This is a genomic window from Pseudescherichia sp., from assembly GCF_031998825.1.
In the GTDB taxonomy this organism is placed as follows: Bacteria; Pseudomonadota; Gammaproteobacteria; order Enterobacterales; family Enterobacteriaceae; genus Pseudescherichia.
Map to the genome: position 1 here is coordinate 57672 of NZ_DAMACX010000008.1, position 57116 is coordinate 114787.

The 57116-nt window shown below is 58.4% G+C and carries 53 protein-coding genes (2 of these 53 cut by a window edge); 25 read left to right on the forward strand and 28 right to left on the reverse strand.

Annotation, left to right across the window (positions count from 1 at the left end; all coding sequences use genetic code 11):
* From poxB to RTP97_RS05880, 3 genes are all read left to right on the forward strand, one after another.
* On the forward strand, positions 1-40 hold the 3' end of the coding sequence (gene poxB, locus RTP97_RS05870; RefSeq protein ID WP_312210363.1) for a ubiquinone-dependent pyruvate dehydrogenase. 1679 nt of this gene lie to the left of the window's left edge; the window shows 40 of its 1719 coding nt (coding positions 1680-1719); its start codon lies beyond the left edge, outside the window; it ends in the stop codon at positions 38-40.
* Positions 41-78: 38 nt separating this feature from the next.
* The gene (gene ltaE / locus RTP97_RS05875) at positions 79-1080 is read left to right on the forward strand and encodes a low-specificity L-threonine aldolase (protein ID WP_312411781.1); all 1002 of its coding nucleotides are present in this window, start codon (positions 79-81) and stop codon (positions 1078-1080) included.
* Between the two features lie 122 nt (positions 1081-1202).
* A complete protein-coding gene (locus RTP97_RS05880) occupies positions 1203-2216 on the forward strand; it encodes an NAD(P)-dependent oxidoreductase (RefSeq protein WP_312411782.1) in 1014 nt (337 codons plus the stop codon).
* A 2-nt stretch (positions 2217-2218) separates the two neighbouring features.
* On the opposite strand, the gene RTP97_RS05885 is transcribed toward RTP97_RS05880, so the two are convergent.
* Positions 2219-3100 (reverse strand): N-acetylmuramoyl-L-alanine amidase, encoded by an 882-nt coding sequence (locus RTP97_RS05885; RefSeq protein ID WP_312411784.1) that lies wholly within the window; start codon positions 3098-3100, stop codon positions 2219-2221.
* Between the two features lie 108 nt (positions 3101-3208).
* Between RTP97_RS05885 and RTP97_RS05890 the strand changes: the two genes are divergently transcribed.
* The 6 genes from RTP97_RS05890 to artJ all read left to right on the forward strand — a co-directional run bounded on the left by RTP97_RS05890 (position 3209) and on the right by artJ (position 7623).
* Positions 3209-3727: a lipoprotein gene (locus RTP97_RS05890; protein WP_312411787.1), complete on the forward strand. Its 519-nt coding sequence runs from the start codon at positions 3209-3211 to the stop codon at positions 3725-3727.
* A gap of 144 nt (positions 3728-3871) precedes the next feature.
* The gene (gene artP / locus RTP97_RS05895; protein ID WP_042392362.1) at positions 3872-4600 is read left to right on the forward strand and encodes an arginine ABC transporter ATP-binding protein ArtP; all 729 of its coding nucleotides are present in this window, start codon (positions 3872-3874) and stop codon (positions 4598-4600) included.
* A gap of 20 nt (positions 4601-4620) precedes the next feature.
* Positions 4621-5352, forward strand: coding sequence for an arginine ABC transporter substrate-binding protein ArtI (gene artI, locus RTP97_RS05900; protein ID WP_312210356.1), 732 nt, complete (start codon positions 4621-4623; stop codon positions 5350-5352).
* Positions 5353-5358: 6 nt separating this feature from the next.
* Positions 5359-6075: an arginine ABC transporter permease ArtQ gene (artQ, locus tag RTP97_RS05905; protein WP_312411791.1), complete on the forward strand. Its 717-nt coding sequence runs from the start codon at positions 5359-5361 to the stop codon at positions 6073-6075.
* Positions 6075-6743 carry an arginine ABC transporter permease ArtM gene (gene artM, locus RTP97_RS05910; RefSeq protein WP_103819684.1) on the forward strand — a complete coding sequence of 223 codons (669 nt, stop codon included), beginning with the start codon at positions 6075-6077 and terminating at the stop codon, positions 6741-6743. The genes artQ and artM overlap by 1 nt, the downstream gene beginning before the upstream one ends.
* A gap of 148 nt (positions 6744-6891) precedes the next feature.
* Positions 6892-7623, forward strand: coding sequence for an arginine ABC transporter substrate-binding protein ArtJ (gene artJ / locus RTP97_RS05915; protein WP_312411794.1), 732 nt, complete (start codon positions 6892-6894; stop codon positions 7621-7623).
* A gap of 55 nt (positions 7624-7678) precedes the next feature.
* On the opposite strand, the gene rlmC is transcribed toward artJ, so the two are convergent.
* From rlmC to rimK, 8 genes are all read right to left on the reverse strand, one after another.
* Entirely contained in the window at positions 7679-8812 is a 1134-nt protein-coding gene (gene rlmC / locus RTP97_RS05920) for a 23S rRNA (uracil(747)-C(5))-methyltransferase RlmC (protein ID WP_312411796.1), read from the reverse strand.
* 42 nt (positions 8813-8854) lie between these two features.
* Positions 8855-9328: a YbjO family protein gene (locus tag RTP97_RS05925; RefSeq protein ID WP_312411799.1), complete on the reverse strand. Its 474-nt coding sequence runs from the start codon at positions 9326-9328 to the stop codon at positions 8855-8857.
* 78 nt (positions 9329-9406) lie between these two features.
* Positions 9407-10252 (reverse strand): putrescine ABC transporter permease PotI, encoded by an 846-nt coding sequence (gene potI, locus RTP97_RS05930; RefSeq protein ID WP_312411800.1) that lies wholly within the window; start codon positions 10250-10252, stop codon positions 9407-9409.
* Positions 10249-11202, reverse strand: a complete 954-nt coding sequence (potH, locus tag RTP97_RS05935; RefSeq protein WP_103819689.1) for a putrescine ABC transporter permease PotH — start codon at positions 11200-11202, stop codon at positions 10249-10251. The genes potI and potH overlap by 4 nt, the downstream gene beginning before the upstream one ends.
* 9 nt (positions 11203-11211) lie before the next feature.
* A complete protein-coding gene (gene potG, locus RTP97_RS05940; protein ID WP_312411803.1) occupies positions 11212-12345 on the reverse strand; it encodes a putrescine ABC transporter ATP-binding subunit PotG in 1134 nt (377 codons plus the stop codon).
* 89 nt (positions 12346-12434) lie between these two features.
* Positions 12435-13544 (reverse strand): spermidine/putrescine ABC transporter substrate-binding protein PotF, encoded by a 1110-nt coding sequence (potF, locus tag RTP97_RS05945; RefSeq protein WP_312210342.1) that lies wholly within the window; start codon positions 13542-13544, stop codon positions 12435-12437.
* Between the two features lie 349 nt (positions 13545-13893).
* The gene (locus RTP97_RS05950) at positions 13894-14373 is read right to left on the reverse strand and encodes a YbjN domain-containing protein (RefSeq protein ID WP_312411805.1); all 480 of its coding nucleotides are present in this window, start codon (positions 14371-14373) and stop codon (positions 13894-13896) included.
* An 87-nt stretch (positions 14374-14460) separates the two neighbouring features.
* Positions 14461-15363, reverse strand: coding sequence for a 30S ribosomal protein S6--L-glutamate ligase (gene rimK / locus RTP97_RS05955; RefSeq protein ID WP_312411807.1), 903 nt, complete (start codon positions 15361-15363; stop codon positions 14461-14463).
* Between the two features lie 209 nt (positions 15364-15572).
* Here rimK and RTP97_RS05960 point away from each other — a divergent pair, with 209 nt between their 5' ends.
* Positions 15573-15842, forward strand: coding sequence for a GrxA family glutaredoxin (locus RTP97_RS05960; RefSeq protein ID WP_312210335.1), 270 nt, complete (start codon positions 15573-15575; stop codon positions 15840-15842).
* A 15-nt stretch (positions 15843-15857) separates the two neighbouring features.
* Here RTP97_RS05960 and RTP97_RS05965 read toward each other — a convergent pair whose 3' ends face one another.
* Positions 15858-16229 (reverse strand): inner membrane protein YbjM, encoded by a 372-nt coding sequence (locus RTP97_RS05965; RefSeq protein ID WP_312210333.1) that lies wholly within the window; start codon positions 16227-16229, stop codon positions 15858-15860.
* Between the two features lie 285 nt (positions 16230-16514).
* On the opposite strand from RTP97_RS05965, the gene RTP97_RS05970 reads away from it, so the two are divergent.
* From RTP97_RS05970 to RTP97_RS05980, 3 genes are all read left to right on the forward strand, one after another.
* Entirely contained in the window at positions 16515-18200 is a 1686-nt protein-coding gene (locus RTP97_RS05970; protein ID WP_268108558.1) for an aspartate:alanine antiporter, read from the forward strand.
* A 346-nt stretch (positions 18201-18546) separates the two neighbouring features.
* Positions 18547-19596 (forward strand): acyltransferase, encoded by a 1050-nt coding sequence (locus RTP97_RS05975; RefSeq protein ID WP_312411811.1) that lies wholly within the window; start codon positions 18547-18549, stop codon positions 19594-19596.
* Positions 19597-19759: 163 nt separating this feature from the next.
* Entirely contained in the window at positions 19760-20980 is a 1221-nt protein-coding gene (locus tag RTP97_RS05980) for an MFS transporter (RefSeq protein WP_312411814.1), read from the forward strand.
* Here RTP97_RS05980 and RTP97_RS05985 read toward each other — a convergent pair.
* Complete coding sequence (locus tag RTP97_RS05985) at positions 20943-22175, reverse strand: MFS transporter (RefSeq protein ID WP_312411816.1); 1233 nt, start codon at positions 22173-22175, stop codon at positions 20943-20945. The genes RTP97_RS05980 and RTP97_RS05985 overlap by 38 nt on opposite strands.
* A 173-nt stretch (positions 22176-22348) precedes the next feature.
* Here RTP97_RS05985 and ybjG point away from each other — a divergent pair, with 173 nt between their 5' ends.
* Together ybjG and deoR are read left to right on the forward strand one after the other, a co-directional pair.
* Positions 22349-22957 (forward strand): undecaprenyl-diphosphate phosphatase, encoded by a 609-nt coding sequence (gene ybjG, locus RTP97_RS05990; RefSeq protein WP_312411819.1) that lies wholly within the window; start codon positions 22349-22351, stop codon positions 22955-22957.
* A 73-nt stretch (positions 22958-23030) separates the two neighbouring features.
* Entirely contained in the window at positions 23031-23789 is a 759-nt protein-coding gene (gene deoR / locus RTP97_RS05995) for a DNA-binding transcriptional repressor DeoR (RefSeq protein ID WP_312411822.1), read from the forward strand.
* A gap of 6 nt (positions 23790-23795) precedes the next feature.
* On the opposite strand, the gene dacC is transcribed toward deoR, so the two are convergent.
* A complete protein-coding gene (gene dacC / locus RTP97_RS06000) occupies positions 23796-25004 on the reverse strand; it encodes a serine-type D-Ala-D-Ala carboxypeptidase (protein ID WP_312411825.1) in 1209 nt (402 codons plus the stop codon).
* Positions 25005-25263: 259 nt separating this feature from the next.
* On the opposite strand from dacC, the gene RTP97_RS06005 reads away from it, so the two are divergent.
* Positions 25264-25890: a glutathione S-transferase family protein gene (locus RTP97_RS06005; protein ID WP_312411827.1), complete on the forward strand. Its 627-nt coding sequence runs from the start codon at positions 25264-25266 to the stop codon at positions 25888-25890.
* On the opposite strand, the gene RTP97_RS06010 is transcribed toward RTP97_RS06005, so the two are convergent.
* Together RTP97_RS06010 and RTP97_RS06015 are read right to left on the reverse strand one after the other, a co-directional pair.
* On the reverse strand, positions 25887-27005 hold the full coding sequence (locus RTP97_RS06010) for a PQQ-dependent sugar dehydrogenase (RefSeq protein WP_312411829.1): 1119 nt from the start codon (positions 27003-27005) through the stop codon (positions 25887-25889). The genes RTP97_RS06005 and RTP97_RS06010 overlap by 4 nt on opposite strands.
* A gap of 108 nt (positions 27006-27113) precedes the next feature.
* On the reverse strand, positions 27114-27500 hold the full coding sequence (locus RTP97_RS06015) for a biofilm formation regulator BssR (RefSeq protein WP_312411831.1): 387 nt from the start codon (positions 27498-27500) through the stop codon (positions 27114-27116).
* A 211-nt stretch (positions 27501-27711) separates the two neighbouring features.
* On the opposite strand from RTP97_RS06015, the gene rimO reads away from it, so the two are divergent.
* Positions 27712-29031, forward strand: a complete 1320-nt coding sequence (gene rimO / locus RTP97_RS06020; protein WP_312411833.1) for a 30S ribosomal protein S12 methylthiotransferase RimO — start codon at positions 27712-27714, stop codon at positions 29029-29031.
* 92 nt (positions 29032-29123) lie between these two features.
* On the opposite strand, the gene RTP97_RS06025 is transcribed toward rimO, so the two are convergent.
* From RTP97_RS06025 to gsiA, 11 genes are all read right to left on the reverse strand, one after another.
* The gene (locus tag RTP97_RS06025; RefSeq protein ID WP_312411835.1) at positions 29124-30134 is read right to left on the reverse strand and encodes an SIS domain-containing protein; all 1011 of its coding nucleotides are present in this window, start codon (positions 30132-30134) and stop codon (positions 29124-29126) included.
* Between the two features lie 18 nt (positions 30135-30152).
* Positions 30153-31214, reverse strand: coding sequence for an SIS domain-containing protein (locus tag RTP97_RS06030; protein WP_312411886.1), 1062 nt, complete (start codon positions 31212-31214; stop codon positions 30153-30155).
* Between the two features lie 27 nt (positions 31215-31241).
* Positions 31242-32090, reverse strand: a complete 849-nt coding sequence (locus RTP97_RS06035) for a PTS system mannose/fructose/sorbose family transporter subunit IID (RefSeq protein ID WP_312210304.1) — start codon at positions 32088-32090, stop codon at positions 31242-31244.
* The gene (locus RTP97_RS06040; RefSeq protein ID WP_312210302.1) at positions 32068-32847 is read right to left on the reverse strand and encodes a PTS mannose/fructose/sorbose/N-acetylgalactosamine transporter subunit IIC; all 780 of its coding nucleotides are present in this window, start codon (positions 32845-32847) and stop codon (positions 32068-32070) included. The genes RTP97_RS06035 and RTP97_RS06040 overlap by 23 nt, the downstream gene beginning before the upstream one ends.
* 16 nt (positions 32848-32863) lie before the next feature.
* Positions 32864-33334, reverse strand: a complete 471-nt coding sequence (locus tag RTP97_RS06045) for a PTS sugar transporter subunit IIB (RefSeq protein ID WP_042395417.1) — start codon at positions 33332-33334, stop codon at positions 32864-32866.
* A 15-nt stretch (positions 33335-33349) separates the two neighbouring features.
* The gene (locus RTP97_RS06050) at positions 33350-33772 is read right to left on the reverse strand and encodes a PTS sugar transporter subunit IIA (RefSeq protein ID WP_312210298.1); all 423 of its coding nucleotides are present in this window, start codon (positions 33770-33772) and stop codon (positions 33350-33352) included.
* A 101-nt stretch (positions 33773-33873) separates the two neighbouring features.
* Positions 33874-36636: a sigma 54-interacting transcriptional regulator gene (locus RTP97_RS06055; protein ID WP_312411836.1), complete on the reverse strand. Its 2763-nt coding sequence runs from the start codon at positions 36634-36636 to the stop codon at positions 33874-33876.
* Between the two features lie 197 nt (positions 36637-36833).
* On the reverse strand, positions 36834-37745 hold the full coding sequence (gene gsiD, locus RTP97_RS06060) for a glutathione ABC transporter permease GsiD (protein WP_312411838.1): 912 nt from the start codon (positions 37743-37745) through the stop codon (positions 36834-36836).
* Between the two features lie 2 nt (positions 37746-37747).
* Positions 37748-38668 carry a glutathione ABC transporter permease GsiC gene (gsiC, locus tag RTP97_RS06065; RefSeq protein ID WP_312411839.1) on the reverse strand — a complete coding sequence of 307 codons (921 nt, stop codon included), beginning with the start codon at positions 38666-38668 and terminating at the stop codon, positions 37748-37750.
* A 50-nt stretch (positions 38669-38718) separates the two neighbouring features.
* The gene (gene gsiB, locus RTP97_RS06070; protein ID WP_312411843.1) at positions 38719-40257 is read right to left on the reverse strand and encodes a glutathione ABC transporter substrate-binding protein GsiB; all 1539 of its coding nucleotides are present in this window, start codon (positions 40255-40257) and stop codon (positions 38719-38721) included.
* A gap of 33 nt (positions 40258-40290) precedes the next feature.
* Positions 40291-42171 (reverse strand): glutathione ABC transporter ATP-binding protein GsiA, encoded by a 1881-nt coding sequence (gene gsiA, locus RTP97_RS06075; protein ID WP_312411847.1) that lies wholly within the window; start codon positions 42169-42171, stop codon positions 40291-40293.
* Positions 42172-42373: 202 nt separating this feature from the next.
* On the opposite strand from gsiA, the gene moeA reads away from it, so the two are divergent.
* Both moeA and moeB read left to right on the forward strand, forming a co-directional pair.
* Positions 42374-43609 carry a molybdopterin molybdotransferase MoeA gene (gene moeA / locus RTP97_RS06080; RefSeq protein WP_312411849.1) on the forward strand — a complete coding sequence of 412 codons (1236 nt, stop codon included), beginning with the start codon at positions 42374-42376 and terminating at the stop codon, positions 43607-43609.
* Positions 43609-44361 carry a molybdopterin-synthase adenylyltransferase MoeB gene (gene moeB, locus RTP97_RS06085; RefSeq protein ID WP_312411852.1) on the forward strand — a complete coding sequence of 251 codons (753 nt, stop codon included), beginning with the start codon at positions 43609-43611 and terminating at the stop codon, positions 44359-44361. The genes moeA and moeB overlap by 1 nt, the downstream gene beginning before the upstream one ends.
* 3 nt (positions 44362-44364) lie before the next feature.
* Here the strand turns inward: moeB and fsa are convergent, their stop codons facing one another.
* Positions 44365-45027 carry a fructose-6-phosphate aldolase gene (gene fsa / locus RTP97_RS06090; protein ID WP_312411854.1) on the reverse strand — a complete coding sequence of 221 codons (663 nt, stop codon included), beginning with the start codon at positions 45025-45027 and terminating at the stop codon, positions 44365-44367.
* 133 nt (positions 45028-45160) lie between these two features.
* Between fsa and RTP97_RS06095 the strand changes: the two genes are divergently transcribed.
* The 4 genes from RTP97_RS06095 (at position 45161) to RTP97_RS06110 (ending at position 50863) form a co-directional block, all read left to right on the forward strand.
* Entirely contained in the window at positions 45161-46060 is a 900-nt protein-coding gene (locus RTP97_RS06095; RefSeq protein ID WP_312411856.1) for a glycyl-radical enzyme activating protein, read from the forward strand.
* A gap of 4 nt (positions 46061-46064) precedes the next feature.
* Positions 46065-48497, forward strand: a complete 2433-nt coding sequence (locus tag RTP97_RS06100) for a formate C-acetyltransferase/glycerol dehydratase family glycyl radical enzyme (protein WP_312411859.1) — start codon at positions 46065-46067, stop codon at positions 48495-48497.
* Positions 48498-48633: 136 nt separating this feature from the next.
* Positions 48634-49449, forward strand: a complete 816-nt coding sequence (locus RTP97_RS06105; RefSeq protein WP_312411862.1) for a Cof-type HAD-IIB family hydrolase — start codon at positions 48634-48636, stop codon at positions 49447-49449.
* Between the two features lie 151 nt (positions 49450-49600).
* Entirely contained in the window at positions 49601-50863 is a 1263-nt protein-coding gene (locus RTP97_RS06110) for a DUF1479 domain-containing protein (RefSeq protein WP_312411864.1), read from the forward strand.
* Here RTP97_RS06110 and RTP97_RS06115 read toward each other — a convergent pair.
* Positions 50860-51930: a LacI family DNA-binding transcriptional regulator gene (locus tag RTP97_RS06115; protein ID WP_312411865.1), complete on the reverse strand. Its 1071-nt coding sequence runs from the start codon at positions 51928-51930 to the stop codon at positions 50860-50862. The two genes, RTP97_RS06110 and RTP97_RS06115, sit on opposite strands and share 4 nt — an antisense overlap.
* Before the next feature lie 298 nt (positions 51931-52228).
* Here RTP97_RS06115 and RTP97_RS06120 point away from each other — a divergent pair, with 298 nt between their 5' ends.
* Positions 52229-53533 (forward strand): MFS transporter, encoded by a 1305-nt coding sequence (locus tag RTP97_RS06120; protein ID WP_312411866.1) that lies wholly within the window; start codon positions 52229-52231, stop codon positions 53531-53533.
* Between the two features lie 15 nt (positions 53534-53548).
* Positions 53549-55912: a glycoside hydrolase family 31 protein gene (locus RTP97_RS06125; protein ID WP_312411868.1), complete on the forward strand. Its 2364-nt coding sequence runs from the start codon at positions 53549-53551 to the stop codon at positions 55910-55912.
* A 216-nt stretch (positions 55913-56128) separates the two neighbouring features.
* Here RTP97_RS06125 and RTP97_RS06130 read toward each other — a convergent pair whose 3' ends face one another.
* A protein-coding gene (locus RTP97_RS06130) for an ABC-F family ATPase (protein ID WP_312411869.1) crosses the window boundary here: on the reverse strand, positions 56129-57116 show its 3' portion. Its footprint extends 605 nt past the window's final position; the window shows 988 of its 1593 coding nt (coding positions 606-1593); the start codon falls outside the window, past its right edge — the gene reads right to left on this strand; it ends in the stop codon at positions 56129-56131.

Here is a 57116-nt window from a genome sequence, read left to right on the forward strand (position 1 = left end):
CGAAGTTGTGGAGCTGGCGAAAACCAACTGGCTCAGGTAAAACAGATGGCACGATCCTGAAGATAATAAGGAAGTGCCGTGATTGATTTACGTAGTGATACCGTTACCCGTCCGAGCCGCGCCATGCTGGAAGCGATGATGGCCGCCCCGGTCGGGGACGATGTGTATGGTGACGATCCCACCGTTAATGAACTGCAACGCTACGCCGCCGAGCTTTCGGGCAAAGAGGCGGCGCTGTTTCTGCCCACCGGCACCCAGGCCAACCTGGTGGCGCTGCTCAGCCACTGCGAGCGCGGCGAGGAGTATATCGTCGGCCAGGGCGCGCACAACTATCTCTACGAGGCTGGCGGCGCAGCGGTGCTGGGCAGCATTCAGCCCCAGCCCATCGATGCCAGCCCGGACGGCTCTCTGCCGCTGGATAAGGTGGCAGCGAAGATCAAGCCGGACGATATCCACTTCGCCCGTACTCGCCTGTTAAGTATTGAGAACACGCACAACGGCAAAGTATTGCCGCGTGACTACCTTGAAGAAGCATGGAACTTTACCCGTGAGAAAGGCCTGGCCCTGCACGTTGACGGCGCACGCATCTTCAACGCGGTAGTCGAGTATGGCTGCACGTTAAAAGAGATTACCCAGTTCTGCGATACCTTCACCATCTGCCTCTCGAAAGGCCTCGGCACGCCGGTTGGCTCGCTGCTGGTTGGCAGCCATGAGTACATCAAGCGCGCTAACCGCTGGCGGAAGATGACCGGCGGCGGCATGCGTCAGGCGGGTATCCTGGCGGCGGCAGGTCTCTATGCGCTGAAAAACAACGTTGAGCGCCTGAAAGAGGATCACGCCAACGCCGCCTGGCTGGCCGCCCAGCTGCAGGAGATTGGCGCAGACGTGATGCGTCACGATACCAATATGCTCTTTGTCCGCGTAGGCGAGCAGAACGCCGCGGCCCTCGGCGAATTTATGCAGGCGCGTGGCGTGCTGCTTAACGCCTCGCCCATCACCCGTATCGTCACCCATCTCGACGTGAGCCGTGCGCAGCTGGAAGAGCTGGTTAGCCACTGGCAGGCATTCCTGAAACGTTAAGAACGTAGAATATTTGACAGATAAAGTCCGAAATCGGGCTTTAATCTGTCATCTTTCCATTGCATAGCGGCGTAATTCACGGAAGAATGCGCACGAAATTCTTTTCAACACAGTGGATTGCTATGAAGGTTCTGGTCACCGGCGCAACCAGCGGTTTAGGCCGCAACGCGGTCGAGTATCTGCGTCAGAGAGGCGTGAGCGTCAGAGCAAGCGGTCGCAATGAGGCGATGGGCAAGCTGCTGCAAAAGATGGGCGCGGAGTTCGTCCATGCCGATCTCACCGAGCTGGTCTCCTCGCAGGCAAAGGTGATGCTGGCGGGCGTTGACACGCTCTGGCACTGCTCCAGCTTCACCTCACCCTGGGGCACTCAGGAGGCGTTCGACCTCGCCAACGTGCGGGCGACCCGCCGCCTCGGTGAGTGGGCCGTGGCCTGGGGCGTACGCAACTTTATTCATGTCTCCTCCCCGTCGCTCTATTTCGACTATCACCACCACCATGATATCGACGAGAACTTTCGCCCGGCACGTTTTGCCAACGAGTTTGCCCGCAGCAAAGCCGCGGCAGAAGAGGTGATCCAGCTTCTGGCCCAGGCGAACCCCAACACCCGCTTTACCATCCTGCGGCCGCAAAGCCTGTTTGGCCCGCATGATAAGGTCTTTATTCCCCGGCTGGCGCAGATGATGCACCACTACCGCAGCGTGCTGCTGCCGCGCGGTGGGGATGCCCTGGTGGATATGACCTATTTTGAGAACGCCGTTCACGCCATGTGGCTCGCCAGTCAGGAGAGCTGTGATGGACTGCCCTCCGGCCGCGCCTACAACATCTCCAACGGCGAGCGCCGCACTCTGCGCAGCATCGTCCAGCGGCTGATTGACGAGCTGGAGATCCACTGCCGCATTCGCTCGGTGCCCTACCCGATGCTGGATATCATCGCCCGCAGCCTGGAGCGCTTCGGTGACAAGCGGGCCAAAGAGCCTGCTTTGACCCACTACGGCGTGTCGAAGCTTAACTTTGACTTTACCCTCGACACGACCCGCGCCCGCGAGGAGCTGGGCTATGCTCCATTGGTCACGCTGGATGAGGGGATCCGCCGCACCGCCCTGTGGTTAAAGGACCACGGAAAACTGCACCGCTGAGCTTAGCCCTGGCCGTACTTCTCCAGCAGTGCGTTGGCAATGGCCAGGGTTTCCGCGTCGGCGATGCCGTCATAGCGCGCCGGGCGGAAGTGCATCTGGAAGGCCATAATCACCCTCTTCTGCTGGGCTATCGTCATGCCTGGTACAACCTCATAGCCGTAGCGGTAGAGCACATCCAGCAGCGCTGCGCTATCGACTCTTTCAGAAGGTGCGCGGCCGTTGAGGTAGAAGGTCACACGTTGGGCGTCGGGCCAGGCCCCAACCCCCTGCGCAGCCAGTTCACGCCACGGAAAGAGCGGACCGGGATCGACCTTCCGCTGGGGCGCAACGTCCGAGTGGGCCACGACGTTAACAGGAAGTATGTTGTAACTATTAATGATATCCTTTGCCAGCGGGATCAAGGCGGCGATCTGATCCGCCGCGAAGGGGGTAAAATCTTTATCTCTGCCTATCTTCTGCCAGCCGTGGTTCTCCAGCTCAATGCCGATTGAGGTATCGTTAATCCGCGTTGCGCCCCGCCAGTAGCTCACCCCAGCGTGCCACGCCAGCTGATCCTCAGGCACCAGCTGCCAGATGCGCGGCCTGCCGTTATGAACCGGCGGATGTTCGGGGATCAGATAGTGCGAGCTGACATTTTTATCCGTCAGGGTTGCCAGAGAGGTATCGAAGTCGCCCGCCGTGTAGTGGATCACCAGCACTTTTATTCTGGGGTAAGCGGCCTGGGCCTGACGCTGGGTATCCAGCTCATAGCCCACTTTTTTAACCACGCTTTTATCGCTTATCTCGCTCTTCTTACTCGCACAGGCGGTAAGCAGCAGGGCCAACACCAACAGCCAGAAGCGTTGCCACGCTGGCTGCGGCATAGGGGCGGGGAATAGCTGCATCTTTACTCTCCTTTTTAACCTTCGATGCCACAAGCGATGCATAATCAAACAGCCAGGGCTATGATTGATAAAACTATACACATTTCGTTAGCTTATAAGGAAATCATTATGCGCTACTCTCTTTTATCCGTCATTGCACCCTGTGCGCTGGTGCTCTCAGCCTGTACCACCCCCGTGACGCCCGCGTTTAAGGATATCGGCACACGTAGCGGCCCCTGCGTGGCAGGCGGTCCTGATGCCGTGGCGCAGCAGTTTTACGACTACCGTATCCAGCACCGCAGTAGCGATCTGACCGCGCTGCGCCCCTACCTCAGCGACGACCTGGCCGCCATGCTGACCGCCGCCTCCCGCGACAGCCGCAACAGCGCCCTGCTAAGCGCTGACCCCTTCTCCAGCCGTACCACACCTGCCCAAACGGCCACGGTTGCCAGCGCCTCAACCATTCCTAACACCGACGCGCGTAACATTCCTCTGCGCGTCGAGCTGACCCAGGGCAGCCAGCGCTGGCAGGATGAGGTGCTGATGGTGCGTGAAGGCCAGTGCTGGGCGGTGGATGACGTACGCTATCTTGGCGGCAGCGTTCACGCCCCGGCAGGCTCTCTGCGTCAGTCAATTGAGCACCGCTAATACGCTGTGCAGGCCGAACCTCCGCGATTTTGTGCTATTTTTAAGGTGGAAGACGGCCTGTAGTTAAGTTTTAACGCATAAATATTGCATAACTATTCTGTCAACGTTACTATTTGCGGCCTCAATTGCTATCAGATTGCCTCGATGAGTATTAAATTAAACGGCATTAACTGCTTCTACGGCGCACATCAGGCGCTGTTTGACATCACACTCGACTGCCCTGAGGGCGAGACGCTGGTGCTGCTTGGCCCAAGCGGCGCGGGCAAGAGCTCGCTGCTGCGGGTGCTTAACCTGCTGGAGATGCCACGCTCCGGTACGCTGAGCATCGCCGGTAACAATTTCGATTTTGCCAAAACGCCCTCTGATAAAGCGATCCGCGAGCTGCGGCAAAACGTCGGCATGGTGTTTCAGCAGTACAACCTCTGGCCCCACCTCACCGTGGTGCAGAACCTGATTGAAGCGCCCTGCCGCGTGCTGGGCCTGAGCAAAGAGCAGGCGCACGCCCGTGCCGATAAGCTTTTAGAGCGCCTGCGCCTGAAACCCTACAGCGACCGCTATCCGCTGCACCTCTCCGGCGGCCAGCAGCAGCGCGTGGCCATTGCCCGGGCGCTGATGATGGAGCCGCAGGTGCTGCTGTTTGATGAACCGACGGCCGCGCTGGATCCCGAGATCACCGCGCAGATCGTCAGCATCATCCGCGAGCTGGCCCAGACCAAAATTACCCAGGTTATCGTGACTCACGAAGTGGAAGTGGCGCGTAAAACCGCCAGTCGTGTGGTCTATATGGAAAATGGCTATATCGTCGAACAGGGCGATGCCAGCACCTTTACCGCACCGCAGACCGATGCGTTTAAAAACTACTTATCTCACTGATATTTTTTTGGGAAGTGACAATGAAAAAAGTATTGATTGCCGCGCTGCTGGCCAGCGTTAGCCTCTCTGCTACAGCAGCCCAAACCATTCGTTTCGCCACCGAAGCGAGCTACCCTCCGTTCGAATCCACCGATGCCAATAACAAAATTGTTGGCTTCGATGTCGATCTGGCGAACGCGCTGTGTAAAGAGATTGATGCGACCTGTACGTTCACTAACCAGGCGTTTGACAGCCTGATCCCAAGCCTCAAGTTCCGCCGCTTCGATGCGGTGATGGCAGGGATGGATATCACGCCGGAGCGTCAGAAGCAGGTTCTGTTCACTAACCCGTACTACGACAACTCGGCGCTGTTTATCGGCCAGCAGGGTAAATTTACCGGCATCGATGCGCTGAAAGGCAAACGCGTCGGCGTGCAGAACGGCACCACGCACCAGAAATTCATTACCGACAAGCATCCGGAAATTACTACCGTACCGTACGACAGCTACCAGAACGCGCGTCTGGATCTGCAGAACGGCCGTATTGACGCCGTGTTCGGCGACACCGCAGTTGTGACCGAGTGGCTGAAGGCCAACGACAAGCTGGCTGCGGTAGGTGATAAGGTGACGGATAAAGAGTATTTCGGCACGGGTCTGGGCATTGCGGTACGTCAGGGCAATACCGACCTGCAGCAGAAATTTAATACCGCGCTGGAAAAAGTGAAGCAGGATGGGACTTACGAGACCATCTACAAAAAATGGTTCCAGAAGTAATCTTTGATGAATGAACTTTTTCCTTTAGCAAGCGCCGCCGGGATGACCGTCGGCCTTGCCGTTTGCGCCCTGGCCATTGGCCTGGTGCTCGCTATGCTCTTTGCCGTCTGGGAGTCCGCTAAGTGGCGTCCTATTGCATGGCTCGGCTCAGGGCTGGTGACCATCCTGCGTGGCCTGCCGGAAATTCTGGTGGTGCTCTTTATCTATTTTGGCTCGTCACAGCTGCTGCTGATGCTTTCGGATGGCTTTACCCTCAACCTCGGGTTTGCGCAGATCCCGGTGCAGATGCAGATTGAAAACTTCGACGTCAGCCCGTTCCTGTGCGGGGTGATTGCCCTCTCCCTGCTCTATGCAGCCTATGCTTCTCAGACCCTGCGTGGGGCGCTGAAGGCTGTGCCGCAGGGTCAGTGGGAGTCCGGCCAGGCGCTGGGGCTGTCTAAAAGCGCTATCTTTTTCCGCCTGGTGATGCCGCAGATGTGGCGTCACGCCCTGCCGGGGCTGGGCAACCAGTGGCTGGTGCTGCTGAAAGATACGGCGCTGGTGTCGCTGATCAGCGTTAACGATCTTATGCTGCAAACCCGCAGCATCGCGACCCGTACCCAGGAGCCGTTTACCTGGTTTCTGGTGGCGGCGGCAATCTACCTGGTGATTACGCTTCTCAGTCAGTACATTCTCAAACGCATTGACCAACGCGCGACACGTTTCGAACGGAGGCCAGGCTGATGCTTGAGTATTTACCGGAACTGATGAAGGGGCTGCACACCAGCCTGACGCTCACCGTGGCGTCGATTGTGGTGGCGCTGATCCTCTCCCTGATTTTCACCATCGTTCTGACGCTGAAAACGCCGGGTCTGGTGTGGATCGTGCGGGGCTACATCACGCTCTTTACCGGTACGCCGCTGCTGGTGCAGATCTTCTTGATCTACTACGGGCCGGGGCAGTTCCCGTCGATCCAGGCCTATCCGTGGCTGTGGCATCTGCTCTCCGAGCCGTGGCTCTGCGCGCTGATCGCCCTGTCGCTGAACAGCGCGGCCTACACCACCCAGCTCTTCTACGGCGCTATTCGGGCGATCCCTGAGGGACAGTGGCAATCCTGCGGCGCGCTGGGGATGAGCAAGAAGGATACGCTGGCGATCCTGCTGCCGTACGCCTTTAAACGCGCCCTCTCCTCCTACTCCAACGAAGTGGTGCTGGTATTCAAAAGTACCTCACTGGCCTACACCATCACGCTGATGGAGGTGATGGGGCACGGACAGCTGCTGTACGGACGCACCTATGACGTGATGGTATTCGGCGCGGCGGGGATTATCTATCTGATAGTCAACGGCTTGCTGACGCTGCTGATGCGGCTTATCGAGCGGCGGGCGCTGGCGTTTGAGCGACGCAACTAATACTTTTTGAGGCGGGGCAACCCGCCTTTTTTACGCCTGAGTAAATATAATTAATCAATAATATTGCATAGCCATTCATTAGATGGCATTGTAACTCCATGCCGCAGACACGGTAAAAACTATAAGATTGACAGACAGGAGTTCCATAATGAAAAAGTTAATTCTGGCCGCCATCCTCGCCACCTTCGCCGCCGGTGCCAGCGCAGCAGATAAGATCAGCTTCGGCTCCTCTGCCACCTATCCGCCGTTTGAGTCTCTGGATGCCAGCAACCAGATCGTTGGCTTTGATATCGACCTGGCAAAAGCCCTCTGCAAGCAGATGCAGGCCGACTGTACCTTCACCAACCACGCGTTTGACTCGCTGATCCCGGCGCTGAAGTTTAAGAAGTATGATGCAGTGATCTCCGGCATGGACATCACCCCGGAGCGTAGCAAGCAGGTCTCCTTCACCGACCCGTACTACGCCAACTCAGCGGTAGTGATCGCGAAGAAAGACGCCTTTAAATCGTTCGAGGATCTGAAAGGCAAGCGCATCGGCATGGAGAACGGGACGACCCACCAGAAGTTCCTCCAGGATAAGCATCCGGAAGTGAAGACCGTGGCCTATGACAGCTACCAGAACGCGATCCTCGACCTGAAAAATGGCCGTATCGACGGGGTATTTGGGGATACTGCGGTAGTGAACGAGTGGCTGAAGAACAACCCGCAGCTGGGTACCGCCACGCCGAAGGTGACCGACGCGCAGTATTTCGGTACCGGCCTTGGCATCGCGGTGCGTCCGGATAACAAAGCCCTGCTGGAAAAACTGAACGCTGCCCTGAAAGCTATCAAAGCCGACGGCACCTATCAGAAAATCAGCGACCAGTGGTTCCCGCAGTAATAAGTATTTGATAAACGCCCGGTGGCGCTCTCGCTTACCGGGCCTACAAATTATTCTACTCTACTTCCCGCACCAACAACGTTAACACCTCATAATGCGCCGTGTGCGGGAACATATCGAACAGCTGCACGCGTTCGATGCGGTATCCTGGCAGCTCGCGAATATCTTTCGCCATCGTCTCGGCGTTACAGCTGGAGTAGATAATCCATTGCGGAGCCATGGCGCTCAGGTAGTCGCACAGCGGCTTGCCGATGCCACGCCGCGGCGGGTTAACCAGCACCAGATCCGGCACCGCCCCCTGTCCCGTGGCGAATGCGGTCGAGTCCAGCGCCTGGAAATGCACATTATGCAGGCCCAGCTCTTCAGCAGACTGCTTCGCGCAGGCGATGGCTTCCGGAGCGATCTCGATCCCGGTCAGCGTCATCTCCGGCGTCGCGCAGTGCAGGCCAAAACCGCCTACGCCGCAGAAGAGATCCCACATATGCTTCACCGGTAGCGCCCGCACCCTGTCGCGGGCGGTGGCATAAAGGCTTGCCGCCACGCTGGGGTTAGTCTGGAAGAAGCTCTGGGGGCGGATCCACAGCGGCACGCCGTTAAAGCGCTCCGCCAGCGCCCGCTGGTCGGTGAGCCAGATCTCCTGCTCCCCCTCCATAATCGCCATATGCACCGGCTGGATGTTTACCGAGATCACCTTCAGCTGCGGCAGCTCGGCCTGTAACGCAGGCAGCGCGGCGCGAAGCTGATCAAGCTTGGCCTCTGAACGCAGCACAAAGCGCAGCATCAGGCCGCCGTCGAGCTGGCTCTCGGTGAGCAGCAGGTACTTCAGCTCCCCGCGTTTGCGCGCCACGTTATAGGGCGTCAGGCCCGCCCGGGCAATAAAGGGCTTCAGGGCAGCAAACACCGGGTAGAACGACGCTGGATAGAGCGGACAATCGGTAAGATCCTCCGGCGAACCGTCCCTGTGCAGCATCCCCAGCAGCGGTTTCTCCACGCTGCCGCTCACCACCATCTTGGCCTTGTTGCGGAACCCCTGCTCCGGGCCGCTCATCGGCGTGCACCACTCGGCTACCGGCAGACCGTCCAGCAGCGCATGCAGGCTCGCCGTCTTGGCGGCAAGCTGCTGTGGGACCGGCTGGTCGATCCATTGACAGGAGCGACAGCGTCCGGCGTCATAAAGGGCGCACTGCATGATAGAAACCTTCTTTTTTGCGGGGCGGGGATTGTACCACCGTTACTGGAAGCGGAAAAAGCGTCTGCTGGGGGATGGGATAAACAGCAGGCCAAGCACCAGCATATCCGGCAGCTTCTGCATCACCAGCGAGCGGAAAATCTCCTGCTTCGTCCCCCCGGCGATGCTGAAAAGCTCCGGGTAGCCGTAGCCCAGCGAGGCTGCCCACAGATAGCCTGCGGCCACCACCTGGGTCAGGAGATAGAGCCAGCGCGCCCAGTTGCGGCCTTTAACGACCGAGAAGGCGCAGAGAAACTCGAGGAACAGCAGCAGCAGGCTGCCGAGAAAGATCAGCGTCAGGTTCCAGGTCTGGGCGCTGCGGTGGATAAAGTCCAGGGTCCCGCGCAGCCCCAGCAAGTTAAACAGCAGCAGCAGGTCGAGGCAGCGGATCGCAATAATAGCGACTGCCGCGACCTGAACCAGCGTCGGCACGTTAAGCCGGGCATGACCCTGCTGCGTTGTTTTGAAAAATCCCACTGCGTAGCCTTCCCTGCGAAACGATGCCGCGACCGGCGCGGCATCTGTGACCCATGACCTCAGCAAATTTTAGTGGGATCACCCCTGTCTTGCACGCTGGATATCGCGCGTTCGCTGCTTTTCTGCGCGGGCCATCAAAATCCAGGCGATAAAACCAACAATGCCCACCACGCCAAGGATAATCGACGCCAGGGCGTTGATCTCCGGGTTCACCCCCATGCGTACGCTAGAGAAGACCAGCATCGGCAGCGTGGTGGCCCCCGGCCCGGAGACAAAGCTGGCGATCACCAGGTCATCCAGCGACAGGGTAAAGGCCAGCAGCCAGCCAGAGATCACCGCCGGCATGATCATCGGCAGGGTGATGATAAAGAAGACCTTCACCGGGGTGGCACCAAGATCCATCGCCGCCTCCTCAATAGAGCGATCCAGCTCGCGCAGGCGAGAGGAGATCACCACCGCCACATAGGCGGTACAGAAGGTGACGTGGGCCAGCCAGATGGTGAGCATCCCGCGATCCGCCGGCCAGCCGATGGCATGAGCCAGGGCGACAAACAGCAGCAGCAGCGACAGGCCGGTGATCACGTCCGGCATCACCAGCGGGGCGGTGATCATAAAGGCAAAGCCGTTCGCGCCACGAAAGCGTCCGAAGCGCACCATTACTACGGCGGCGATGGTGCCGAGGATCACCGCCATCGTCGCCGCACAGGCGGCAATGGTCAGGCTCAGCCCTACCGCGCTCATCATCGCATCGTCGTGGAACAACGTGCTATACCAGCGCGTAGACCACCCGGCCCACACCGTCACCAGCTTAGAGCTGTTGAAGGAGTAGATCACCAGCATCAGCATCGGCGCATAGAGGAAGGTAAAGCCGAGGATCAGGATGAGGATCCGCCACGGCGAACGCACTACCGGTAAGTTGTTCATGCGTGGTCTCCCGTGCCTTTGCTCTGATGTTTATGGAACCACATAATGGGTACGATGAGCAGCAGCAGCATAATAATCGCTACCGCCGAGGCCACCGGCCAGTCGCGGTTGTTAAAGAACTCCTGCCACAGCACGCGGCCAATCATGATGCTGTCCGGGCCGCCGAGCAGCTCCGGGATCACGAACTCACCCACCGCCGGGATAAACACCAGCATCGAGCCCGCGATAATCCCGCCTTTGGTCAGGGGCACGATCACGCTAAAGAAGGTCTTCAGCGGCCGGGCACCGAGATCCAGCGAAGCCTCAACCAGCGAGTAGTCAATGCGCGTCAGAGCGGTGTAGATCGGCAGCACCATAAACGGCAGATAGGCGTACACAATGCCGATATAGACCGCGAGGTTGGTGTGCAAAATGGTCAGCGGCTGGTCAATCACCCCTAGCCAGAGCAGGAAGTTATTCAGCACGCCGTTATTTTTCAAAATCCCCATCCAGGCGTAGACGCGGATCAGGAACGAGGTCCACGACGGCAGGATCACCAGCAGCAGCAGGATGTTGCGCGTCGAGGGCTTGCTGTGCGCCACCGCCCAGGCCAGCGGATAGCCCAGCAGCAGACAGAACAGCGTTGAGATAGCCGCCACCTGCAGCGACTGAAGATAGGCCTCAAAATAGAGCGGATCGTCAGTAAGCTGGAGGAAGTTGCCCAGGTTAAGGGTGATCGAGAGCTGGCCGTCGGCCCACTCCATCAGATCGGTATAGGGCGGGATCGCTCGCGCCATCTCGGCCAGGCTGATTTTAAAGACGATCAGAAACGGCAGTAAAAACAGCAACGACAGCCAGATGTAGGGCAGCGCGATCACCAGCTTGCGCCCGTGCTTCATCTGCATCCGCGCCAGCCAGAGGGTAAAGCGGGACGTTTTTTCCACGCGGGCCGGGGGTTCTAATGTACTCATCACCGCTCCTTAAACCGTTAGCACAACGCAGCTGTCGGCGTCCCAGCAGAGGCGCACCTCATCGCCCCACGTTGGCAGGCCTTTGCGGTAGCGATGTTCATTCTGTAACTGGGCGCTGATCATCTGCCCGCTCTTCAGGCGGACGTGGTAGATAGAGAGATCGCCAAGGTAGGCAATGTGCACCACTTCACCTACGGCAAAGTTATAGCCGTCGGCCGGTGGCTCGTCGCAGAGCATGATCTTCTCCGGGCGCAGGGCCACGTAGACCGGCACGTTGTCGACGACCGACGCATCCGGATCGACCTTCAGCGGGTGCATCAGCCCCGGGGAGTCAATCACCAGCCCATCCTCCCGACGCTCCTTCAGCAGCCCTTCGAAGACGTTCACCGAGCCGATAAACTCTGCGCTGTAGCGGGTGGTCGGATGCTCGTAGATCTCCTCCGGCTCGCCGATCTGCACAAACTTACCGCGGTTCATGATCGCGATACGCCCGGCCATGGTCATCGCCTCTTCCTGATCGTGGGTCACCATCACGCAGGTCACCCCTACCCGCTCAAGAATATCGACCACCTCCAGCTGCATCCGGTCACGCAGCTTCTTATCCAGCGCGCCCATCGGCTCATCGAGCAACAGCAGCTTCGGCCGTTTCGCCAGGCTGCGGGCCAGGGCCACGCGCTGACGCTGACCACCCGAGAGCTGGTGCGGCTTACGCTTGGCAAACTCGCTCATATGCACGAGGCCCAGCATCTCCGCTACCCGGCTGGCAATCTCCGCCTTCGGCAGCTTGTCCTGCTTCAGGCCGAAGGCGATGTTCTGCTCTACGGTCATGTGCGGAAAGAGCGCGTAGGACTGGAACATCATATTGATGGGGCGCAGGTAGGGCGGAACGTGGGCCAGATCGACGCCGTCCAGCATAATCTGCCCGGTGGTGGGCTGCTCGAAGCCCGCCAGCATACGCAGCAGGGTCGATTTCCCGCAGCCGGACGCGCCCAGCAGGGCAAAAATCTCACCCTTGTAGATGGTCAGGTTGACGTCATCCACGGCGTGTTGACCATCAAAGGATTTGGTCAGGTTACGAATTTCCAGCAGCGGCGTCAGCGCCTTACGAGGTTTCGCCTGTGGGCGGGGGGTTGCGTCATTCACGGGATGCTCTCCGGCATACAGATAAACAGGTGCATATGCACTAAAACGGTGCCTGATGTCCGGTGGCGCGAACGCCACCGGATACGGTCTTATTTACCGCTCTTCACTTTGGTCCACGCGCGAGTTCTTACGCGGTCGATTTTCGGCTCCTGTACCTTGAGGGTAAAGAGCTTGGCGAAGACGTCCGCCGGTGGGAAGATCGCCGGGTTTTCGCGTACTTCGGCGCTGATCAGCGGCACGGAGGCCTTGTTGCCGTTCGCGTAGAAGACGTGGTCGCTGATGTGGGCGATAACGTCCGGACGCATCAGGTAGTTGAGGAACTGATAGGCTTCCTCTTTGTTTTTGGCATCTTTCGGCATGGCGAAGACGTCAAAGAAGGCCAGCGCCCCCTCTTTCGGAATGATATAGGAGACGTTAACGCCGTTTTTCGCCTCTTTCGCCCGGTTCGCCGCCTGCCAGACATCCCCTGCCCAGCCGATGGCCACACAGATATCGCCGTTGGCCAGATCGTTAATGTACTGGGAGGAGTGGAAGTAGCGGATATTTGGACGCAGCTTCAGCAGCAGATCGGTCGCCGGGCCAGTGTAGTCGTCCGCTTTGGTGCTGTTGGGATCTTTGCCCAGGTAATTCAGCACGGTAGCGAAGATCTCTTCCGGCGCATCAAGGAAGGAGACGCCGCAGCTCTTCAGCTTCTCAAGGTTTTCCGGCTTCAGCACCACATCCCAGCTATCGATCGGCACGTCGCCCAGCACGGCTTTTACCTTATCGACGTTATAGCCAATGCCGGTGGTGGCCCACAGGTACGGCATAGCGTACTGGTTATCAGGATCGTGCTTCGCCACCAGCTTGAGCACTTCTGGATCCATGTTCTTCCAGTTTGGCAGCTTGCTCTTATCCAGCGGCTGGAACACGCCTGCGGTCAACTGACGCTCCAGGAAGCTGGCGGAAGGCACTACCAGATCGAAACCGGTGCTGCCCGCCATGAGCTTGCCTTCTAGCACCTCATTGGAGTCAAACACGTCGTAAACAACCTTGATACCGGTCTCTTTTTCAAAGTTTGCCACCGTGTCCGGGGCAATATAGTCAGACCAGTTATACACGTGCAGCGTCTTCTGCTCAGCGGCCAGCGTGCCGGCGGAGACCGCCATCAGGGCACCCGCAACCAGACCAGACAACCATTTTTTACTCAGGGTGGTCATATCTCATTCCTTCTGGAAAGTTCGTGCGTAGACGAACTAAATGTACGCATTAAAGATATGCAAGAATCGTGCATACTTTATCACTCTGCACAGCTTCGGGTATGAGACGCCACCCGGCAGACGCTGCAAGCTTTTTAAAGCAGCGCAAGAATAACTGTAGCCAGGGTTAGAGGCTATAGGTCAGGTAAAAAACCGGGTTTTATCAATTTTTTATTCACTATTTGTCTATGCCATCGTCCGATAGCGCCATCATGGCGGTGAATAAAACTGGCAGGAGGCAGGAAACGCAGAATAAAAGCGGGGAAGATGGCAGCCGCTATGGCAGCGACTGCGCTTATGTCATGTGGGTTTAGTGAAGAAAATTGCGCACCGTTTCACCGGCAGGCGCTTCTTCTTCCTCTGCATTAAACAGCAGCTGCTGCGCGCAGGCTTCGAGGATCACCATGGAGACCTGCTCTTCGCTGTGGCGCATAAACCAGGCAAACTGCTTGAGATTCACCCCAGGGGCGGCGAACAGAGACTGGCACACCACCAGCTTCGGCAGATTATCATCCTGGATGTCGAGGAAGGCTTTTATCGTCAGCGAGCTGGCGTTAATCGCAGAGAGATCGGCCGCCAGCGCCAGCAGCGCAGTAGGCTTAACCTCTGCCATCGCCGAGAAGAGAACAATATCATCAACCAGATCGATCTTGGCGTCGTAGATGCCGTCAAAGTTTTGCATATGCGGCAGGTGTAGCGCCTGGCAGGTGTCACACTCATAAAAACTGATGCCCAGCTCGTCAAGCCAATGACGCAAGGTGTCCAGACTGGGTACGACGAGTGAATCCATAATAGGGGGTGACCTCTGTAGAAAAATTTGCGGGCATAGCTTACGCAAAAAACGCCCTGTATACCATTTATACTGCCGGAAAAGCGCCTAGCCGCCCGTTTTCAGACAAAAGCCGGGGGTCGCCTGCTGCTCGATCCAGGCGATCATCTTCCCGGCGATGTCCACCCCGGTGGTCTTCTCAATGCCCTCAAGGCCCGGCGAGGCATTGACCTCCATCACCAGCGGCCCGCGATCGGCTCGGAGAATATCCACCCCGGCGACGTCCAGCCCCAGGGTGCGCGCCGCCAGCAGAGCCATCTCCCGCTCGCGCAGGGTAATGTTGGCCACCGTCGCCACGCCGCCCCGGTGCAGGTTGGAGCGGAAATCGCCCTCTTTCGCCCGCCGTTCGATGGCGGCAACCACCTCATCCCCCACCACCAGGCAGCGAATGTCGCACCCCTTCGCCTCTTTAATGTACTCCTGCACCAGGATGTGGGCGTTCAGGCCGCGAAAGGCGTCGATCACGCTCTCTGCCGCCTGGCGCGTCTCTGCCAGCACCACGCCGATGCCCTGAGCGCCCTCCACCAGCTTGACTACCAGCGGCGCGCCGCCGACCATGTCGATGAGATCGCTGGTGTCATCCGGAGAGTGGGCGATGCCGGTAACCGGGAGATCGATCCCCTGGCGCGCCAGCAGTTGCAATGAGCGCAGCTTGTCTCTGGCACGGGTAATGGCGACGGACTCGTTGAGGGGGTAGCTGCCGAGCATCTCGAACTGGCGCAGCGCCGCCGTACCGTAGAAGGTAATAGCGGAGCCAATGCGCGGGATCACGGCATCAAAGTAAGGGAGCTGGCGGCCCTGGTAGTGGATCGACGAGGCCGCCGGACTGATGTTCATATAGCAGGAGAGCGGATCGAGGATCTCGATCGTATGGCCCCGCTGCTGCGCCGCGTCACGCAGACGCTTACACGAATAGAGCGTTCCATCCCGGGACAAAATGGCAATTTTCACCCTGCACCTCTCTACAATGACAGTGTCACAGCTGCCCCGCTATCATACACGCAGCGAGACGCAGGATGAACGGGATTTATCGCGTCGCCCCGCTTTAGAGAAACATAGCCTTATGGCATCGAAACGACAGGCAAAACCTTCTTTCTATTACCTGAGGTAATCGGCATGATACCCCTAATCATTATCTGGCTTAACGTTAAGGAGAGAGTATGTTTGCTGTAATCTTTGGACGCCCTGGCTGTCCCTATTGCGTACGCGCAAAAGAGCTGGCAGATAAACTGAGTGCCGAGCGTGACGACTTTAGCTATCGCTATGTCGATATTCATGCGGAAGGGATCACCAAGGCCGATCTGGAAAAAACCGTAGGCAAGCCCGTTGAGACCGTGCCGCAGATTTTCCTCGATCAGAAGCACATCGGTGGCTGCACCGACTTTGAAGCCTATGCCAAAGCGCATCTGGGTCTCTTTGCCGAGCAGTAAGCACGTTTAGGGGCGTTAGCCGCGCCCCCGCCTCACCAGCAAGCTACGAATAAACAGATAGCAGAGCGCCCCCAGCGCGCACCAGAACACTGCGCTAAACAGCCACGCCATCTCCTGCCAGACAGAGCGTATCGGCGTCATGAAGAGCAGCATCAGCACGAAGCAGACCGTTGCCCCCAGCATTGCACCAACTACCGGCAGCACCACGCGACGTTTTGTTGAGATAAAGCTGGCCACCGCGCCAGGAATGATAAAAAAGAGCAGCCCCAGCTCGGGATGGCCGGCAGGCTGGAAGGCCCCTCTCACGTTCAATATATGAGACAGGTAGACCACAATAAAAAGCAGGAAGCAGCAAAAAGCGCCCGCCCAACCACGTTTAGACTTCAAATAATCCTCCTGACATCGCCTCTATCGAACATTTCTTCGCCCCAAAGGAACGTTCGGTTTGATAAAGCAGTGTGGCAATCCTTGCCAAAAAAGCACCCACGCGAATGCGCGATTCTTAGCTAGCCGTTGTTTATCAATACGATTAAACTAACGGCCTGATCTGTTTTGCGGTCATTGTTTTATTTTGCAGCAGCGTGACGCTCAGGCCTGCTGCCCTTAAGAAAAACATTAGCGTAAATCATCATTTCTTTCAACAGCTTACTGGTAAACAAGAAGTTAGCCTCCGTGAATATAAACGTCGCAGATTTGTTAAATGGGAATTACATACTGTTATTATTTGTGGTGCTGGCGCTGGGCCTGTGCCTCGGAAAATTACGGTTAGGCTCGGTACAACTCGGTAATTCCATTGGCGTTTTAGTGGTTTCGCTATTATTAGGCCAGCAGCATTTCGCCATTAACACTGACGCCCTGAATCTGGGCTTTATGCTGTTTATTTTTTGCGTAGGCGTGGAAGCCGGACCCAACTTTTTTTCAATTTTCTTTCGCGACGGCAAGAATTACCTGATGCTGGCGCTGGTGATGGTCGGCAGCGCGCTGCTGATTGCGCTAGGGCTGGGCAAACTGTTTGGCTGGGATATCGGCCTCACCGCCGGGATGCTGGCAGGCTCGATGACCTCTACGCCGGTGCTGGTGGGTGCAGGGGATACGCTACGCCACTTGGGCATGCCCAGCGGCCAGCTCACCACCGCGCTGGATCACCTCAGCCTCGGCTACGCCCTGACCTACCTTATCGGGCTGGTTAGCCTGATCTTCGGCGCGCGCTATATGCCGAAGCTACAGCATCAGGATCTTCAGACCAGCGCCCAGCAGATCGCCCGCGAGCGCGGTCTCGACAATGACGCCAACCGCAAGGTCTACCTGCCGGTGATCCGCGCCTACCGCGTCGGGCCGGAGCTGGTGGCGTGGGCCGACGGCAAAAACCTGCGCGAGCTGGGCATCTACCGCCAGACCGGCTGCTACATCGAACGTATTCGCCGCAACGGCATTCTGGCGACGCCGGACGGCGATGCAGTTTTACAGATGGGGGATGAGATTTCGCTGGTGGGCTACCCTGACGCCCACGCCCGCCTCGATCCCAGCTTCCGTAACGGTAAAGAGGTCTTTGACCGCGACCTGCTCGACATGCGTATCGTCACTGAAGAGATCGTGGTGAAGAACCACAACGTGGTGGGCCGCCGCCTCGCCCAGCTGAAGCTTACCGACCACGGCTGCTTCCTGAACCGGGTGATCCGCAGCCAGATTGAGATGCCGATTGACGACAGCATCGTGCTGAATAAAGGCGACGTGCTGCAGGTGAGCGGCGACGCACGACGGGTAAAAACCATCGCCGACCGTATCGGCTTTATCTCTATTCACAGCCAGGTGACCGACCTGCTGGCGTTCTGCGCCTTCTTCATCGTCGGTCTGATGATCGGCATGATCACCTTCCAGTTCAGCTCGTTTAGCTTTGGCATCGGTAATGCGGCGGGCCTGCTGTTCGCCGGGATCATGCTCGGCTTCTTGCGTGCCAACCACCCTACCTTTGGCTATATCCCTCAGGGGGCGCTGAACATGGTGAAGGAGTTTGGCCTGATGGTCTTTATGGCGGGCGTCGGCCTGAGCGCCGGGAGCGGCATCGGCCACGGTCTTGGCGCGGTGGGCGGACAGATGCTGGTTGCCGGGCTGCTGGTGAGCCTCGTACCGGTGGTGATCTGCTTCCTGTTTGGCGCCTACGTGCTGCGGATGAACCGCGCCATGCTCTTCGGCGCGATGATGGGGGCACGCACCTGCGCTCCGGCAATGGAGATTATCAGCGACACCGCGCGGAGCAACATTCCCGCGCTCGGCTACGCGGGCACCTACGCCATCGCCAACGTGCTGCTGACCTTAGCCGGGACGCTGATCGTCATCATCTGGCCCGGCCTCGGATAACTCTGAAGAGAGGCGGTTGCGTAAAAATTTTCTGGCATCACGCGAACTTTTTATAGAAGTGCCAGTCATAACTATTGCCACTGCTTTTCTTTGATGTCCCCATTTTGTGGAGCCCATCAACCCCGCCATCTTTGGTTCAAGGTTGATGGGTTTTTTGTTTGTGGGGGAATACAAAGCCGCATTCCTGTGTGTTAGTTGATATCCGCTCGGCGCACGCGAAAGGCTTTGTGCCATGGAGGGTACAATATGCGGGCAATAAATTGTGTTTTGTCTTAGAATCAGAGAATCGTAGAGGCTATCACTCATTGCTGTGCTGGCGTCAAAAAATTCTTACTTAAATGTGATTATGAATCTCAGAAATGACCTTCACGGATTGACAATATTCCGCTTTGTGACCGCCTTTTACGTATTTTTGTTTCATTGTAACCTAAGATATCAGGCTGATATTTCTGCATGGGGACGATCTGCCATAGAGAACGGGGCAATAGGCATGTCTTTTTTCTTTGTTCTCTCAGGTTTTGTTATGGCCTGGGCTTCAAGAAATGGCATAAAGGAACATTACTACCGCTCCAGAATTGCGAGAATAGTTCCTGCATATCTTGTCATGGGGATAATCACCCTGCCGTTCCTTGCTGAGTATGATTTCACTCATACGACAACCTATCTGCTACTGTTTATCACGACGACGCAATCATGGTTTCCGGAAAGTTTTAGTCAATGGAACTTTGGCGGCTCATGGTCCGTATCAACAGAAATGTTTTTCTATGTGGTTTTCCCTTTCGTGTTGCCCTTGGTACAAAAAAAGCCCATTGCCGTACTGATCATCGCTATTCTGATTTCATCCTTGATCATTCCGATATCAATGATATTGACAAACAGTCCGGCGTTTCCGCACTACTATGTCAGTCCGATCCACCGCTTACCTGAATTTATTTCTGGCGTGGCACTTGGCTGCATTTTCGCACAAGGTTTGCGTATTAAAAGGCTACAAATCAGCCTCTTGATGTTCGCAATAACGTTACTGCTGTTTCTTTCACCTATTAACAATAATGGTTGGATGCAAAACAACTACGTCACCTTACCTGCCACCTGTATTCTTATTTATTGCTTAGCAAGCGCTTCGATCAGCAAAAATATCCTAACAATGCCATTGATCTATTTAGGTAAGATAAGTTATTCATTTTATCTTATGCAGCTTCCTATAATGATTTATATTACTAAGTATCATGATACTCTTTCGTCGCTTCCTACATGGCTAATCTGGAGCATTCTTGCTGCTATTAACTTGGCTATGGCTTCTGCCTGCTATCACTTTGTTGAAGATAATAAAAAAATTAAACGCTTCATTATGATGACCTGCCAGCGCAGGAAGAGTTCCGCTACTGAACTAGATTAAGCTGGGAACGAATGACCAGGTCATATTTGAAACAGTAAACCGCCCGGCGGCACTTACGTTTGCCGGGCCTACGGGCTGACCTACCCCCACCTTTCCCCTGCATTCCTGCCCAAATCTTGCTACTGTTAACCGACGCCAAAACCATAACTAAAGACAACACGCTATGACCTCCTCTTCTCGCTCTGCCCTGAACCATCGCCTCTGGGCTCTGTTTACCTTCTTCTTTATCCCTGGCCTGCTGATGGCCTCCTGGGCTACGCGCACGCCGGCCATTCGCGACATCCTGTCGGTCTCCACCGCTGAGATGGGTGCGGTGCTGTTTGGTCTCTCTATCGGCTCGATGAGCGGCGTTCTCTCCTCCGCGTGGCTGGTCAAACGCTTCGGCACCCGCAACGTGATCCGCGCCAGCATGTCACTGTCGGTCTTCGGGATGATGGTGCTGAGTCTCGCCCTATGGTTTGCCTCGCCGCTGCTGTTTGCCGTTGGGCTGGCGCTGTTTGGCAGCAGCCTGGGGGCAGCCGAAGTGGCGATTAATATCGAAGGCGCGGTGGTAGAGCAGAAGATGAACAAAACCGTGCTGCCGATGATGCACGGCTTCTACAGCCTCGGTACGCTAGTGGGCGCGGGTATCGGCATGACGCTCACCGCCTGGGGCGTGACCGCGACCCTGCACGTGCTGCTGGCGGCGCTGGTAGCCATCGTGCCAATCCTGATTGCGATTACCGCTATCCCTGACGGCACCGGGCGCAACGATGCAGGCGAAGCGCAGCACGAACGCAAGGGTCGTCCCTTCTATCGCGATACCCAGCTGATGTTGATTGGTGTGGTGGTGCTGGCGATGGCCTTTGCCGAAGGCTCTGCCAACGACTGGCTGCCGCTGCTGATGGTGGACGGTCACGGCTTTACCCCGACCTCCGGATCGGTGATCTACACCGGCTTTACCCTCGGCATGACCGTTGGGCGCTTTACCGGCGGCTGGTTTATCGATCGCTACAGCCGCGTCACGGTGGTACGGGCCAGCGCCATTTTGGGCGGGCTGGGGATTGCGCTGATTATCTTCGTCGACAGTGCGTGGGTGGCAGGGGTTTCTGTTCTGCTGTGGGGTCTGGGGGCATCCCTTGGCTTCCCGCTGACCATCTCCGCCGCCAGCGACACCGGGCCGGATGCCGCTACCCGCGTAAGCGTGGTGGCGACGACCGGCTATCTGGCGTTTCTGGTGGGACCGCCGCTGCTGGGCTTCTTAGGTGAGCACTACGGACTGCGCAGCGCCATGATGGTGGTGCTGGCGCTGATGGTGGTTGCAGTCATCGTGGCCCGGGCGGTCGCGAAACCGGGCCAGACATCTGCTAGCCGTTCAGAGAGCGCCCCACCGACCGGTCCTTAAGGAAGATAACCATCAATCCCAGCCAGAGCAGGCCGTTTACCAGGTTGAAGAGGCTAAACAGCCCTTCGCCGCCGCTCAGGTAAGCGTGCTTGCTCAGTTCAATGCCGACGGTAAATATCGCCATCTGCAGCATGCCCATGGCGGCGGATACCGTTCCTTTGCTGATATCGCTGGCGAACAGCGTCAGTCGCACCAGCCCGGCGTTGGCGAGGCCGATACCAAACGCATAGATACTCAGCCCGGCGGTCATCCATAGATAAGCGTGGGATGCCACCATCGTCGCCACGGCCGCCAGCAGCAGTCCGGCAACGATCGGCCAGCCGCCCATGATAATCAGCGACCGTACGCTGCGCCGGGAGGTCAGGCGGGCCAGCACCAGGTTACCCGCAATCAGCGCGCCGAAGATCGGCACCTGCAGCAGGCCGTACTCATAGCTGCTCATCCCTTCGCCGCTGATAATAATGATCGGCGACTGGGCGATCCACGCCAGCAGCGGCAGACTGACAAAGCCCGTCGCCAGCGCCCCGGCAACAAAGCGGCCGTTTTTCAGCACCGCCTTATAGTCCCGGCCCAGCTCCTTCAGGGATAGCTTTTCCCCGAGACGCGTGGCAGTCTCCGGCATCGCCCGTTGCAGGCCAAAAAAAGCAATGGCCGCCAGCAGCGCAAAGAGGACAAACATCCCCTCCCACGGTGCGACGTGCACCCAGGCGGCTCCCACCAGCGGGCCAAGCAGGGGCGCAATCAGCGCCACGTTCGCCATCAGGGCGGTGATCTTGATGCACACCGCCTCCTCGAACGACTCCTGAATGGCAGCGTAGCCCACCGCGCCAATAAAGCAGAGGCTCACCCCCTGCAAGAAGCGCAGGATAGTGAACTGCTCAATGTTCTGCGCCAGCAGCGTCGCCAGGCAGGTGACAATAAACCACACCACGCCGGTAAGCATTACCGGGCGACGGCCAATGCGGTCCGACAGCGGCCCGAGCAGCCACTGTAAAAACATCCCGCCCGCCAGATAGGCGGTCATGGAGGTCGGCACCCACTCAATGCCGGCATTGTACTGGGCCACCACCGCCAGCATCCCCGGCTGGATCATGTCGTTGCCGATATAGGTTGAGAACTCGTAGAGCACCAGACAGAGGGGAAACATCAGTGCCTGACGGCCTAAACGGCCTCTGGAAGATGAACGATTTTGCATGTAGCCTCTTTATCCTTAAGATCGCGCAGAGTGTAGTTAAATCGTCGCGCTGGCGGTAGTGAATTCTCTGTGGCAGCGCACGTTTAATACGCTTTAATAGCTTAAGGTTCGTTTAAGGTACGTGCTGCACAATGGGAGCCTTAATTTATGGTCAACAGGAGTGACGACACCCCATGCTGGAAAATCTCAACCACACGCTGTTTTACTGGCTGAACGCCACCCCCGACTCGCCATCCTGGCTGATTGCCGCTGCGATATATATCGCCAAAGATCTGATCACCCTGCTGCCGCCGCTGGCTGTGGCGCTGTGGCTATGGGGCCCGCACGATCGGGTGAGCGCCCAGCGCCAGCTGGTGATCAAAACGGCGATGGCGCTGGCGGTGAGCATGTGCCTTTCCTGGCTGATGGGTCATCTTTTTCCCCACGACAGGCCCTTTGCCCAGCACGCGGGCTATAATTTTTTACATCACTCGGCGGACTACTCCTACCCCAGCGATCACGGCACGGTGGCGTTCACTTTCGCGCTGGCGTTTCTGTTCTGGCATCGGCTCTGGTCTGGCTGCGTAATGCTGGCCGTGGCGCTGAGCATCGCCTGGTCGCGCGTCTATCTGGGCGTTCACTGGCCGCTGGATATGCTGGGCGGATTGCTGATTGCTCTCAGCGGCTGCCTGGCCGCGCAGATGCTGTGGCAGGTTTGCGGGATGGGGCTGCACCGAACTCTGCATCTCATCTACCGCCGCTGTTTTGCTCTACCTATCCGCAAAGGCTGGGTGCGTGAGTGACTTAACCTGGCCGCGCAGGTAATATTGGACGCCCTGCCGTATGCAGGGCTTTTACTATTACGCCAGGGGATTTATGGAAACGAAACGTGACGAAAGGATCGGCCAGCTATTGCAGGCGCTGAAGCGGAGCGACAAGCTGCATCTGAAAGAGGCTGCCACCCTGCTCGGCGTGTCTGAAATGACCATTCGTCGCGATCTGAACGCCAAAAGCGCCCCGGTTGTGCTGCTCGGGGGTTACCTGGTGCTGGAGCCGCGCACCGCCAGCCACTATCTGCTGAGCGATCAGAAAACGCGCCTGGTGGAGGAGAAGCGCCTCGCGGCCCGCCATGCGGCAACGCTGGTGCAGGCCCACCAGATGGTGTTTTTCGACTGCGGCACCACTACGCCGTGGATTATCGATGCGATTAGCGACGAGCTGCCCTTCACCGCCGTCTGCTATGCCCTGAACACCTTCCTGGCCCTACAGGAGAAGCCGCTCTGCCGGACCATTCTCTGCGGCGGCGAGTTCCACGCCAGCAACGGCATCTTCAACCCGCTCAACTTTAAAGAGACGCTCAACAACCTCTGCCCCGATCTTGCCTTCTATTCGGCGGCGGGGGTTCATCCGGAGATGGGTGCGACCTGCTTTAACCTTGAGGAGCTGCCGGTAAAGCACTGGGCGATGACCCGGGCGCAGTACCACGTGCTGGTGGTCGATCACAGCAAGTTTGGCAAAGTACGCCCGGCATGCATGGGCGAACTGAGCCAGTTTGATGCTATTGCCAGCGACGTCCGCCCGGACGATAACCTGTTTGCGCTGGCAAAAGCGCAGCGCATCGCCCTGCTTTACTGATGCGGTCTATGAGAACCAGCTACCGAACCACTCATGGAATTTCATCAGCACAAAGTCCCACATCCGGTTCAGGAATCCGCCCTCTTCCACCGCTTCCATAACGATCAGCGGACGCTGCTCAATGGATTTACCGTTAAGCTGGAAGTCGATGGAGCCTACTACCTGGCCCTTCTTCAGCGGCGCGGTGAGCTGTGGTTCAGTGAGTTTCCAGGTCGCCTTCAGGTTTTTCAACTGCCCTTTAGGAATAGTGATCGAGCCGGCCTCACCTGCGCCGAGCTTCGCCTCGCTGCTGTCGCCAAACCAGACGCGAGTAGTGGCAAAGGTGGCATCGGGCTTGATAGGGGTCACGGTTTCGAAGAAGCGGAAACCCCAGGTCAGCAGTTTCTCTGACTCGTTGAAGCGGATGCGATCGGTTTTACTCCCGAGCACCACCGAGATGAGCCGCATATCACCCTGCGTGGCCGAGGCCACCAGGTTGTAGCCCGCCCCTTCCGTAGTGCCAGTCTTCATCCCGTCGACGTTGAGATTTGTGCTCCACAGCAGGCGGTTACGGTTCGGCTGACGGATCTTGTTGAAGGTAAACTCTTTCTCTTTGTGGATGGCGTACTCTTCCGGCACGTCGTGGATCAGCGCCTTGCCCAGCAGAGCCATGTCACGGGCGGTGCTGAACTGTCCTGGCGCGTCGAGACCGTGCACCGTTTTAAAGGTGGTGTTGGTCAGTCCCAGCCGCTGGGCATAGTTGTTCATCAGGCCGACAAAGGCGTCCTGGCTTCCCGCCACGTAGTCGGCAATGGCGATGCTGGCATCGTTCCCCGACTGGATAATCACCCCTTTATTGAGATCCGCCACCGACACCTGATCGCCCGGCTTGAGGAACATCAGCGACGAGCCGCGCAGCGCCGGGTTGCCGGTAGCCCAGGCATCTTTACCCACGGTGACCATATCGGTGAGGTGAATTTTTCCCGCCTTCAGCGCCTGACCGGTGACGTAGCTGGTCATCAGCTTGGTGAGGCTGGCCGGATCCAGCTTCTCATCGGCGTTGCCCTCCGCCAGCACTTTACCGCTGGCGTAATCCATCAGGATCCACGCCCGGGCATCAACCGCAGGGGCAGCGGGGGCCGCGACCTGCTCGGCGGCAAACAGAGAGGGAGAAAAAAGAACCACAAGCGCCGAAGCCGTAGCCAGGCCGCGGAGGGACAGAGAGAAATGCGTCATAAAGGCCACCCGAGTATCCATTCTAAAAAACCGCGTTAGCTCACCGCTACGCGCTAAACGGTGAGTAGTAACGTACAAAAGCGGTGAAGAAAACCGCCCGCTGGTAAAGTTTTTTAAAGTTTACGCAATATCACATCCCCATGCTGCTATGAGCGGGATTTTTTTGTTTGTCGTTGCCTGAATGTTAACTTTATCCCACTATGTCAGCCATATGGTGCTGATAGCAGCGCCCGGTTGCTGACGGAAAGAAGGAGTTTTTATGATCACGCTGTGGGGCAGAAATAACTCGACCAACGTAAAAAAAGTCTTATGGACCCTTGAAGAGCTGGAGCTGCCGTATACGCAAATTCTGGCCGGGCTGGAGCATGGCCTGAATCACAGCCCGGAGTATCTGGCGCTGAACCCCAACGGGCTGGTGCCCCTGTTCCGTGACGATGAGACCGACAGCGTGCTGTGGGAGTCGAATACCATTGTGCGCTTCCTGGCAGCGCAGTACGGTCAGGGCCGCCTGTGGATCGAGCCGCCCGCTGCCCGTGCGCAGGCGGAGAAGTGGATGGACTGGGCCAACGGCACGCTCTCTCCAGCTCACCGGGTGCTGTTGATGAATCTGGTCAGAACCCCGGTGGAAAAGCGCGACCCGGCGGTGATTGAGGCGGGCATTGCCGCCTGCGAGCCGCTGTTTGAAATTCTCGATAACGCGCTGGCGACCTCAAACTGGCTCTCGGGAGAGGAGTTTGGTCTCGGCGATATCGCCGTAGCACCCTTCGTCTATAACCTGTGGAACGTGGGCCTGACGTGGACGCCGCGCCCGCACCTGCAACGCTGGTATGACGCCCTGAGCGAGCGTCCCGCCTACCGTAAAATTGTGATGATCCCGGTGACCTAATTTCCCGCCGGGCTAACCTTTAACAGCTCGCCGTCGGACTCGTCGGTGAGCACATAGAGGTAGCCGTCGGGGCCGACGCGCACGTCGCGGATGCGCTGGTTGCGATCCCCGAGGATGCGCCCATCCTCGGTGACCTTATCCCCGTTTACGCTCATCACAATCACGTCCTTGTCCTTCAGCGCGCCGATAAATAGCTTGTGCTGCCACTGCGGGAAGGTCGATGCGTTATAGAACGCCATGCCGCTCACCGCCGGGGAGTCTTTCCAGTAGAAAGCCGGCTGCTCGGTGCCGGCAACAATCTCCCCCTTCGCCTCCGGGATCTTCATCCCGCTGTAGTTGATGCCCCAGGTTGCCAGCGGCCAGCCGTAGTTTTTGCCTTTCTGTGGAATGTTGATCTCGTCGCCGCCGCGCGGCCCGTGCTCGTTCAGCCACAGGGCGTTGGTCCACGGATTCATCGCCATCCCCTGCGGATTACGGATGCCGTAGGACCAGATCTCCTTGCGTGCGCTGGCAGTGTTGGCAAAGGGATTATCTGGCGGCACGGCTCCTTCATCGGTCAGGCGCACCAGCTTGCCCTGGAGCTTATCGAGATCCTGGGCCGTGGGGCGTTGATTGTTCTCCCCTAAAGCGATGTAGAGGTAGCCTTTGCCGTCAAAGACCAGCCGGCCGCCGAAGTGGTTGCCGGTAGAGAGCTTAGGCGCCTGGCGAAAGACCACCTTAAAAGCCTCCAGGCGGGTGAGATCGTCACTTAACCGCCCGTAGCCCACCGCCGTTCCGGCCTTGCCGTCGCTCCCCGCCTCGGCGTAGCTCAGCCACACCCGCCGCGACTGGGCAAAGTCCGGAGCCAGCACCACGTCAAAGAGGCCGCCCTGCCCGTTGGCCCACACTTTCGGCACGCCGGAGAGAGGATCGGACAGCCCGCTTCCCGCCTGCCAGTGGCGCAGCTGGCCGCCGCGCAGGGTAATAAGCATCCCTTTATTGTCGGGCAGGAACGCCAGCGACCATGGGCGATCGAGTTTGGTTTGCAGCACGTCAACCTTTACCGGCGCAGGCGCAGCAAAAACCGAGGCGGACAGAAACAGCGCGGGGATAAAAATCAGGGCGTTGCGGCGCATGGGGCACTCCTTTGAGGGTCTCTGGCTTAAAGCGTAGCCAGCGGAACGTTGCGCGCGCCTGGTTTTACAAAAGTTTAAGCAGAAGGGGGAGTTGCCTCCCCCGGGGATTCAGGCTTCCACAACCAGCGGTTCATGCTCGCTGAGGCTCTGAATACATACGTTGAGGGTTTTGAGACAGCGGTCGAGCGTCTCTACGTTCACAGCAATATAGTTCGGGCAGTCATGGTGCCCACTCATTAAGCATATACCCGCAGAGGAGAGTGCCCCCTCTGCCCGGCACAGCACTTCTCGTTCTCTGGCATCCGGTACGGCAGAAACATGCCGCTCCAGGCCACGTATTTGTGTTGATAGTTCAAAAAAGCTGTCACGCAGATAGTTGCTTTCGCTGACCGACATATAACCCTTCGCCTTTCTGAGCTGGACGTACGCCGCAAGATCGATGCTGGCGTTAGCAAGTTTTCTCAGCAGACTTCGTTTTAGTCTGTCAACGGTCATACTTGATCCTCCCTTGTCGGCCTAATCGCAAATCAAGCATATGATCATTTTTTGTGCAAAATTATGCGCTGGGTCAATATTTATCCAGGTATTAACAATTTTTACAGTGTGACAACGCACACAAAATTTAACCGATTGAGTTAGCAGTAGAGAGTCGCCGCAAACCCGTGTAAAATCGCCCGGTTTTTTCTTCTGTTTACTTTGTGAGCGTATGAGCATACAACAACCGCGTATTGGCTTTGTCTCCCTGGGCTGCCCGAAAAACCTGGTGGATTCCGAACGCATTCTTACCGAACTGCGCACCGAGGGTTACGATGTGGTGCCGCGTTATGACGATGCCGATATGGTGATCGTTAACACCTGCGGCTTTATCGATAGCGCCGTGCAGGAGTCGCTTGAGGCGATTGGCGAAGCCCTGAATGAGAATGGCAAGGTAATTGTCACCGGCTGCCTGGGGGCAAAAGTGGATCAGATCCGCGAAGTGCACCCGAAGGTGCTGGAGATCACCGGTCCGCACAGCTATGAGCAGGTACTGGAGCATGTGCACCACTACGTGCCAAAACCGAAGCACAACCCGTTCCTGAGCCTGGTGCCGGAACAGGGCGTTAAGCTGACCCCGCGCCACTACGCCTACCTGAAAATTTCCGAAGGCTGCAACCACCGCTGCACCTTCTGCATTATTCCGTCTATGCGCGGCGATCTCGATAGCCGTCCGATTGGCGACGTGCTGGCCGAGGCCAAGCGTCTGGTTGATGCGGGCGTGAAAGAGCTGCTGGTGATCTCCCAGGACACCTCCGCCTACGGCGTTGACGTTAAGCACCGCACCGGCTTCTACAACGGCTCGCCGGTGAAAACCAGCATGGTTAGCCTGTGCGAAGAGCTGTCGAAGCTCGGCGTCTGGGTGCGTCTGCATTACGTCTACCCCTACCCGCACGTTGATGACGTCATCCCGCTGATGGCCGAAGGCAAGATCCTGCCGTATCTGGATATCCCGCTGCAGCACGCCAGCCCACGCATCCTCAAGCTGATGAAGCGCCCTGGCTCTGTCGATCGCCAGCTGGCCCGCATCAAGCAGTGGCGTGAAGTCTGCCCTGAGCTTACCCTGCGCTCGACCTTTATCGTCGGCTTCCCGGGTGAAACCGAGGAAGATTTCCAGATGCTGCTCGACTTCCTCGTCGAAGCGCGCCTCGATCGCGTCGGCTGCTTCAAATACAGCCCGGTTGAAGGCGCGACCGCCAACGCGCTGCCGGACCAGGTGCCGGAAGAGGTGAAAGAGGCGCGCTGGAACCGCTTTATGCAGCTGCAGCAGCAGATCTCTGCCGAGCGCCTGCAAGAGAAAGTGGGCCGCGAAATCCTGGTGATTATCGATGAAGTCGATGAAGAGGGCGCGATTGGCCGCAGCATGGCCGATGCACCGGAGATCGACGGCGCGGTCTACCTCAACGGCGAAACGAAAGTGAAGCCAGGCGACGTCGTTCGCGTGAAGGTCGAAAACGCCGACGAGTACGACCTGTGGGGGAGCCGGGTTTAATCGACCCTGTGCATAACGCCTGATGGCGCTGCGCTTATCAGGCCTACAAAACCGTAGGCCCGGCAAGCTTGCGCCGCCGGGCGTTAGTTCTATTAATACTCGAACTGCCGGTAGTAGCGGCGAATATCCAGACTGTGGCCGGTATAGTGCTCGAAGTGGGCCGCCAGCCGATCCACCAGCAGCGTTGACGCCACGCAGGGAGCCAGGATGCCGCGAAACGCATCATCAATCCCGTCGAGCAGATAATCCCGCGGATCGATAACCACCAGATGGTCAGTGATCTTCGCCGCAAAGCGCTCTACCCGCTCATCCAGCGCCCGACATTTCCCCTCTCCTTTCACCAGAAACAGCGGAACCTCCTTCTCCAGCAGCTCCAGCGTGCCGTGGAAAAACTCGGCGGAGGTGACGGATTTGGTTCGCTTCCACTGCATCTCCTCCAGAATACACATTGAGAAGAGATAGACCTCGCCCCACATCTCCGCCCCACCAATCCACATCATATAGTCGCTGGCGTGGTATTTACGGGCAATTTCATCCGCCTGTGGATCAAACTTTATTTTCGCCTGGAGCAGGTTCTCCGGTAATAACTCCAGCTGGCTGGCAAACCGATCGTACTCGGCAAATTCACCGTTACGGTTAACCAGACGGAAGAAGAACCAGTAGAGCAGCATATACTCATATTCCACGCCGTTTTTGTGGCGCATCGGAATATGCCAGCCTGCCGCACTGGCCAGCGGGGAATCGCTATTTTTAGTAATGGCCACTACCCGGATCCCCTGGGCCTTACACCATTCGGCAAGCTCCACGGACTCTTTGGTATCTCCGGATTTAGAGAGCGTCACCACCACCGAGTGCTTAGTTAATTTTTTATGCCCGGTATGAATTAATTCTGCCGCCTGCTCAAGATAAACCGGCAGGGTTGTCATCTCTTTGGCAAAGGCATTAATTGCCATCATCGGGGCCAGAGAGCCGCCTACCGAAGCAAAAAATAGCGCATCATATTCCTGCTGAAATATCTCATCAGCGGCATGCTCAGCCTGTTTACGCGCAGCAACGATCTCACGAGCACTCGTCAGGTACTCGTCCTGATTAAAACCCAACATATTTTCTCTCCTGATTAATTAGATCTTACTTTTTAATACGCGGTCAAAGTCATCAAAAATACGCACCGACAGATCGATCCCTTTGGCACACGCCGTGCGCCAGGCCAGTACCTGCATCGGGACAACCAGCAGCAGCGCGGCGAGGTCATGCGCCAGCGGGAAGTTGAGGGCCAGCGTCTGCGGATCCTGCTCATCGCTCAGGGTCACCAGCAAGGTCTGGTTTACCGCCGGAGCCATGTAGTCCCGCAGCGCCCGCAGGCGTCTGTCCGGGGCATCCTCAATAAAAAACATCACGTGCTGGGCATTGGCCTCCAGATAGGGGCCGTGCATATAGGCCTCCAGCTCAAAGCCGCTGGACGGGACGCGCACCGTTTCGGTGAACTTGGTCTCAAACTCTTTCGCTACGCCGGTCAGCGCCCCGTAGCCGATAGCCACAAAACGCGTCCCGCTGCGCAGGGTCTCCTGATGGCGGTCGAAAAATGCCTCCGTCTGGGCAATCGCCTGCGGGATAGCGGCGACGAGCTGGCCCAGCTCGTGCAGCGTGGCCTGCACCTCCTCATCCGCAATCTGCTTTTGCGCTCGGGCAAGAGTAAGCGCAATCAGCAGCAGGTTGAGCACCGTGGCGCTGAAGCCCCGAGTGACGAAGCCCACCTGCTCGATGCCGGTATTGATATCCAGCACCTCATCGCAGCCCTGGCCGATGGGGCTTTGCGGATCCGAGGTCAGGGCAAACACCGGCAGCCCCGCCGCCTGAACCTTCTCCATCGCCGCCAGCGTTGAGGCGCTCTTGCCGCTCTGGGAGACAGCAATCACCAGATCGGTGTGCGGATCGACAGTTTCATAGTGAACAAAGTTGTACGGCTCTTTGATCTCCACCCGCAGGCCGTAGCGCCGCTCAAAGAGATCCCGTGCACACAGGGCGGCATTAAACGAGGAGCCGGTCGCCAGCAGCAGCAAGCGCTGCACCGGGCGCTCACGGGCAAAGGTCTCAATCGCCGCCAGGCTATGCCGATGCTCGCGGAGGATCGTCTCCAGCGCCGCGGGCTCCTCTTCGATATAGGTCATCATGGTTGGTAACATAATGGTAGGTAACATAGGTTTCTCCGGTTAAAACAGGCCAATCCACGAGCCGAAAATGCCGACCAGCGCCATCCCGCCGATAATGGTGAGTGGTTTTACCCTGCGGCCCAGCAGCCAGTAGACGATGCCGAAGCTGATGAGCGGTAGCAGGCAGGGCATGACGTTGTTGATAATGTCCTGCACTTCGGTTTTCGCCTCCCCTGCACCAAAGCTGATGGGGATAGTGATATTGATCATCGAGGCGGTCATCGCCCCCACCACCATCAGCCCCATAATCGATGCGCCGTAGGTCAGGCTCTCCATCATGCCGCTCTGCTGAACGCGCTGAAGCACCCCGGTGCCGAGCACATAGCCCCAGCGGGTAAAGAACCAGCGCACCAGAATGTGCGGAACGTTAAACACCAGCAGAAAGAGGATCGGCCCAAGAATACTGCCCTGCAGCGCCAGGCTGGTGCCGATCCCCGTCGCGATTAGGCGCAGCGTCCCCCAGAAAAAGGAGTCCCCTAATCCCGCCAGTGGCCCCATCAGCGACGCCTTGACGTTATCAATCGCCCCGGCATCGATGGTTTTCTGCTGGCTGTTCTTCTCCTCCATGGCGGTGGTGATCCCCAGCAGCAGGGTGACGATGTGCGGCGTGGTATTGAAAAACACCAGGTGACGCTTCAGGGCATTTTTCAGATCCTCTTTCTGCGGGTAGAGCTTTTTCAGCACCGGAATGAGCGTATAGACAAAGGCCAGGTTCATCTGCCGCTCATAGTTCCAGGAGAATTCCATCTGGAAGGAGCGCCAGAAGACACGGCGCAGATCGCGGGCGGTAATTGCCTTCTCATCCTGCACGTCAGGCAGGGTCTCTTCAGAAATCATCTTCGTCGTCATGGCTGACTCCTTGCTCTGTGGTGGCACGAGGCGTGGTGAAGGCGGTGACGTTAACCATAATCACGGCCACGATAGCGCCGAGGATCGCAATGCCGGTGACCGGAATTTTCAGGTAGGCCATCAGAACAAAGCCGAGGAAAAAGTAAGGCGCGACCTTTTTGTTGATCAGCAGCCGGGCGAGCATGGCAAAGCCCAGCGCCGGAATGATGCCCGTCGCCACGCTGAGGCCGTGCTTAATAAACTCTGGAATAGCATCCAGCAGGGACTTCACCGCGCTGCTGCCCACCAGGAAGGAGACGGTCACCACCGTGGCCAGCATCAGCGACAGGCCGAACCCGGCGATGAGGTGCATCCGCTCTATGCCACGGGTGTCGGCCTCGTCGGCATAGGCATCCGCCTTCTGGTTAAGCATCGGGATAAACATCCCGAGATAGACGTTTTTTAACACCAGCGTCAGGGTGGCGATGGGCAGCCCCAGCAGCAGCGCCGTTTCGGTCCCCGCGCCGGAGGTGATAGCGAACGCCACGCCCAGCACACCGCCGGTCACCACGTCCGGCGGAATGGATGCGCCCACGGAGAAAGAGCCGATAAAAGCCAACTCCAGCGTCGCGCCCATGATAACGCCCGTCTGGACATCACCCAGCACCAGCCCGGTTAATAAGCCGGTGACGATAGGCCGGGAGATTAACGAGGTGCCCAGGGCATATTCCGACTGGGCGATAAACGCCACCAGTCCGAGTAAAAGTGCCTCTACCATAGTGAATCCTCAGGAATTACAAACATTCCGTTATGAGCTGTTTGCGATCGTTAGGAACCTGGCGGATCTCTATTTCCACCCCCTGCCCCACCAGTTCATTGAGCCGGGTAATTTCGTCAGGCAGCAGATTCACCGCCTTCGAAATATTCCTGCTGCCCTCTTTGGCTTTAATTCCGCCGAGGTTGATGCTCTTAATTTCCGGTATCTCTCGGGCTAAGCGCCAGGCGTCCTCTACCGACTCCACAACGATAAACAGCGTATATTTGTCGGTCACGCCGCTTTTAATGGCCTCAATAGAGTCAGCGATATTCTTAATAACTAGCTTCACCGACGGCGGCTTAGCCAGTTTGATAGTGGTTTTACGCAGCTCGTCATTGGGCACGCTGTCGTTGGCAATCAGAATGCAGTCTGCGCCGACATATTGCGTCCAGGAGAACGCCACCTGGCCGTGCAGTAAACGATGGTCAACCCGCACTAACGTAATCATCCTGTTTCCTCCCTCTTAGAAATCTTTATCCGCCTGCATTGCGCTGGAGATGGTGTAGTTACAGTATTGAATGCTCTCTCTGGAGCTTATTAACGCCTCCTCAATAAGCTTCCCGGTATCAGGCTCGTCGCCGGAAATAAGCAAATCGATCACCAGCGGCAAATTAAGGCCCGCCACCAGATGAAAGCGGGGACGCTGTAGAAAGCGAACAAATTCGTTATTTACGCTGCCGGCGAAGATATCGGTGATAACCACAACCTCATCTTCGTCCGGGATCCGCTGCATTAGCTCCGTGACCTGCTCGGTTAAATCCCGCTGCTCCTCAACGTAGGCGCAAAGCGTCGAAATATCCGTCTGCTTACCGAGGATCAGCTCAACTGAGTCGAGCACGCCCCGGGCAAGGGTGCCATGGCTGGCAAATATGTAGTGTCGTTTCATCCTGTCCTCGAAAATGCGTTCCACTACCGGGAGTATTGCAACCGGCGTGCCACGAAAAAGTGGCGCACGGTGAAATGCGCCAGGACAGAAAAGCAGGGGGATTAAAACTCTTGATCTTGCGGGATAAATTCTGTTTCCAGGGTCAGAATATTATGGATGTAACAAAGCTCTACGGCGGGGATTTTGACACTATAACTGCTCTCAATGACACTAAAGGCCTGCTTAATATCGGCCAGCTCGCTTTCCGGACACTGCCGTCCTGCATAGCTGGCAGGAGAGGCGTTACGGATCAGCCGCTCTATCAGGCAGCTGATGTGCACGTAGAGCGCTACCTTGCGATCGTTGGGGATCTGGCAGCCCGCCAGATGCTCGTAGCGCAGGACAAATTGCTCCACCTGGTTAAGCACCTTGCTGGTGTCAAGAATAGTGACCGACTCAATCACCCGACGCAGAGAGAAGTTCTTCAGCAGCAGATTGTTGATCTCGTCGATCTGCTCTGGCGTAGCGATATCGCCAAAGATACGCATCAGCTGAGCGTGACCGTCCCCGGCGATCAGCGAATCCAGCGAGATCCACGGCACGGCGGGCAGGTGCGGATCGAACGTGCCGACCACGGCCAGCATCTCATAGCGATTAAACGCCAGCGCACTCTCCTGGCCGTTGCTGAGCGTGTCGTAGTCGCAGGCGATCACGTCAATACCCAGCGTCTCTGGGATACTGGCCTTCAGCAGCGTGCAGAGATTGGTTGCCGCGCCAAGGCCGGTGACGCAGGTGGTCAGGATCACCCGCGGACGGTTTGCCTGCGGCCAGAAGATCTGATGCTCCACCGGCAGGTCGCCGCTGACCTCGCGGGCGATATCCTCGATCAGATCGCCGCGTAAGATCCGCTCGCCGACGTAGAGCGCCATGCTGGTGGAGACGTTATTGACAATCGCTACCGGCGTCGAAACCCGGCGTTGGAAATGGTGATGAATAGCGTTGAGCGATCCCATATCGACGAGGATCATCACGCCCGAGGCCAGCGTATTGCTTTCGATGTAGTCCATCACTTGCCGGGCAATGGCCTCCGGGGTGACGTCCAGCGGCATATCGAAAGACTCAAACAGATGATTTTTTAACAGACGGTTGGCGACGTTAGCAATGCTGCTGGCGGTGGCATAGCCGTGGGCCAGAATAACGGCGCGGGTGACGTGCGGCTGGCTGATCGCGCCAGACTGATGCAGCCACAGCACCAGCAGCAGAGCATCAATCCGCTGCGGTTCGATATCCAGCTTTTGCGTCAGCGCGGTGATGATGGCCTGGCAAAAACGGTAGAGCAGCGGGTACTTCTGGGCGAGGAAGTCGTCGAGGCTACGGATCCGCTCCTGGCTCAGTCGGGAGGGGGTGCTCCGGGAGCGGTGCACCAGGTAGTGGCTTAGAGCGTAGATGCAGTTGCCGTTGAACTGAATGTTGAACTGCTTCTCCAGGCGGTAGAACTCCTCGCGCACCTGCTGGGTGGTCAGGAGCAGCATCGGCGAGTCGGTGGTGTCGCGGTTATCGAAAATGAGCCGGTCAAAAAGTCCCTCTATCGCCTCCCCCATGCGTTTGCGCACCTCTTCCCAATCCGCGTGGCCGCTCATCCACTGCTCATAGAGCGCCAGCACCTGGCACTGGGCGTCATAGATCACGCCCCGGGTGGGATCGCGGGCGCGCAGGAGCCACGCCAGGCTGGTCTGCGGCTCGACGATCAGGTTCTCCTCCACCGCCAGCGGTTCGCCAGAGGCGGGGATCGCTGCGGCAATCTTCTCCGGCAAATGCTGAATGCCCACCACCAGCTCCTCGCCGCCCCGCTGCTTGGCCCACGACGCCGCCACCGTGTACTTCACGGCGTTCTTCAGCTCGCCGACGTTGCCCCGGTAGACAAAGTGGTTCAGGACCTGCATCAGCCGGGGAGTTAATGCCAGACGCACCGCCAGCTTTTTCGCCTCCAGCCAGAAGAAGAGCAGGATCAGCGCCTCCTTCTCCTGCCGGGAGCGGCTTTGCAGATCGGGCAGCGTGACCAGAATCGGTATGCGTCGCAAAAAGGTGGTTAAGAAGGTGCTGTGCAGCTCCTCGGTGGTGGCAAACACCAGCCTCGTTGCGACCGGGCGGCCCTGGGCCGTCTCGCCAACCCGATAGATCTCCTTGCGGTCGAGCCAGGTAAAGAGCTTCTCCTGCCCCTCGGCGTTGAGTCGGTGCACCTCGTCGAGGAACAGCATCCCGCCGTTGGCCGCCTCGAAGGCTCCCTGGCGGTCCGTCTGCGCTCCGGTAAATGCCCCTTTGGCATAGCCGAACAGGTTAGCCGCCAGCAGTTCCGGGTTGCTGGCATACTGGGCACAGTTAAAGCTGATGAAAGGCGCATCGTCCGCCAGCAGCCCCTCGGAGATAGCAAACGCGTGCATCAGATTGGCCATATAGCTTTTGCCGGTGCCGCTGTCGCCGGTAATCAGCAGCGGCAGGCCGCCATCCGGGTAAAAGAGCGCGGTTTTGAGCTGCTCAATAGGCTTTTTCAGGCTCTCATCGTGACCGATAAGCAGCGAGAAGTGATCGGGCCGCTCCGGCTCAGGCCCGCCGTCGCCAAGCAGCTGGGCAACGCTCTCATACTCATTGGCGGACAGAGGAAAGAACTGCTGGCTGAAGGTTTTTTTATGCAGGAAGTAGACGGGCCGGGTATTGATCTTCACCAGCACGCCCTGAGCAACCAGCTGGTTCAAATAGTGGCTGGCGGTATTTCTCTTCAGCGAAAAGCGCTGTGCCAGATAGCTGGCGGTAAAGACCTCGCTCAGCTTTTCCGGATCGAAAAAGTCAGTTTGATTGGCCAAAAACGTCAGTAATTCATCGCGCATTGCTTTCCCCTTCATGCATCGTTCTGCGGGTATGATGCCCGCAAACCGAGACCGCAGGGGAAAGCGAAGGCGTCGAATTTACGCTTTTGTGGGAATGCGCACAGAATGCCCGGTGGCGCTTCGCTTACGCGGGCCTACAAACCCACACCGTGCCCACCGTAGGCCGGGCAAACGCAGTGCCGCCCGGCGGTGCAGCCTCAGCCCTTGATCTTCGGATCCAACGCGTCCCGCAGGCCGTCCCCCAGCAGGTTGAAGGCCAGCACGGTGAGGAAGATTGCCAGGCTCGGGAAGAGCGCCACGTGCGGGGCGATAACCATATCCGCTCGCGCCTCGTTGAGCATCGCCCCCCACTCCGGCGTCGGCGGCTGTGCGCCCAGCCCCAGAAACGACAGGCTGGCGGCAGAGATGATCGAGGTGCCGATGCGCATGGTAAAGTAGACTACGATAGACGAGATGGTGCCCGGCAGAATGTGGCGGAACAGGATGGTGGCATCGCTTGCGCCGATGCTGCGCGCCGACTCGATAAAGGTCTGCTGCTTGAGTACCAGCGTGTTGCCGCGCACCAGCCGGGCAAAGGCTGGCACCGAGAAGACCGCCACGGCGATAATCACGTTGGACATGCCGCTGCCCATCACCGCCACCACCGCAATCGCCAGCAGAATGCCGGGAAAGGCGAACAGCACGTCGCAGATGCGCATGATGATGCGATCCCACCAGCCCTCGTAGTACCCCGCCAGCAGGCCAAGCACAGTGCCGATCGCGGCCCCGATCAGCACCGCCAGCACCCCGGCGGCCAGCGAGATCTGCGCCCCTACCAGTACGCGGCTAAAGATATCCCGTCCGAGAGAGTCAACGCCGAACCAGTGCACCATCGACGGCCCCTCGTTAAGCCGGTCGTAGTCGAAGTAATTCTCGGCATCGAAGGGCACGATCCACGGCGCGACGGCGGCGACAACGATCAGCAGCACCACAAACAGCCCGGCGGTCATCGCCATCGGCTGACGGCGGAAGCGCCGCCAGAACTCATGCCACGGGGTGCGGATACGCGTCGGTTTGATCCCCGGCATACCCTTTAATATCGCCTGGCGACGCCAGTTTAAAAGTCGCATCCTTACTTGTACCTGATAGACGGGTTAATGGCGGCGTAGAGCATATCCACCACCAAGTTGATAAGAACAAACTCCAGCGAGAAGAGCAGCACCTCGGCCTGAATCACCGGATAGTCACGCATCTCCACCGAGTCCACCAGCAGGCGGCCAAGGCCAGGCCAGTTGAAGACCTTCTCAACCACAATCGAGCCGCCGAGCAAGAAGCCAAACTGCAGGCCCATCATGGTCACCACCGGGATCATGGCGTTACGCAGGCCATGCTTGAGAATAACCCACTTCTCGCTGACCCCTTTGGCACGCGCGGTGCGCATATAGTCCTCGTTGAGCACATCGACAAAGGAGGCACGGGTAAAGCGCGCCATCACTGCCGCCACCGCCGCGCCGAGGGTCAGCGACGGCAGGACGTAGTGCCGCCAGCTGTCCGCCCCAACGGTAGGCAGCCACCCCAGCTCAACGGAGAAGACCTGCATCAGCAGCATGCCAAGCGCAAAGGCCGGAAACGAAATGCCGGTGACCGCCAGCGCCATGCCGATGCGGTCCGGCCAGCGGTTGCGCCAGACGGCAGCGACTATTCCGGCAGCGAGGCCAAACAGTACCGCCCAGACCATGCTGGCGATAGTGAGCCAGAAAGTAGGCATGAAGCGGCTGGCGATCTCCTCCGCCACCGGGCGGCGGGAGACCATCGACATGCCGAAATCGCCCTGCAATACGTTGGTGATGTAGTGCCAGAACTGATGCCACAGCGGCTGGTCAAGGCCCAGCTGCTGGCGCACCAGCGCAACCACCTGCGCGTCAGCCTCCGGTCCGGCAATCAGCCGCGCCGGATCCCCTGGCAGCATATGCACGAACAGAAACACCAGCACCGCCACAATCAGCAGCGTGGGGATCAGGCCGAGCAGGCGTTTAAAAAAATAGTTAAGCATCTTCTACCCTGTTGCTGGCCCCCGCCGCGATGTGCGGAGGCCAGGCACGACTATTTTAAGTCTGCGTCGTCAAAGCTAAAGCCGGTATCCGGCATGATATAGAAACCGCTCAGGTCTTTATTGTGCGCGGAGACCAGTTTCTCTACTACCAGCGGCACCCACGGCGACTCCTTCCAGATGGTGTCCTGCGCTGCCTTGTAGTGCTGCGCCTTCTCCTCGTTGCTGGTAGTTTTCAGCGCGGCAGCGAGATCCTTATCCACCTGCGGATTGCTGTAGAACGCGGTGTTGAACAGGGTTGGCGGCCAGTTCTGCGAGGCGAACAGCGGCGACAGCGCCCAGTCCGCTTCGCCGGTGGAGGCCGACCAGCCGGTGTAGAACATCCTTACCCCGCTCTCCTTCTGCCCTTTGCCCTCGACTTCAGCGGCGCGCTGCCCGGCATCCATCGCCGTCACCTGCGCTTTAATGCCCACCTGGGCCAGCTGCTGCTGGGTAAACTGCAGCACCTTCTGGGCAGTGCTGTGGTTATGGGAGGACCACAGGGTGGTGGTAAAGCCGTTCGGGTAGCCCGCCTCTTTCAGCAGCGCGCGCGCCTTAGCCGGATCGTAGGGCCACGGCTGATAGCTCTGAGCGTAAGCAATGGACGTCGGCACGATGCCGGTAGCCGGGGTGGCGTAGCCTGCGAAGGCGACCTTGACCAGCGCCTGGCGGTTGATGGCGTAGTTGATTGCCTCGCGCACTTTCGGATTATCAAACGGCTTCTGCGTCACGTTGAGGCTGATGTAGCGCTGCATGATTGACGGGCTGGCGACCAGGTCCAGCTTGGGATTCTTCTCCAGCACGGCGGCCTGCTCGTAGGGGATCGGGAAGGCGAACTGCGCCTCGCCGGTCTGCAGCATCGCCGCGCGAGTGTTGTTATCCACCACCGGACGCCAGGTGATGGTATCCAACTTCGGCAGGCCCTGCTGCCAGTAGCTGGCAAACTTCTTCACCTTCACAAAGTCGGTCTGGTTCCAGGTCTCCAGCTCGTACGGACCGGTGCCCACCGGATGGAAACCAATCTCTTTACCATACTTTTTCAGCGCGGCAGGCGAGATCATCGCCGTGGCTGGATGGGCGAGAATATTGATAAAGGCCGAGAAGGGCTGGGTCAGGGTGATCTTCACCGTGGTGGGATCCACCGCCTCGGTCTTAGCAATATTCTTGTAGAGATTGTAGCGCTTCAGCCCGCTCTCTTTGTTGCTGGCGCGGTCGAGGTTGGCTTTTACCGCCTCGGCGTTAAAGTCGGTGCCGTCCTGGAACTTAACGCCGCTGCGCAGCTTGATGGTATAGACCAGCCCGTCGTCGGAGACGGTATAGCTCTCGGCAAGAACGTTTTTCAGCTTCATATCTTTATCGAGGCCGAAAAGGCCCTGATAGAACGACTTCGCTACCGCCTGGGAGAGCGTGTCGTTTGCGTCATAGGGATCGAGGGTGGTGAAGTTCGACCCCACGGCCACCACCACGTCTTTGGCAGCGAAAGCCGGTGCCACGGCGAGCGCGGCGGCAACGCCCAGCGCCAGACGCCATTTACGCGCAACAAATTGTGTCATCTTATTCTCCTGAATTTCCCTGCCTGTTAACGATCAAAAACGGGATTGCGTGCTGCCGGGCGTCGAGCGGGCAACAAAGTGGCCAGGCCCGACGCTGTGCAGCTCCACGCGGTGTGAATCATCACCCGGCTTATAGATATTGCTGGGCATCTCATCGGAGAGCAGCACGCGCTGCGCCCGAGGATGTCCTGGCTCAGCCACCGGCACGGCGGCCATTAGCTTGCGCGTATAGGGGTGCTGCGGGTTCTCAAATACCGCGCGCCGCGGGCCGATCTCGACGATCTGCCCAAGGTACATCACCGCTACCCGATGACTGATGCGCTCCACGACTGCCATATCGTGGGAGATAAAGAGAAAGGCGATGCCCATCTCCCGCTGCAAATCGAGTAGCAAATTAATAATCTGCGCCTGGATAGAGACGTCCAGAGCGGAAACCGCCTCGTCGGCGACCACCACTTTCGGATCGAGGGCTAGCGCCCGGGCGATGCTGATGCGCTGCCGCTGGCCGCCGGAGAACTCGTGGGGATAGCGCCAGGCGTGCTCAGGCTTGAGCCCTACCCGCTCCAGCAGCCAGGCCACCCGACGCTGGGCATCCTCCTCCCCCATCAGCCGATGCACTCGCAGCGGCTCCATAATCGAGTAGCCTACCGTCTGGCGCGGATCGAGAGAGGCGTAGGGATCCTGAAAGATAAACTGGATATCCCGACGCAGCGGCTGCAATTTGCTGTCCGGCAGGGTATCGATCCGCTTGCCTTCAAACAGAATAGACCCACCCTGGGATTCCACCAGCCGCAGCAGCGCCCGCCCGGTGGTGGACTTTCCGCTGCCGGACTCCCCCACTAGCGCCAGCGTCTCTCCCGGCCAGAGGTCAAAGCTGACGTGCTCCACGGCGCGAACTTCACGGGTCACGCGATTGAGAATGCCGCTGCGCAGGCCGAAGCGGGTCACCAGATCGCGCACCTGGAGAATCGGCTCCCCGTCGACCACCGTATCCTGTTCGATCTCCGCCTCGTGCTGGTCGGGGCGCTCCTTGCTCACCAGCGGCAGGCGACGTGGCAGATCGCTGCCGTTCATCGCTCCTAGTTTCGGCACGGCCGCCAGCAGCGCTTTGGTGTAGGCGTGCTGCGGGCTATGGAAAACGGCCTCGACGGGGCCGGTCTCGACCGCCTCGCCCTGGTACATCACCAGCACGCGGTCGGCGATATCCGCCACCACCCCCATATCGTGAGTGATAAAGATCACCCCCATCGCCATCTCTTTTTGCAGCACGCTGATGAGCTGTAAAATCTGCGCCTGAATCGTCACGTCCAGGGCGGTAGTCGGCTCGTCGGCGATCAGCACCGCCGGACGACATGAGAGTGCCATGGCAATCATCACCCGCTGGCGCATCCCGCCAGAGAGCTGGTGAGGGTAGCGGGCAAGGATCGCATCGGCCTCAGGAATACGTACCTGCTCCAGCATCCGTTTCGCCTCGGCCAGCGCCGCCTCACGCCCCAGCTTCTGGTGCAGGCGGATCGACTCTGCGATCTGCTCCCCAACGGTAAACACCGGATTGAGGGAGGTCATCGGCTCCTGGAAAATCATGGCGATATCGGCCCCGCGCACGCCGCGCATCTGCGCCTGGCTTAAGGCGTTGAGATCCACTACCTGGCGATTGCGCCGCTGCAGCCGCATATGGTCGCAGTGCACGCTGGCACCGCTCTGCTGCTCCAGCAGGCGCAGCAGCGCCAGAGCGGTGACCGATTTGCCCGAGCCGGATTCGCCCACGATGGCCAGCGTCTCACCGCGCTGGAGGCTGAACGACAGATCGCGCACCGCCTGCGTCACCTGACCTTCGTTTTCGAAACGAATGTTCAGGTTACTGACGTCCAGCACGGGGCTATTTTCTTGCAGGTGATTTGGCGGCTTAGTCATTATTTATTGCTCGTCTGGCAGCTTTTTCTATAAATATCATTATTGTCGCCGCAGTTTGATACGAATTTTGAATATAGAAAGTCGAAACGGTGATGTAAAGAGCCCGCGCGGCAATGGCACATAATGGGTACATTCAGTCTGGCCTGGTTTTCTGCCATAATGGCGCATTGATTTCCCAGATTGCCCTCCCAGGAGTGAACTCATGGACCATACCGCCGGGCTGATCCCGCTTGACGCGGCGCTTGCTCAGATGCTGTCGCGTATTACCCCGCTCACCGACTACGAAACCCTGCCCCTGCACGCCTGCTTTGGCCGCGTAACGGTGCGGGAGATTACCTCTCCCCTCAACGTGCCCGGCTTTGATAACGCCGCAATGGATGGCTACGCCGTGCGCCTTGATGATGTGCAGGCAGGGGTGCCGCAGCCGGTGGCGGGCAAGGCCTTTGCCGGTCAGCCGTTCCACGGGGAGTGGCCAGCGGGGAGCTGCATCCGCATTATGACCGGTGCGCCCATCCCGCCGGGCTGCGATGCGGTGGTGATGCAGGAGGAGACCGAGCAGAGCGACGCCGGGGTGCTGTTTACCGCCGAGGTGCGTGCCGGGCAAAATATTCGCCGTGCCGGGGAAGATATCACCCAGGGCGCGGTAGTCTATGCACCGGGCACCACCCTGACGGTGGCGGAGCTGCCGGTGCTGGCCTCCCTTGGTATTCCTGACGTTGAGGTGGTGCGCAAAGTCCGGGTGGCGCTCTTCTCTACCGGCGATGAGCTCCAGCTGCCGGGCCAGCCGCTGGGCGATGGTCAGATCTACGATACCAACCGGCTGGCGGTCCACGTCATGCTGGAGCAGCTCGGCTGTGAAGTGATCAACCTCGGCATCATCCCGGACGATCCCGCCCGGCTGCGCGAGGCCTTTATTGCCGCTGACCAGCAGGCCGACGTAGCGATCAGCTCCGGCGGCGTCTCGGTAGGCGAAGCGGACTACACCAAAGCCCTGCTGGAAGAGCTGGGGGAGATCGCCTTCTGGAAGCTGGCGATCAAGCCCGGTAAACCCTTTGCCTTCGGCAAGCTCAGCAACGCCTGGTTCTGCGGTCTGCCGGGTAATCCGGTCTCCGCGGCGCTGACCTTCTACCAGCTGGTGCAGCCCCTGCTGGCACGCCTGAGCGGCAAGCCCGGCAGCGCCCTGCCCCCGCGCCTGCGGGTCCGCGCCGCCACCCGGCTGAAGAAAGCGCCGGGACGTCTCGACTTCCAACGCGGCATCGTTACCCGCGACGCCGAGGGGAATTTACAGGTCAGCACCACCGGCAACCAGGGCTCCCACGTTTTCAGCTCCTTTAGCCAGGGCAACTGCTTTATCGTGCTGGAGCGCGAGCGCGGCAGCGTTGAGCCAGGGGAGTGGGTAGAGATCGAGCCGTTTAACCACCTGTTTGGGGGGCTGTGATGGCCGTCGAGCTGAGCGATAGCGAGATGCTGCGCTACAACCGGCAGATTGTCCTGCGCGGCTTCGACTTTGACGGTCAGGAGGCGCTGAAGTCCTCCCGCGTGCTGGTGGTGGGCCTGGGCGGGCTGGGCTGTGCCGCCGCCCAGTACCTGACGGCGGCGGGCATCGGTCACCTGACGCTGCTGGATTTTGACACCGTGTCGCTGTCGAATTTACAGCGCCAGACCCTGCACAGCGACGCGACGATCGGCCAGCCGAAGGTCGCCTCGGCGCGAACATCGCTGGCACGTATCAATCCGCACGTCAGCTTTACCACCCTCGATGCCCGACTGGAGGGCGAGGCGCTGAACGCGCAGATTGCCGCCCACGATCTGGTTCTGGACTGCACCGACAACGTTGAGATCCGCAATCAGCTCAACGACGGCTGCTTTCGGACCAAAGTGCCGCTGGTTTCCGGGGCGGCGATCCGCATGGAGGGGCAGGTTAGCGTCTTTACCTGGCAGGAGGGGGAGCCGTGCTACCGCTGCCTGAGCCGCCTGTTTGGCGATACGGCGCTGACCTGCGTGGAGGCGGGGGTGATGGCTCCGCTGGTAGGGATAATTGGCGCGATGCAGGCGATGGAGGCGATCAAGGTGCTGGCAAAATTTGGTCAGAGCGCCGCCGGAAAGATTGTCCTCTACGACGCCATGACCTGTCAGTTTCGCGAGATGAAGCTGATGCGCAACCCCCAGTGCGAGGTGTGCGGCGGATAACGGTTAGATACCGGCCCGGCCAAACGCCGTCTGCCACTCCTGCTCAAACTTAACGATCGCCGCCTCGACCGCCGGGGCGGCGATAAACTGCTCTGCCACGTCCAGCGGCAGGGTAATCGCCTCGCAGCCCGCCAGCAGGCACTCCAGCGCCTGACGCGGCGTCTTAAAGCTTGCTGCCAGCACCTTCGAACCCGGCGCGTGCAGGGTCAGCAGGCGCTGTAGATCCGTCACCGTCTGGATACCATCGCCACCCTGGGCATCTACGCGGTTAACGTAGGGTGCCACGTACTCGGCTCCGGCAAGGGCACTCAGCAGCCCCTGCCCCGCGCCGTAGACCGCCGTGCCCAGAGTCGGGATCCCTTCCGCTTTCAGCAGCTTGATCGCCGCCAGCCCTTCGGCGCTAACCGGCACCTTCACCACGATATTGGCGATGATACCGCGCAGCTTGTGCGCCTCGGCCACCATCTCTTCGGCGTTGCTCGCTAATACCTGGGCAAAGAGCCGCCCTTTCCCCTCCAGCGCATCATGCAGCGCGGGCAGCAGCTCCACCAGCGGCATTTTGCCTTTGGCGACAATGCTCGGGTTGGTGGTGACCCCGGCCAGCGGAAAGCTGCGGGCCAGCCGTTTTACTGCCGCCACGTCAGCGGTGTCTAGGTACAGTTCCATATGAACTCCTCAAAGTGTGAGATTTAGCATGGTTTAAAACTTACCCATTTTAACCTGCCTCTATATTGACCAGAATCAAGATAACTTTCATTCGAAAGTTATTCAATCTGCATATGAAACATGAGGGCAGATTATGATTTTCAATATTCAGCGCTACTCCACCCACGACGGCCCCGGCATTCGCACCGTCGTCTTCTTAAAAGGCTGCTCGCTGGCCTGCCGCTGGTGCCAGAACCCAGAGAGCCGTGCCTTGAAGCGGGAGGTGCTCTTCGACGCCCGCCTCTGCCTCGACGGATGCGATCTCTGCCAGCAAACAGCACCGGGCGTAATTGACCGGACGCTTAACGGCCTGCTGATCCACCGGGAAAAACTCAGTGAGGCGCATCTTACTGCGCTGGAAGCCTGCTGCCCTACCCAGGCGCTGACGGTCTGCGGCGAAACCCAACCGGTGGAGGAGATTATGGCCACCGTCCTGCGGGATAAACCTTTTTACCAGCGCAGTGGGGGCGGGATCACGCTTTCCGGCGGGGAACCCTTTATGCAGCCCGAGCTCAGCGCTGCGCTGCTGAGGTCCAGCGTTGAGCACGGCATTCACACGGCGGTTGAAACCTGCCTGCATGTGCCCTGGCGCTATATCGAACCTTCCCTGCCGTATATCGATCTCTTTCTTGCCGACCTCAAGCACGTTGACAGCAGGGTGTTTAAAGTCTGGACCGACGGATCGGCAAAGCGCGTGCTGGCGAACCTGAAACGGCTGGCGGCGCGGGGGAAACAGCTCATTATTCGCGTGCCGCTGATCCCCGGCTTTAACGCTGACGAGGCCTCCATCAGGGCGATTACCCGCTTTGCTGCCGACGAGCTTAACGTCCAGGAGATCCACTTTCTGCCCTACCACACGCTGGGCATCAACAAATATCACCTGCTGAACCAGCCCTATACCGCGCCCGATAAGCCGCTCGACGCGCCAGCCCTGCTGGCTTTCGCCGAAGCGTCCGCCCGCGAGTATGGCCTGACCGCTACCCTACGAGGATAATGCCATGACCGAGTTACGTCTTGATACCCTGACCCGCCGCATTCAGGCGCATAAAGATGCGCTGGTGCACATTGTTAAGCCCCCGGTCTGCACCGAGCGCGCCCGGCACTATACCGAGGCCTACCGGCAGCACCTGGACAAGCCCATTCCGGTGCGCCGGGCGCTGGCCCTCGCCCACCATCTTGCCGAGCGCACCATCTGGATCAAACACGACGAGCTGATTATCGGCAACCAGGCGAGCGAGCTTCGCGCCGCACCTATCTTCCCGGAGTACACCGTGTCGTGGATTGAAAAGGAGATCGATGACCTGGCCGATCGCCCTGGCGCGGGCTTTGCGGTGAGCGAAGAGAACAAGCGCGTGCTGCATGAGATCTGCCCGTGGTGGCGCGGCCAGACGGTGCAGGATCGCTGCTACGGCATGTTTACCGACGAGCAGAAAGCCCTGCTGGCAACCGGCATCATCAAGGCCGAGGGCAATATGACCTCCGGCGATGCGCACCTGGCGGTGAACTACCCCCTGCTGCTGGAGAAGGGCCTCGACGGCCTGCGCGCGAAGGTGGCCGAGCGCCGGTCGCGCATCAATCTTACCGTACTGGAGGATCTGCATGGGGAGCAGTTCCTGAAGGCGATTGATATCGTCCTGCATGCGGTCAGCGACCACATCGAACGCTTTGCCGCCCTCGCTCGCGAGATGGTCCGCGACGAAACGCGTACCCGCCGCCGGGATGAGCTGCTCCAGATGGCGGAAAACTGCGACGTCATCGCCCATCGTCCGCCGGAAACCTACTGGCAGGCGCTACAGCTCTGCTACTTTATCCAGCTGATTTTGCAGATCGAGTCCAACGGCCACTCGGTCTCGTTTGGCCGCATGGATCAGTATCTCTATCCTTACTACCGCCGCGACGTCGAGCTGGATCAGACGCTGTCGCGAGAACAGGCCATCGAGCTGCTGCACGGCTGCTGGCTGAAGCTGCTGGAGGTGAACAAGATCCGCTCCGGCTCGCACTCGAAGGCCTCCGCCGGTAGCCCGCTCTATCAGAACGTCACTATCGGCGGCCAGAAACGGGTGAACGGCAAGGCGCAGGACGCGGTCAACCCGCTCTCCTACGCTATCCTCGAGTCCTGCGGACGCCTGCGCTCGACCCAGCCAAACCTGAGCGTGCGCTACCACGCCGGGATGAGCAACGATTTCCTCGACGCCTGCGTACAGGTGATCCGCTGCGGCTTCGGCATGCCCGCCTTTAATAACGATGAGATCGTTATTCCCGAGTTTATCAAGCTTGGCGTCGAGCCGGATGATGCCTGGGACTACGCGGCGATCGGCTGTATCGAGACCGCCGTCGGCGGCAAGTGGGGCTACCGCTGCACCGGGATGAGCTTTATCAACTTTGCCCGGGTGATGCTTGCCGCCCTTGAAGCGGGCCGCGACGCCACCAGCGGCAAGGTGTTCCTGCCCCAGGAGCAGGCGCTGTCTAAAGGTAATTTCCACGACTTCAGCGAGGTGATGGCAGCCTGGGACGCGCAGATCCGCTACTACACCCGCAAATCCATTGAGATCGAGTACGTGGTGGACACCATGCTGGAGGAGAACGTCCACGATATTCTCTGCTCGGCGCTGGTGGATGACTGCATCGAGCGGGCCAAGAGCATTAAACAGGGCGGTGCGAAATATGACTGGGTGTCGGGATTACAGGTTGGGATCGCCAACCTTGGCAACAGCCTCGCGGCGGTGAAAAAGCTGGTCTTTGACCAGGGGATTATCGGCCAGCAGCAGCTCGCCGAGGCGCTGGCGGCGGATTTTGCCGGTCTGACGCACGAGCAGCTGCGCCAGCGCTTAATCAACGGTGCGCCGAAGTATGGCAACGACGATGACAGCGTCGATCTGCTGCTGAACCGCGCCTACCAGACCTACATTGACGAGCTGAAGCTGTATCACAATCCGCGCTACGGTCGCGGCCCCATCGGCGGCAACTACTACGCGGGTACCTCCTCTATCTCAGCCAACGTGCCTTTCGGCGCGGCGACCATGGCGACGCCTGACGGGCGCAAAGCCACCACCCCGCTGGCGGAGGGGGCCAGCCCGGCATCCGGGACGGATCGTTTCGGCCCCACGGCGGTAATTAACTCCGTCGGTAAGCTGCCGGTGGGGTCAATTCTTGGCGGCGTGCTGCTCAACCAGAAGCTGAATCCAGCCACGCTGGAGAGTGACGGCGATCGCCACAAGCTGATGCTGCTCCTGCGCACCTTTTTTGAAGTGCGTAAAGGGTGGCATATTCAGTACAACATTGTCTCCCGCGAGACGCTGCTGGCGGCGAAGGAAAATCCGGACCAGTATCGGGATCTGGTGGTGCGCGTGGCGGGCTACTCGGCGTTCTTTACCGCCCTGTCGCCGGATGCGCAGGATGATATTATCGCGAGAACGGAGCATTCGCTTTAAGGTGTCACGCCCGGCGGCGCAGGCTTGCCGGGCCTACGTGCAATCAGTGCTTACTTTCATATGAAATTAAAGGTGTGCATTTGCTCACATCGTTACTAGAATGCTCCTGACTGTTTTTACCCTGGGAGCATAACGTATGACCGTAAAAGTTATCGTCACCGATATGGACGGAACTTTCCTTGATGATGCCAAAACGTACGACCGCAGCCGTTTCCTCAGCCAGTTCCGCGAGCTTCAGGCGCGCGGTATTGAGTTTGTGGTCGCCAGCGGCAACCAGTTTTATCAGCTCATCTCCTTCTTTCCAGAAATTAAAGACGAGATCTCCTTCGTCGCCGAAAACGGCGCGCTGGTCTACGAACATGGCAAAGAGCTTTTCCACGGTGAGCTGACCCGCCACGAGTACCAGATCGTGCTGGGCGAGCTGCTTAAGAGCGAAGGCCTGAACTTTGTTGCCTGCGGTCTCGATAGCGCCTACGTCAGCAAAAGTGCGCCGCCGGAGTTTGTTGAGCTGATGTCGCACCACTATCATCGCCTCAAGCTGGTGAGTGACTACCGCGAGATCGACGACAAGATGTTTAAGTTCTCCCTTAACCTGCCAGACAGCGAGATCCCACAGCTGGTGGATGCCCTGCACGTCTCTCTCGACGGCATTATGAAACCGGTCACCAGCGGCTTCGGCTTTGTGGATCTGATCATCCCCGGTCTGCACAAGGCCAACGGTATTACCCGCCTGCTTAAGCGCTGGGAGCTTTCACCCAGCAACTGCGTCACCATCGGCGATAGCGGCAACGACGCCGAGATGCTGCGCATGGCGAAGTTCTCTTTTGCCATGGCTAACGCTGGCGAGGCCATCAAAGAGATCGCTAACTTCCAGACCGACGATAACAACCAGCAGGGCGCGCTGAATGTGATTCAGGCCGTGCTCGACGGCACCTCCCCCTTTAACGTCTAAGCACCTCTACGCCAGCACGCGCGCGGCTGGCGTTACCCTCTTCTCTCTTTTGTGCACACCATCATCTTTTTAAACTTGCATTAACTTATTTTTAACTTAAATTAGCATATGTAAGTTAATTACTTTCGAATGAAAGGTGCGAGAGGGTTATATGACTGAAATTTATGCAAGCGAAACGCTGCCTGCTGACCATAAGACGGCGATTCGTCAGGTAAAACAGGCCCTGCGGGCGCAGATTGGCGACGTGCAGGGCATCTTTAACCGCCTTGAAGAGCGCATCGCCGCTCAGGTAGCTGAGATCAACGCCCTGAAAGCGAAAGGCGAAACGGTCTGGCCAGTGATCCCCTTTGAGGATGTGAAGAGCGGTCGCGTCAGCGAGGCGCAGCGTGCAGCGATCAAGCGTCGGGGCTGCGCGGTGATCAAAGGCCACTTCCCGCGCGAGCAGGCGCTGGGCTGGGATCAGTCTATGCTGGCCTATCTCGATCAGAACCGTTTCGACGACGTGTACAAGGGGCCGGGGGATAGCTTCTTCGGCACGCTGGAGGCCTCGCGGCCGGAAATTTATCCTATCTACTGGTCGCAGGCGCAGATGCAGGCCCGCCAGAGCAGCGAGATGGCGCAGGTGCAGTCCCTGCTTAACCGTCTCTGGACCTTCGAGAGCGACGGCAAGCAGTGGTTCGATCCCGATGTCAGCGTGATCTATCCGGACCGTATTCGCCGCCGCCCGCCGGGCACCACCTCGAAGGGGCTGGGGGCGCATACTGATTCCGGGGCGCTGGAGCGTTGGCTGCTGCCCGCCTACCAGCAGGTTTTCGCCTCGGTGTTTAACGGCGATATCGACAGCTACGATCCGTGGCTCGCCGCCCACCGTACCGAAGTCGAAGAGTACACCGTGGATAACACCACCAAGTGCTCGGTGTTCCGCACCTTCCAGGGCTGGACGGCGCTGTCGGATATGCTGCCGGGTCAGGGGCTGCTGCACGTGGTGCCGATCCCCGAGGCGATGGCTTACGTTCTACTGCGTCCGCTGCTGGACGACGTGCCGGAGGATGAGCTGTGCGGCGTAGCGCCTGGGCGCGTGCTGCCCATCTCTGAGAAGTGGCATCCGCTGCTGATAGAGGCGTTAACCAGCATTCCGGCGCTGGAGGCCGGGGACTCGGTGTGGTGGCACTGTGACGTGATCCACGCCGTCGCACCGGTGGAGGATCAGCAGGGCTGGGGCAACGTGATGTATATTCCTGCCGCACCGCTGTGCGAGAAGAACCTCGCCTATGCGCGCAAGGTAAAGGTAGCGCTGGAGAACGGCGCGTCACCGGGCGATTTCCCGCGTGAGGATTATGAAGCGACGTGGGAGAACCGCTTTACGGTTGCAGATTTAAACGAGCACGGCAAGCGCGCGTTGGGCATGGCTTAAACGTCGTACAACCCTTCCCGCTCTACGGCGGTGCGACGCTCCGGTCGTATCCGCCGTACCGACTCCCGTACCACCAGCGTGCCGTTGATCAGGTACGATCCGATTGCCGCGTGGGGACGAATAAGCCGCTGCTGTAAAAGCTGTACCGCTTCAACGCCCAGCTCGTCGCGTGGAACGTGCACCGCGGTCAGCGGCACATCCTGAATAGCCGGGAGGTTAAAGGCATCAATACTCATGACCGAAACGTCCTGCGGTACGCGCAGGCCACGCTGTCGCAGGGCGCGCACTGTCCCCTCCGCCATGAAATCGCCCCCCACCAGGAACGCCGTCGGCACGTTTTTATGCGCCGGGTTATCCAGCCACTCCGTTACTCGCGCCTCTGCTTCTTTAGCGCTAAAGCTGGGGACGGTTATCAGATCGCGTTTGCTCTGAAACTTCAGGTTTCGCTGCTCCCACGCTTCTCTAATACCGGCCAGACGGAGATCCATGGTATAGCGCCGCAGGCACATAATGGTGACGACGTCACGATGACCTAAATCAAACAGGTAGTCAGCCGCAAATTCGCCTATCGCACGATGGTCGGGCGCAACGGTTGGCAGACGCATCCGCCTGTCGCGGCAGTTGATGAGTACGCAAGGCTTGGCTAAATCTGCGGCCAGCTCATGAATATGCGGATCGTCGATGCCCAGTAGAATGGCCGCCTGGGTATCCGGCTCGCTCATCCGTGCAATAAACGCATTAGCGTCACTGTCCAGCTCCTCCAGCGCGCAGTAACGCAGCCTGACCTCATGCGGAGCCAGCGCTTTGCTAATGCTCTGGATTACGCGGTAGTAGAAGATATCAGAGCGCTCATCAAATGCCCGCTGAGGCGCGAAGATCACCAGGTTATTGAGTAACAGTCGGCCAGCAGCAATGCCATTCATCACCCCCAGTTCACGCGCGCAGGCCAGCACGGCCTGCCGAGCAGCTTCACTGGTGTTCGCTTTCCCGGCCAAAACCCTCGACACGGTGCTGGTCGAGAGGTTCGTACGGCGGGCAATTTCACTGATTTTGAGCTTTTTATCCATTCTGTGATCTGGCTCCGTTTCCCTCATGAGAATATTTTCATGAGATAAAAACCTGATGAATACTCGTTGCACGCCCATGCTGGCACAGAATGTTAACAATTGATGAGAATCCTTGCACAGAATCCGCTTTGGCCCCCTCATTTTCTCACCTAACGTAAACCTGTCTTACAACTTCCATACTAGTTGTATACAAAATCAAGGCTAAAAAAGAGAAATATCCTTACGCGGGCCATATCGGTATGACAAATAAACAGATGGCCCGTCACGACGTCCCTACAGAACGTGTGCGGAGAAACTGATGAGCCAGGGAATCAACAACAATGATGGGGTGGTAGCGAAAAGCCCTCGAATAATCAAAAAACTACGCTGGTGGATGCTGATCCTGTTCCTCCTCGGCGTGACCGTTAACTATATCACCCGCAACTCGCTGGGGATTATCGCCCCGGAATTGAAGGACAGCCTCGGTATTACCACCGAGCAGTATTCGTGGATCGTTGGCGCCTTCCAGCTGGCCTATACCCTCTTTCAGCCCCTGTGTGGCTGGCTCATCGATGTCATTGGCCTGAAGCTGGGCTTTATGATCTGCGCCACTCTGTGGGCCGTAGCCTGCATCGCCCATGCCGGGGCTGGCAACTGGCTGCACCTGGCGATCCTGCGCTTTTTTATGGGCGGGGCGGAAGCGGCTGCCACGCCAGCAAATGCCAAAACCATCGGCGAGTGGTTTCCGAAATCTGAGCGTCCCGTTGCCGCCGGTTGGGCTGGCGTGGGCTTCTCTATCGGCGCGATGCTGGCACCGCCAATCATCTATTTCGCCCACGCCTCCTTCGGCTGGCAAGGGGCGTTTATGTTTACCGGCGTGCTGGCGCTGCTGTGGGTCGTGCTGTGGTGGGCGTTCTATCATAGCCCTGATAAGCACCCGAACCTGAGCAAAGAAGAGCGGGCGCATATTCAGCAAGATAACGAGCCACTCACCGAAAGGCTGCCCTTCTTCACCGCGCTGAAAACCGTCTCGAAGAACAGACGTTTTTACGGTATCGCCATTCCGGCGTTTATGGCAGAACCGGCCTGGGCAGTGATGAGCTTTTGGGTGCCGCTGTATCTGGCAAAAGAGCATGGTATGGATTTGAAACAGATCGCTATGTTCGCCTGGCTGCCGTTCCTCGCCGCCGATCTGGGCAGTATCGCCAGCGGCTATCTGACCAAACTTTATACCCGCTGGTTTGGCTGCGTGCGTATTAACGCCATCGTCGCCAGCTCAGTTACCGGCGCATTCCTGATGATTTCGCTGGCTATCGTCACGCTGACCCGCGATCCCTACCTCATCATCGCCCTGATCTCCATTGGCGGCTTCGGCCATCAGATCATCTCCTGCATGCTCAGCGCGCTGGTGGTGGAGTCGTTCGATAAAGGGCAGATGGCGACGGTTAACGGCATGCGCGGCTCTGCCGCATGGATCGCCAGCTTCCTCTTCTCCCTGCTTATTGGGGTTACCGCCGACAAGATTGGTTTTAACCCGCTATTCATTGCCATGGGCCTCTTTGACCTGATTGGTGCCGTGTTCCTGGTTGCTTTTATTGCTGAACGTCGCGCCAAGCGCGCCTGAGAGTGGATATAAATTATGAAGACGCTGAAAAACTGGATTTTTGACACGCAGTCGGCCCATCACGTAGAGCTGAAAATCGACGGCCAGCACACTCTGTGCCTCTATGTGCTGGAACAGGATCTGTTCCGCGTGCTGATTAAACGCAAGGGCGCGCTGGCGCTGGAGAGAACCTGGAGTATCGCTCCGGCGCAGGACGTGCCGTGGGAAGGGCGCTCCCGGGACGATCTGAGCGGTTTCACCCTGCCCGCGTGGACGCTGGAGCGGCGAGACGAGCAGTTAATCATCGCCAGCGAACAGCTGCGCGTGACCGTCCATCAGCCGCTGTGGCTGGAGTGGCACTACCGTAACGAGGAGGGAGAGTGGCAGCATCTTACCAGCGACCGCCCAACCAGCGCCTACCTGCTGAATGCCCACGGTGACGGCGTAGCGCACTACCTCAACCGCCGTAAAGATGAACGATTCTATGGCCTTGGCGAAAAAGCGGGCAACCTGCAACGTACCGGTCAGCGCTACGAAATGCGCAACCTGGACGCCATGGGCTATAACGCGGCAAGTACCGATCCGCTCTACAAGCACGTTCCATTTACCATTGCTCGCCGGAGTGATATCAGCTACGGCCTGTTTTATGACAATCTGAGTAGCTGCTGGCTGGATCTGGGCAATGAGATCGACAACTACCATACGCCTTATCGACGCTGGCAGGCCGAGGCGGGCGATATTGATTACTACATTTTCACCGGCAAACGCGTGCTGGATGTGACCAAAGCGTTTGTTCGCCTGACCGGTAAGACCCTGTTCGGACCAAAATGGAGCCTGGGTTACAGCGGCTCCACCATGCACTATACCGATGCCCCGGACGCGCAGAACCAGCTGCTGAACTTTATTCGCCTTTGTGCCGAACATGCCATTCCGTGCGACTCGTTTCAGCTATCTTCCGGCTACACCTCAATCAACGGTAAGCGCTACGTCTTCAACTGGAACTACGATAAGGTGCCGCAGCCGAAGGTGATGAGCCAGGCATTTCATGATGCAGGAATAAAACTGGCAGCCAATATTAAGCCCTGCCTGTTACAAGACCATCCTCGCTACAGCGAAGTCGCCGAACGCGGCCTTTTCATTCGCGACTCTGAGTCCAGTGCGCCAGAGCGCTCAAGCTTCTGGGATGATGAAGGCTCCCACCTCGACTTCACCAATCCGGAGACCGTGGCATGGTGGCAGGAGGGTGTCACCACCCAGCTGCTGGAGATGGGTATCAACTCCACCTGGAACGATAATAACGAATTTGAGGTCTGGGACGGCGAAGCGCGCTGCCATGGTTTTGGCCGCGAGATCGCGATTAAGCATATTCGTCCGGTGATGCCGCTGCTCATGATGCGCGCCTCGCTGGAAGCGCAGCAGCGTTTTGCTCCGGAATTGCGTCCCTATCTGATCTCACGCTCTGGCTGTGCCGGAATGCAGCGCTATGTACAAACCTGGAGCGGAGACAACCGCACCAGCTGGGAGACGCTGCGCTACAACACGCGCATGGGGTTAGGGATGAGCCTGTCAGGGCTGTATAACATTGGCCACGACGTGGGGGGGTTCTCCGGTGATAAGCCTGATGCTGAGCTGTTTGTTCGTTGGGTACAGAACGGCGTAATGCATCCGCGTTTCACCATCCATTCGTGGAATGATGATCATACGGTGAATGAGCCGTGGATGTATCCAGGCGTCACGCCAGCCATTCGCAGCGCTATTGAGCTGCGCTATCGTCTGCTGCCCTACCTCTATACCCTGCTGTGGCAGGCACACGCTGACGATGAGCCTATGCTGCGTCCAACTTTCCTCGATCACGAGCACGATGAACAGACCTTTGAGGAGTGTGATGATTTCCTACTGGGTCGCGATCTTCTGGTGGCCAGCGTGGTAGAGGCGGGGGCTCGAGAGCGTCGCCTCTGGCTTCCGGCAAATGAGAGCGGCTGGTACGACTTTTATACCCACGAATGGTTCTCCGGCGGACAGTGGATTGTGCGTGATGCGCCGCTGGAAAAGCTGCCTCTGTTAGTGCGTGCCGGAGCAGGTTTGCCGCTCAGCGAGCGTATTACCCACGTCGATGCTGCACAAGACGATCGTCGCAAGCTGTGCCTGTTCCCGCTGAAAGGTGTCGGTTCCAGCCGTGGCCTGCTGTTCGAAGATGATGGTGAGAGCTGGGGCTACAGGCAGGGCAATGCGCTGTGGCTGGAGTGGGAAATGGTCTGCTCAGGCAGCACCATTAATCTCAAGGTAAATGCGCGAGGTGACTACCGTCCGGCCTGGAACGTACTGGAAGTGATATTACCGGCAGGAGAAAAACGCACGCTACTGGTGAATGGTGAAGCCAGGAGCGAATGGGAATTGTAGTCGCAGATTGCCGGGTGGCGGCTCCGCCTTACCCGGCCTACAAAATCTGGCCCGTAGGCCCCGGCGCTTACCGGGTGTCTTTACGCTTGAATTTCCCTAAGTATTTCGCGTTACAGGAAGGCGGCAAACCTGTAAATCCCCGGGAGCTTACACAGGTAAGTGACCGGGGTGAGCAGGTGCAGCCAACACACCTGTAGCGCGAAAGACGACGGGAAATTACTCGATACCTTTACTGCGCAGGTAGTCTTCGTAGTTCCCGCTGAAGTCAACGATGCGCTCAGGGGTAATCTCAATCACGCGGGTCGCCAGCGAGCTCACGAACTCACGGTCGTGGGAGACGAAGACCAGCGTGCCCGGATACATCTCCAGCGCCATGTTCAGCGATTCGATAGATTCCATATCCAGGTGGTTGGTCGGTTCATCCATAATCAGGATGTTCGGCTTCTGCATCATCAGCTTGCCGAAGAGCATACGCCCCTTCTCGCCCCCGGAGAGCACCTTCGCTGGCTTTTTGATATCGTCCTGGCTGAAGAGCAGGCGACCCAGGAAGCTACGCACCACCTGCTCATCGTCCCCCTCCTGCTTCCACTGGCTCATCCAGTCGAAGACGGTGAGATCGTTATCGAAATCTGCGGCGTGATCCTGTGCGTAGTAGCCAATCTTCGCGTTTTCAGACCACTTCACGGTACCGTTATCCGGTGCCAAATCGCCTACCAGGGTTTTCAGCAGGGTAGTTTTACCCACGCCGTTAGCACCCAGAATGGCGATCTTCTCGCCCACTTCCAGCAGCAGATTGAAGTTCTTAAAAAGCGGGCCGTTATCGAACCCTTTGGTGAGAGCTTCCACTTCCAGCGCGTTACGGAACAGCTTCTTATCCTGTTCAAAACGAATGAACGGGTTCTGACGGCTGGAGGCTTTCACCTCGTCCAGCTTGATCTTATCGATCTGACGCGCGCGCGAAGTCGCCTGACGGGACTTCGAGGCGTTGGCGCTAAAGCGGCTAACGAAGGATTGCAGGTCAGCGATCTGCGCTTTCTTCTTGGCGTTATCGGCCAGCAGACGCTCGCGCGCCTGGGTCGCTGCGGTCATGTACTCGTCGTAGTTGCCCGCATAGACGCGCAGCTCGCCGTAGTCGAGATCGGCCATATGGGTGCAGACCATGTTCAGGAAGTGACGGTCATGCGAGATGATGATCATGGTGCTG

Coding starts and splice junctions, on each gene's coding strand:
- RTP97_RS06055 (WP_312411836.1), bottom strand. CDS start 36,636: ATGCGCGATGAATTACTGACGTTTTTGGCCAATCAAACTGACTTTTTC.
- RTP97_RS06095 (WP_312411856.1), top strand. CDS start 45,161: ATGATTTTCAATATTCAGCGCTACTCCACCCACGACGGCCCCGGCATT.
- RTP97_RS06050 (WP_312210298.1), bottom strand. CDS start 33,772: ATGAAACGACACTACATATTTGCCAGCCATGGCACCCTTGCCCGGGGC.
- RTP97_RS06120 (WP_312411866.1), top strand. CDS start 52,229: ATGAGCCAGGGAATCAACAACAATGATGGGGTGGTAGCGAAAAGCCCT.
- RTP97_RS05885 (WP_312411784.1), bottom strand. CDS start 3,100: ATGCAGCTATTCCCCGCCCCTATGCCGCAGCCAGCGTGGCAACGCTTC.
- gsiA (WP_312411847.1), bottom strand. CDS start 42,171: ATGACTAAGCCGCCAAATCACCTGCAAGAAAATAGCCCCGTGCTGGAC.
- potH (WP_103819689.1), bottom strand. CDS start 11,202: ATGAGTACATTAGAACCCCCGGCCCGCGTGGAAAAAACGTCCCGCTTT.
- rimO (WP_312411833.1), top strand. CDS start 27,712: ATGAGCATACAACAACCGCGTATTGGCTTTGTCTCCCTGGGCTGCCCG.
- RTP97_RS06035 (WP_312210304.1), bottom strand. CDS start 32,090: ATGACGACGAAGATGATTTCTGAAGAGACCCTGCCTGACGTGCAGGAT.
- artI (WP_312210356.1), top strand. CDS start 4,621: ATGAAAAAAGTATTGATTGCCGCGCTGCTGGCCAGCGTTAGCCTCTCT.
- RTP97_RS06010 (WP_312411829.1), bottom strand. CDS start 27,005: ATGCGCCGCAACGCCCTGATTTTTATCCCCGCGCTGTTTCTGTCCGCC.
- RTP97_RS06045 (WP_042395417.1), bottom strand. CDS start 33,334: ATGATTACGTTAGTGCGGGTTGACCATCGTTTACTGCACGGCCAGGTG.
- RTP97_RS05890 (WP_312411787.1), top strand. CDS start 3,209: ATGCGCTACTCTCTTTTATCCGTCATTGCACCCTGTGCGCTGGTGCTC.
- artQ (WP_312411791.1), top strand. CDS start 5,359: ATGAATGAACTTTTTCCTTTAGCAAGCGCCGCCGGGATGACCGTCGGC.
- ybjG (WP_312411819.1), top strand. CDS start 22,349: ATGCTGGAAAATCTCAACCACACGCTGTTTTACTGGCTGAACGCCACC.
- RTP97_RS05880 (WP_312411782.1), top strand. CDS start 1,203: ATGAAGGTTCTGGTCACCGGCGCAACCAGCGGTTTAGGCCGCAACGCG.
- moeB (WP_312411852.1), top strand. CDS start 43,609: ATGGCCGTCGAGCTGAGCGATAGCGAGATGCTGCGCTACAACCGGCAG.
- RTP97_RS05950 (WP_312411805.1), bottom strand. CDS start 14,373: ATGGATTCACTCGTCGTACCCAGTCTGGACACCTTGCGTCATTGGCTT.
- dacC (WP_312411825.1), bottom strand. CDS start 25,004: ATGACGCATTTCTCTCTGTCCCTCCGCGGCCTGGCTACGGCTTCGGCG.
- RTP97_RS05985 (WP_312411816.1), bottom strand. CDS start 22,175: ATGCAAAATCGTTCATCTTCCAGAGGCCGTTTAGGCCGTCAGGCACTG.
- fsa (WP_312411854.1), bottom strand. CDS start 45,027: ATGGAACTGTACCTAGACACCGCTGACGTGGCGGCAGTAAAACGGCTG.
- RTP97_RS06100 (WP_312411859.1), top strand. CDS start 46,065: ATGACCGAGTTACGTCTTGATACCCTGACCCGCCGCATTCAGGCGCAT.
- gsiD (WP_312411838.1), bottom strand. CDS start 37,745: ATGCGACTTTTAAACTGGCGTCGCCAGGCGATATTAAAGGGTATGCCG.
- potF (WP_312210342.1), bottom strand. CDS start 13,544: ATGACCACCCTGAGTAAAAAATGGTTGTCTGGTCTGGTTGCGGGTGCC.
- RTP97_RS06005 (WP_312411827.1), top strand. CDS start 25,264: ATGATCACGCTGTGGGGCAGAAATAACTCGACCAACGTAAAAAAAGTC.
- RTP97_RS06025 (WP_312411835.1), bottom strand. CDS start 30,134: ATGTTGGGTTTTAATCAGGACGAGTACCTGACGAGTGCTCGTGAGATC.
- RTP97_RS06015 (WP_312411831.1), bottom strand. CDS start 27,500: ATGACCGTTGACAGACTAAAACGAAGTCTGCTGAGAAAACTTGCTAAC.
- gsiB (WP_312411843.1), bottom strand. CDS start 40,257: ATGACACAATTTGTTGCGCGTAAATGGCGTCTGGCGCTGGGCGTTGCC.
- moeA (WP_312411849.1), top strand. CDS start 42,374: ATGGACCATACCGCCGGGCTGATCCCGCTTGACGCGGCGCTTGCTCAG.
- RTP97_RS05960 (WP_312210335.1), top strand. CDS start 15,573: ATGTTTGCTGTAATCTTTGGACGCCCTGGCTGTCCCTATTGCGTACGC.
- artM (WP_103819684.1), top strand. CDS start 6,075: ATGCTTGAGTATTTACCGGAACTGATGAAGGGGCTGCACACCAGCCTG.
- artP (WP_042392362.1), top strand. CDS start 3,872: ATGAGTATTAAATTAAACGGCATTAACTGCTTCTACGGCGCACATCAG.
- gsiC (WP_312411839.1), bottom strand. CDS start 38,668: ATGCTTAACTATTTTTTTAAACGCCTGCTCGGCCTGATCCCCACGCTG.
- deoR (WP_312411822.1), top strand. CDS start 23,031: ATGGAAACGAAACGTGACGAAAGGATCGGCCAGCTATTGCAGGCGCTG.
- RTP97_RS06125 (WP_312411868.1), top strand. CDS start 53,549: ATGAAGACGCTGAAAAACTGGATTTTTGACACGCAGTCGGCCCATCAC.
- RTP97_RS06110 (WP_312411864.1), top strand. CDS start 49,601: ATGACTGAAATTTATGCAAGCGAAACGCTGCCTGCTGACCATAAGACG.
- RTP97_RS06040 (WP_312210302.1), bottom strand. CDS start 32,847: ATGGTAGAGGCACTTTTACTCGGACTGGTGGCGTTTATCGCCCAGTCG.
- RTP97_RS05980 (WP_312411814.1), top strand. CDS start 19,760: ATGACCTCCTCTTCTCGCTCTGCCCTGAACCATCGCCTCTGGGCTCTG.
- RTP97_RS06115 (WP_312411865.1), bottom strand. CDS start 51,930: ATGGATAAAAAGCTCAAAATCAGTGAAATTGCCCGCCGTACGAACCTC.
- artJ (WP_312411794.1), top strand. CDS start 6,892: ATGAAAAAGTTAATTCTGGCCGCCATCCTCGCCACCTTCGCCGCCGGT.
- RTP97_RS05975 (WP_312411811.1), top strand. CDS start 18,547: ATGAATCTCAGAAATGACCTTCACGGATTGACAATATTCCGCTTTGTG.
- RTP97_RS06105 (WP_312411862.1), top strand. CDS start 48,634: ATGACCGTAAAAGTTATCGTCACCGATATGGACGGAACTTTCCTTGAT.
- potI (WP_312411800.1), bottom strand. CDS start 10,252: ATGAACAACTTACCGGTAGTGCGTTCGCCGTGGCGGATCCTCATCCTG.
- RTP97_RS06030 (WP_312411886.1), bottom strand. CDS start 31,214: ATGTTACCAACCATGATGACCTATATCGAAGAGGAGCCCGCGGCGCTG.
- rlmC (WP_312411796.1), bottom strand. CDS start 8,812: ATGCAGTGCGCCCTTTATGACGCCGGACGCTGTCGCTCCTGTCAATGG.